Genomic DNA, 57,671 nt, shown 5'->3' with positions numbered 1-57,671 from the left:
ACCAAGGTCGGCGCCCGGCGCGGCCCCGACGGCGGCTGGATCATGTCCCGGCACCCCGAGGACCTGAAGGCGCAGGTGTACGACAACCTCCGCAACCTCGGGCTCGACGCGCTCGACGTGGTGAACCTGCGGGCCGGCACCGATCACGGCGCCGACGAGGAGTCGATCGGGGAGGAGTTCGGTGCGCTCGCCGAGTTGCAGAAGGCCGGGCTGATCCGGCACCTCGGGGTGAGCACGGTCTCCGCCGCCCAGCTGACCGAGGCCCAGGCCATCGCGCCGGTCGTCACCGTGCAGAACCTGTACAACCTGGCCAACCGGGAGGACGACGCCCTCGTTGAGCGGTGTGCCGCCGAGAACATCGCGTTCGCCGCGTACTTCCCGCTCGGCGGCTTCACCCCGCTGCAGTCGCGGACCCTGTCCGAGGTGGCCGCGCGGCTGGACGTCTCGGCCCAACAGGTCGCCCTGGCCTGGCTGTTGCAGCGGTCGGCCACTACCGTCCTGATCCCCGGCACCTCCTCCCGCGCGCATCTGCGGGACAACATCGCCGCCGCCGACCTGGTGCTGCCCGCCGACGCGATCGCCGAACTCGACACCATCGGCCGGGCCACGGTCTGACGCGGGGAGGGCGGGGGTGGGCCGCCCCCGCCCTCGGGGCCGCCGACCGAGGGCGGGAGGAGCAAGGTCGGCGGCCGTTTGGCGCGGGAGAGCCGCCGTCCAGCGCGTGGCCTCCGAGAAGGGCCGAACCCAGTGGACCGCGGTGAGCCGTGTGCCGGGAGCGTGCGTGACGCACCGGCGTGTGCGCGTGGTTCACACGGGGCGCATGGAAAGTCGAAAGCCGTTGCTGGTGAACCGAGTTGTCACCGCATCTGACTTTCTTTCAATGGTATGGAAGTTACCCAAGTGCCTTGTTGGGTCGGGTGGGTTGTGCAAGGGTGAAACACCCGCGTGCGGGGGCTAATGCCCGGGGCTCATTCACCTGTTGATGAACCGAATCCGAGGAATCCACTTCGTGTCCATCCCGCATCCCCCTCGTCCTCCTTACCCGCCGCCGGACGGCGGTGCCCCCGAGGAATCCGACGAGACCCTGGCCGCCCGGCTGCGGGGCCGTCCCGAGGGCGAGGCCGCTCATTCCGTCGCGCTGCTGATGGCACGGCACTGGCGGCCGGTCGAGGATTACGCGGGCATCTGTCTCGCCGCCGAGGGGACCGTGCCCGCGATGGCCGCGGCGGCCGCCTTCCACCGGGTGTTCGACCGGCTGACGTTCGGCGAACACGGCGTTGCGCTGCGGCCCCGGCTGCTGCTGACCGTGCGCGACACGATCCGCGAGTGGTCGACGGAAGAGCGGATATCCAGTGTTGTTCCCGACCTGGGGAATCCCTCCGGGGGCCGCGCGATGCGGGCCGCGAAGTCGATGACGGCGGAAAATCGCAAGCTCGCCGAGCGCTCTTTCCAGACCCTTCCGCCGTTCGCCCAGTGTCTGCTGTGGCACACCGAGGTCGAGGCCGAGTCGATAACCGTGCCGGCGGCCCTGCTCGGCATGGATACCGACAACGCGTCGGCCGCTCTCCAGCAGGCGCACGAAAAATTCCGCGAAGGCTGTGTACGCGCCCACAGGGAACTCGCGCCGACCCAGGATTGCCGCTTCTACAACCGCCTCCTCGACGTCCCGATTCGGCGCGGCGGCGCACTGCTGCCGGATGTCCAGCAGCATCTCGCCCAGTGCCGCTACTGCCGTTTCGCCGCCGAACAACTCAGCTATTTCGAAGGCGGGTTGGGCGTCCTCCTGGCCGAGGCCGTGCTCGGCTGGGGCGCCCGCCCCTACCTCGAATCACGGCCCGGCCGCGCCCGCCGCGACCCACGGACCAGGACCGCGTCCCGGCACGGCGGACACACCGGCGGCAGCACGGGACGGCACCGACTGCTGTCCCGCATCCCCGCACCGGGCCGCCGTCTCGTGGACGCCGCTCGCTCCGCCCGGTCGGAGCGGTCCGCCCGATCGCTGGCCGTCGGCGTCGGCCTGATCGGCGCCGGGGTCCTCGCGACGGTGTTCGCGGTCGTCCTGTGGCCGGACCACAACGGCGGCACCGCCGGTCCCGTCGCCTCCAGCACCACCAACAGCGGCTCCGGACACGTGTCGTCGTCGGCACCCGGCACCGCCCGGCTCCCCGGCACCCCCCAGCGGACGCGGCTGCACAACGCCGCCGCCGACCTGTGCCTCGACATCCAGGGCACCGCGAAGGCCGGCGCAGGCGTCGTCCTGGCCGCGTGCTCGTCCGCCGGGACCCAGGAGTGGTCGTACGACACCGACGGGCTGCTGCGCAGTGTGGCGAGCCCCGGGCTGTGCCTCGACTCGCACGCGGACGCCGGTGTCGTCGTCCTCGGCACCTGCGCCGACGCGACGACCAAGCGCGGCAACGATGTCCGCTACGACTTCACCGTGCAGGGCGAGCTGCTGCCCCGCTGGGACTCGCAACTCGCGCTCACCTCCACCACCAAGGACCCGGGCGCGGACATCGTCCTCAAGGTCCGCGACGGCTCCACCGCCCAGCGCTGGCTGACCGACTCGGTGACGGCCAGCCCCGGTTCGCTGTCGATCGCCGGCACGGGAGCCCCGTCACCGCGCCCCGCGAAGATCGCGGACCGGCTCAACTGACCACATCGGAGGGCGACTTGCCGGTCAGGTACCCGGCGGCGTTCTGCACCGTGGCCAGCGCGATCCGGAGCACCGTCTCCCGGGTCACGCCGCCGACGTGCGGCGAGAGCACCACGTTCGGGGCCCTGAGCAGACGTAGGGCAGGGGTGGGCGGTTCGGGGTCGAAGACGTCCAGCCCCGCTCCCGCGAGGGCGCCCGCTTCGAGTGCGTCCGCGAGGGCGTCCTGGTCGATCAGGGCGCCCCGCGCGGTGTTGATCACGAACGCGCTCGGCTTGAGCAGCGCGAGCCGCTCCGCGTTCAGGAGGTGCCGGGTCTCGGCGGTGAGCGGCGCGTGCAAGGTGACGTAGTCGGAGAGGCGCAGTAGTTCGTCGAGCGGGACGTGCCGGGCGCCACCGAGCCGGGCCCTCGTCTCCTCGGGGACGGGGCGGCGGCCGGCGTAGACGACGGTCATGTCGAACGCGGTTGCCCGGCGGGCGACTTGCTGTCCGATGGCGCCCAGTCCGACGATGCCGAGGGTCTTGCCGGACAGCTCGGTCAGGGAGCGCTGGAGGCGGGGGAGAGCCCAGTCGCCCTTGGCGAGTGCGGTGTGCGCGGGGACGAGTTGCTTGGCCAGCGCCAGCATCAGGGCGAAGGTCTGCTCGGCCACGTTCTGCGCCTCGGCACCGCTCGAACCGATGGTGCAGACGACGACCCCTTGGGTGCGCGCGGCGTCCAGGTCGACGTAGTCGAAGCCGTGGCTCGCGCACTGCACCAGCTCCAACTCCGGGGCGGCGGCGAGGTGTTCGGCGGTCACCGGGGAGAGCGCGGTGATGACGACGTGCGCCGCGCGCAGAGCCTGCGGGTCCTCGTCGACCGTCTCTACGACGGTGACGTCCACCCCGTCGGGCAGCAGCGTCGCGAGTCCGGCGCCCGCTTTCCGGCCGCCCATGTGGGGTGGGACGACGGCCAGGACGTTCTTCGTGGGGGACATACGAAATCCTCGTCGGGGTGGGGGAGGCAGGCGGGGATCCGCGCGTGCGTCAGGACCGGGTGGACGACTCGGCCAGTATCCGGGCCAGTTCACGCGGCCTGGAGAACATCGGCCAGTGGCCCGTGTCCATCCGGACCAGCTCCCAGAGTCCGCTCGCGACCAGTTCGTCGACCGGGGCCGGCAACTCGTCGCCGTCCAGCAGGCACTTGACGTAAGTGGCTGGGAGGCCGGCCAACGGGTGGGCGAGGACTGCCGGTTCGCTGAGGGTGGCACCCGGGTGCGGGGTGCCGTCGGTGATGATGCGGGTGATCTGCTCGTCCGTGAGGCCCTGGCCCGCGTAGTCGGCCGGGTCCAGGGGCGGCCAGTAGCCGCCGTTCTCGTCGAGCGACTTCCTGATGAAGTCGCTCGGGAAGCTGTCCAGGAACGACTCCCCGTCGACCGGCACGTTCGCGTCGACGAACACCACCCGGGCCAGCCGGTCACCGATCCGCTCAGCGGCTTGGCCCACAGGCACACCGGAGTAGCTGTGCCCGACCAGGACGACGTCCCGCAGACCGAGGCGCTCGATCTCGTCGACGATGTCCTGGACATGGGTCTGCTGCCCGGCCGGAACCCCCTGCTTCTCCGCCAGCCCGGACAGGCTCAGCGCATGCACCTCGTGCCCGGCCCCGCGCAGCTCGGACACCACCTCGTCCCACGCCCACGCACCGAGCCACGCCCCCGCCACCACCACGAATCGAGTCATGATCCCAACGTAACCGCCGGGTCTGACAACGACCTTCCCGGAACGATCAGACCGCCCGCGCCACGGCCCGTACCGGCGCACCGTCGGCCCCCGGCAGCCGCAGCGGGAACAGGAACAGCTCCAAGTCCGCGAGGCCCATCACCTGATCGAGACCGGTGAGGTTCTCGGCGATCACCCCGTCCGCGCCGCACAGCACGCGATGCGCGGGCAGCCCCAAGTCGGCCGCCGCATCGCCGGGTTCGGGCGTCGGGTCGACACTCAGGGCATCGACCGCGACCGTACGGACCCCGGCCGCGACGAGTGCCTCGGCCGCCTCCGGGGTGAGCCACGGGTGGGCGAGGTAGTGGTCGGTGCCCCAGTACGCCGACCAGCCCGTGGCCAGCAGGAAGAGGGACCCCGGCCGCAACTGCCGCAGCGCCGGTGCCAGCAGGTCGGGGGTGATCGGCGCGCGGTCCGGCAGCCCCCGTACGTCCGCCACCACCGCGTGTCCGCCGAAGCGATCCAACGGGAGTTCGTCGAGGCGGGGCCACGCGTCGTCCACGTGGTAGGGGGCGTCGACATGCGTGCCCGACTGCGAACCCAGGTGCAGCCGAAGGACGTTGACACCGTCCCGGGGTGCGCGCAGGGCGACGGAGACCTCGACGGCCGGGTCACCGGGATACACGGGCATCCCGGTGACGACGGGCACCGACAGGTCGATCCAGGCCGACATCAGCCCGCCTCGGCGGCCACGGTGGGCGCCTCGATCGCCGCGCCGGGGCCGGTGATCGGGGGCACCGGGACCTCGACGGTGCGGGCCAGCCGCGCGCCCTCCGGGCCGTACGCGGCACGGGGTTCGGGGAACAGCCGGAGCAGGCCCAGGAACAGCACGGCGGCCACGGCGAGCGAGAGCGGCAGGCTGATGTCGACGCCGTTGGCCAGGTCGCCGAGCGGGCCGACGAACTGGCCCGGGATGTTGGTGAACAGCACACCGACGACGGCGGCCACCCACCAGGCGGTCATGCCGCGCCAGTTCCAGCCGTGCGCGAACCAGTAACGCCCGCCGCGCTGACGGCGGTTGAAGACCTGGAGCGCGTCCGGGTCGTACCAGCCGCGCCGGGTGTAGAAGCCCAGCATCATCACGACCATCCACGGTGTCGTACAGGTGATGATCATCGTGGCGAAGGTGGAGATCGACTGCACGAGGTCGAGGCCGAAGCGTCCGATGAAGATGAACGCGATGGACAGGACACCGACCAGGAACGTCGCCTGCACCCGCGACAGCCGGGGGAACACCGAGGAGAAGTCGAGCCCGGTGCCGTAGAGCGAGGTCGTGCCCGTCGACATGCCGCCGATCAGGGCCAGCAGACAGACCGGCAGGAAGAACCAGCTCGGGGAGATCGCGAGGAGTCCGCCGACGAAGTCGGGGGCCGACGGGTCGACGTACTTGGGGGCCTTCGTGGCGATGATGCTCGCCGTCGCCAGGCCGAAGACGAACGGCAGCAGGGTCGCGATCTGCGAGAGGAACGCGGCGCCGACCACCTTGCGGCGCGGGGTGTTCGCCGGGATGTAGCGCGACCAGTCGCCGAGGAACGCGCCGAAGGAGACCGGGTTCGAGAGCACGATCAGGGCCGCGCCGATGAACGACGGCCAGAACAGCGACTGGGTCGCCGCGTCCGCCGAGGACGTGAAGACACCGGCGTACGACGGGTCGAAGTCACCGGCGAAGGCGATCGCGCCGAGCAGGAACAGGAGCGTTGCGGAGAGCACGGCGATCTTGTTGATGAACAGCATGAACCGGAAGCCGTAGACGCAGACCGCGAGGACCAGGACCGCGAACAGCGCGTACGCGACGACGTAGGAGAGTGTGCTCTGCTCCAGGCCGAAGAGGCGGTGTGCGCCGCCGACCAGGGCGTCGCCGGAGCTCCACACCGAGATGGAGAAGAACGCCACGGCGGTGAGCAGGGACAGGAACGAGCCGACGACCCGGCCGTGCACGCCCAGGTGCGCGGAGGAAGCGACCGCGTTGTTCGTGCCGTTGACCGGGCCGAACACCGCCATCGGGCACAGGATCAGCGCGCCGACGACTACGCCCAGGAGCGTGGCCGCGAGGCCCTGCCAGAAGGAGAGGCCGAACAGGATCGGGAAGGCGCCCAGCACGCAGGTGGAGAAGGTGTTGGCACCGCCGAACGCGACCCGGAAGAGGTCGAGCGGGGTGGCGGTGCGGTCCGCGTCGGGGATGCGCTCGACGCCGTAGGTCTCGACCTCGGTCAGGGACTGGCTCGGCGCGGCGGGGGAGGGGGCGGGCTGCTCGGACGAGGGGGACAAGGGGGCTCCAGCGGGGGACGGCGGTGGAGCGCGTTGTAGCGCGGTGGCGGTGGGGACGGGCGTCACGCGCGCGGGGTGGGCGGGGTGAGCGGATGCCGTCCTCAGGGTGTCCGCCGACGCTATGGCGGGCCGTGACACACGCACCAGAGGACGGTTCATCCATCTTTCGTGCCGTGGGTGGAGGAATCATCCACCCCGGAGTCAGTCGGAGTCGCCCGGCGCGTCCTCCGGTTCGGTGTCGGGGCCCTGGGCGCGGACCCGCTGGACGTGTTCGAGGGAGTCGCGCAGTTCGCTGAGCCAGTCGTCGGTGTGGCGCTGGACGAGGCGGACGCACCAGGCGAGCGCGTCGCTGCGGCTGCGGGCCACGCCGGCGGCGATGAGGGTGTCGAGGACTTGGCGCTCGGGCTGGCGCAGCCGGGTCATGACGGGCGCGGCGATGTGCGTGAACAGGGACCGCTCCCCGGCGCACTCCACACCCCACGAGACCTTCCTGCGGAACCGGTGCTCGGCCTCGCGCGCGAGGGCGATCCGGGTCTCCCGGGTGCGCTCGCGGAACTCCTGGACCCGGCCCTGGACGGCTGACTCCTTCTCGGCGTCCGAGACGCCCTCGGCGAGCTTGGGCGCGGGGATGCGGCCGATGACGGTGACCTCCTCGCGGTCGACCGTGACCTCGACCAGCTCCTCGAACAGGTCGTCGGGCAGACGGCCGGTGAACCAGCCGCGAAGCTTTTCCTGCTGCTCTGTCGTAATCATGTAATGACGATTACTCGCGAGCAGAGCGAACGCAAGGGGCTGCGGCGGAGTGCGCCGAGAGCTGAAGCGGAATGTTTCGGGACTGTTTCAGGCCGATTGGGGAGCGTGGGTAAACCGGCCATCCGGCCTGATTCGGCGATCAAGAACCGCGTGGTTACGGGGTTCGCGCGTTCGAATTCTGTGACTTCACGCCACTGATTCAACACGCAAGGTTACTGAAACCTGTGGGTGGGATGTGAGTTTCCGCGACGGACTCGGCAGAGTGGCGCCCGCCGGTCCGGCATCGACCGAGCGGGACCGGCATCTCTTCGAATCGATCCGTTCGTGATCGGTTCGTACCGAGCGGAAGGATGCACACAATGCGGAACACCGCGCGCTGGGCAGCGACCCTGGGTCTGACGGCCACCGCCGTCTGCGGACCCCTGACCGGGTCCGCCCTCGCCGCCCACGGAGCCGGCCCGGCCGCGCTCTACGCCCCCTCAGCCCTGGTGCTCACCATGGGCCACGGCGACGACGCCGCCCTCGCCACACCGGAACGCGCGGTGACCCTCACCTGCGCGCCCACCTCCTCCGGCACCCACCCGGCCGCCGCCGAGGCCTGCGCCGAACTGCGCGGCGTCGGGGGCGACTTCGACGCCCTCACGGCCCGGGACGACGTGCTGTGCAACAAGCTCTACCGCCCCGTCGTCGTCACGATCGACGGTGTGTGGCAGGGCAGACGCGTCTCCTACGAGCGCGTCTTCTCCAACGAGTGCGTGAAGGACTCCTACGGATACGGAGGCGTCTTCACGTTCTGAGAGACCGGGACCGCACGGTCTCCGTGAGCAACAGGGAGGGTCCGTAGCTGGGGAGTGCGTGCCCCTGTCGCGGAGTACCGCGGTCCCGCAACCAGGGGTCGGCCGGGCGGTGTGGGGTCGCCCGTGCCGGCCCCTGTCATCGTTGGGGCCGCTCGGCCTGCGCGGGCAGCACCCGCAGCGGCGGAAAGCGGCCGAGCAGCCCCGAGGCACGCAACAGCCGGTCGATCCGCGGCCCGTCGGACACCACGCGCAACCGCCCGCCGCGTTCCCTGGCCCGCCGCTCGGCCCGGCACAGGACGCGCAGCCCGGAGCAGTCGAAGAACTCGACGGGCCGCAGATCCACCAGTACGTCGGGCTCGTCGACCGAGGTCGCGGCGTCCAGGTGTTCTACGACCAGGTCGGCCGTCGCCATGTCGATCTCGCCCGAGACCTCGACCACCGTGAAGGGACCCCTGGACCGCGTACGGGCACAGGAGTTGGCCGCGGGACTGTCGCGTTCGTCCGCTTCCGCTGTCATGGCCGCTCCACCTCGGCACGGGGCGCATTCGGTCTCGGTAGTTACCCCGCAGGGGCGCATGGCATCCCCGACACGCCGTCCGCAAGATCTGGTTCACTCGACATGGTGAACTTCGGTCAGAAAGGTTGACTTTCTGTCAGTAGGGCGATGAAGAGGGGCCGCCGTCTCCCTGCGGACGGCGGCCCCTCGGTCTGTGCGGCTCAGGATCGGGCGGAGCCGGTCACATGTGGACGACCGGTGCGGCGTCCGCCTCCTGCTGCGGAACCCCGCGACGGTAGAGCACCAGCGCGATCAGCGTGCCCGCGGCGAAGAAGCCCGCCGACCACCAGAACGCGGTGGTGTAGCTCTCGATCGTCGCCTGCGCCTGGACCAACTTGCTGGATGCGTCCTTCCCGGCCAGGTAGTCCGTCGCGGCGCTCGCGGCCAGCGTGTTCAGCAGTGCCGTACCGATCGAACCGCCCACCTGCTGCATGGCGTTGACCGTCGCCGAGGCGACACCCGCGTCCTCGGCGGCGACCCCGCCCGTGGCGAGCTGCATCGCCGGCGGCATCACCATGCCGAGACCCGCGCCGATCACGATCAGCTGCGGCAGCACGTGGGTCGCGTAGGACGAGGTGGTCCCGATGCCGGTCAGCCAGGCCATGCCGACCATGGCGATGGCGAAGCCCAGGGGAATGACGACCTTCGGGCCGAGGCGCGGCACGAGCATCGTGGTGCCGATCTGCGCCATGACCATCAGGGCGCCGATCATCGGCAGGAACGCGACACCGGTCTTGGTGGGGCTGAAGCCGAGGTTCAGCTGCAGGTAGTAGGTGAGGAAGAGGAACACGCCGAACATGCCCGCACCGGTGATCAGCACGGCGAGGAACGAGGCGCCCCGGTTGCGGTCGAGCAGGATGCGCAGCGGCAGCAGTGGGTGCGCGGCGCGGTTCTGCCACCAGGCGAAGGCGGCGAGGAGCACACCGCCCGCGATCAGGAAGCCCCAGGTCTGCGGCGAACTCCAGTCGTGCGTCTCGGCGTTGGAGAAGCCGTAGACGAGGGAGAACAGACCACCGGCGACCAGGACCGTGCCCGGCACGTCCAGCTTGGAGCCCGCGGCGTCGCGGTGGTTGCTCAGCAGGACCCAGCCGCCCGCGAAGGCGACGAACGCGATGGCGACGTTCACGTAGAGCGTCCAGCGCCAGTCGAAGGCGTCGGTCAGCACACCGCCGAGCAGCAGACCCACCGCACCGCCGGCGCCCGCGATGGCGCCGTAGACGCTGAAGGCCCGAGCGCGTTCACGGGCGTCCGTGAACGTCGTGTTGAGCAGGGACAGCGCGGCCGGCGCGAGGAGCGCGCCCGCGACACCCTGGAGGGCGCGTGCGGTGACCAGCATCTCGAAGCTGGTGGCGGCGCCGCCGAGCGCGGAGGCGGCGGCGAATCCGACGACACCGGCGAGGAAGGCGGTCTTCCGGCCGAACAGGTCGGCGATACGGCCGCCGAGCAGCAGCAGGGAGGCGAACGCGAGAGCGTACGCGGTGACGATCCACTGCCGGTTGCCGTCGGAGAAGCCGAGGTCCTTCTGGGCCGACGGCAGGGCGATGTTCACGATGGTGGCGTCGAGGACCACCATCAACTGCGCGACGGCGACGATCGCGAGGATCCACCACCGCTTGTTGGAGGACGCGGACTGCGCCTCCCCGACACCCGACCGGGTGTCTTCGGTCAATGTCTTCTGGGACATCGGGAACCACTCCAGGGAAGTCGTTCGGGGTTTACCAAAACGTAAACGAAACGGTTTCGTACACATCGGAGACTAGACCACTTTCTGCGAAACGGCAACGTTTCGCAGAAGACGGGGAGCAGGCATGCGCAGTGGCGTGTTCGAGGTCGACGGGGCCGGGCTGTACTACGAGGTACGCGGCACCGGCCCGGCGCTGTTGATGATCAGCGGGGCCGGGGGAGACGCCGGCTACTACGACGGCGTCGCCGCGACCCTTTCCGACGCATTCATGGTGATCTCGTACGACCGGCGCGGCAACTCGCGGAGTTCCGGCAGGTCAAAGGCCCCGATGGACCTAGCCGTGCAGGCCGCCGACGCCCGCGCGCTCGTCGACGGGCTGGCCGACGGTCGGGCGCTGGTCTTCGGCAACAGCGGCGGCGCGATCATCGGCCTCACGCTGGCCGCGCTGCACCCGGAGGTGATGGCGGGCCTCATCGCCCATGAACCGCCCGCCGTGAACGTTCTGCCCGACGGCGACCCCGGCCGCGGCTTCTTCGCCGAACTGGCCGCACTCTACGAACAGGGCGGGGCACCCGCGGCCGGCCGCCGGTTCGCGGAGACGACCCGCGGTGAGGGGACGTACCGCTGGCCCCCCGACCTCTGGAAGCGGTTCCTCGGCAACCAGGACCACCTCTTCGGCACGGAGTGGCCAGGCTTCGCCGGCTTCTACCCCGACGAGACCGCGCTCAAGTCGGCCCCGTTTCCTGTGGTGTTGGGGGCGGGCGCGGAAGACCGCGGTACGTACTACGCCCGGCCGTCGATCGAGATCGCCCGCCGGATCGGCGTGCCGTGGGCCGAATTCCCCGGCGTCCACATGGAGTTCCTGCGCGACCCGCTCCAATTCGCGTCGGCGGTACGGGTTTTGGCGACCCAGATGTACAGCCGGGAAGGAGAGGTGCCGGACCTCTGGGAGGGCGGGGTTCAGTGAGGTCGGAGCAGCTCCGCGACCAACACCCGCCGCAGCCAAGCCTGGTAGGCGTCCCGCGTCCAACTCCGATGCCTGCGCAGGAGTTGATGCGTGTGCGGTGACGCCAGGGCGTAGAGCGTGTCGGCGGCGGTGCGCGCGTCGAGGCCCGGGCGGAGGGCTCCGCGCTCCTCAAGCGCCGTGGTCAGGGCCAGATGTACGCCGTACGTCGCCTCGGCGCCGGCGTCCGCGGACGCCCGCATGTCCGGGTCGGCGCCGGCCGCCTCGACGGTCACCATGATCAGGTCACCGGCCCGCTCCAGCAGGTCGGTCATCTGGTCGACGGCACGGCCGATCGCGCGCTCGGGGTCGGGCTCGTCCCGGATCGCCACGGTCTCGGGGCGCTCCGGGACGGCCACCGGTTCCTCGTCCCCGGCGAGTGTGACGCCCAGGGTGTGCCCGAACAGGGCGGCCTTGGTGGGGAACGCGTCGTACAGCGTGCGCTCGCCGACACCGGCCAGCGCCGCCACCTCCTTCATCCGCGTGCCCGTGTATCCCTTCTCCGTGAACAGCCGCGCGGCCGCCTCCCGGATGCGGGCGCGGGTCGTCGCCGCCGCCTCGGCGCGCTTGGCCGAGCGGTACGGCCTCTTCTGGTTGACGGGGTCGGACATGGGGAGGAGTCTAGAGGAAATCGGCGCAGTCGTACTGCGGCGAAATGAACGAGGAGCGTGAGAGCCATGCCGGAGCTCGCCGGAATCCATCACGTGAAGATGCCCGTCACCGACCTCGACCGCTCACGCGACTGGTACGGCCGCGTCCTCGGTTTCAAGGTCACGTACGAGTTCCAGGACGCGGACGGAGTCGTGCGCGGAGTGGCGGGCGAGGTCCCGGGACTCGGCGACTCCATGCTCTGCCTGCGCGTCAACTCCCAAGCGGCGCAGGGCTGTCAGGGCTTCGACCCCGTCAGCTTCGCGGTCCGGGACAGGGCTGACGTGGAGGCGTGGGCCGCGCATCTCGACACCCTCGGCGTCACGCACTCGCCGGTGATCGAGGCCTCGATCGGCTGGCTGCTGGTCTTCAACGACCCGGACGGCCTCGACCTGCATCTGTACAGCTGGGCGGCGCACGGGGTGGACCACGGGGATGTCGCGGGATACGGCCGCCCGGTCGCCTGAGGGGGTGCGCGTTCCGGGTTGCGGGCACTGTATTCCTTGACGGGAATATAACCAGCGAGGCATATTGAGGTCATGTCCGACGCCTCGCTCTGGACCGCCCTCGCCGATCCCCACCGGCGGGCCATCGTCGGCCTGCTCCTGGAGCGGCCCCGGCCCGTCGGCGAGATCGTGGAGGCATGCGGCCTGAGCCAGCCCAGCACGTCGAAGCATCTACGGGTACTTCGGGACGCGGGCCTGGTCCGCGTACGGCAGGACGCGCAACGCCGTGTCTACGCCCTCGACCCGGCCCCGATCGCCGAACTCGACGCCTGGCTCACCCCTTACCGAGAGCTGTGGAACCGCAGCCTGGACCGGCTGGGCCAACGCCTCGACGAGACGTCGGAGGACGACACCGCACACCTCACACCGAAGGACTGATCCGCCATGTCCGTCGACCTCACCGGTACCTACCTGACCCTGGACGACGGCCGCCCCGCCGTCCGTTTCAGCCGTACCTACGACCAACCCCTCGACCGCGTCTGGCAGTTCGTGACCGACCCCGACGAACTCGTGCGGTGGTTCCCCTCCCGCGCCGAATTCGACCTGCGCCCCGGCGGGACGGTCACCTTCAGCGGCGACCCCAACATGCCCGAGTCGACCGGCTGGGTCATCGCTGTCGACGCACCCCGGCACCTGTCCTTCGAATGGGGCGTCGACGAGCTGCACTTCGACCTGGAGGAGGTCGAGGAGAAGCGCACCCGCTTCACGCTCACCAACGTTCTCGGCGCCGCGGACACGGCGTCCCGCAACGGCGCCGGCTGGGAGGTCTGCCTGGCCGTGCTCGATGCGAAGGCTCGCGGTGAAGCCGTAGCGGGGCCGCATGCCGGTGCCGGTGCGCCCTGGAAGGCGTTCTATGAGGGCTACTTGGCGGCCGGGGTGCCCTCCGGCGCGGTCGTGCCGGGCCTGGACTGACGCACCCCTGGCCCAGTCGACCCTTCACGCCATCTGTCGCCGCACCAGCTCGTGCAGCCGTCCACCCGTGTCCGCCAACAGCTGTGCGGGCGGCCCCTGTTGGGCGACCTTGCCGTCCTCCATGACGATCACGCGATCGGCGTCCAGCACGGTCGACAGGCGGTGCGCGATGACGATCCGGGTGGCGTTGAGGGCCTTCGTGCTCTCGATCACCGTGCGCTGGGTCTCGTTGTCCAGCGCGCTGGTCGCCTCGTCGAAGAAGAGGATGCGCGGTCGGCGGATCAACGCCTGGGCGATCATGAGGCGTTGACGCTGGCCGCCCGAGACCGCGCCGCTGCCGGAGACGATCGTGTGCAGGCCCATCGGCATCCGCTTGATGTCCTCGGCGAGCCCCGCCATCTCGGCCGCCGCCATCGCCTCCTCCGGCGTGAACGGTTCGGTGCCGCAGATGACGTCCAGGATGGAGCCGGTGAACGGCTGGGCGTGCTGGAGCACCACCCCGCACTGCCGCCGCACCGCCGACTGGTCGAGGGCGCCGAGGTCCTGGCCGTCGTAGAGGACGCTGCCGGTGACCGGTTTGTCGAAGCCGATGAGGAGGCGGAGCAGGGTGGACTTGCCGCAGCCGCTGGGGCCGACGATCGCCACGAACTCGCCCGCGCGGATGGTGAAGGACACGTCGTCGAGGACCAGTGGGCCGTCGTCCGCGTAGCGGAAGGAGACCCGGCGGGCCTCCATCGCGCCGGAGAGCTGGCCGGGGCGGGTGCTCGCGGTGCGGACCTCCGGGGCCGCGTCCAGGACCGGCCTGATCTCCTCGAAGAGGGGGAGCGCGGACACCGCCGAGACGAAGGCGCCGGTGAGGCTGGTGACCGAGGTCAGGAGCATCGTCACCGAGGTGTTGAAGCTGAGGAAGGAGGCCGCCGACATCGAGCCGCGTGCCGGGCCCGCGAGGATCATGAACATCAGCAGGGTGCAGACCGGCAGATACACCGCGCCCATCACGGTGGTGAGGTTCTTGATGCGGCCGACCTTCTGCTGCAGCTCGCGGCTGCGCGCGAACTCCGACGCCCAGGCGGCGTAGGCGTAGTTCTCGGCCGCCGCGACGCGGAGCTTCGGCAGGCCGCGCAGGGTCTGGAACGCCTGGTTGTTCAGCTTGTTGTTGAGGACGACCAGCTTGCGCTGCCAGCGCACCTGCCACAGGCCGAGGCTCAGGAATATGGCCGCGATCACGACGAGCATGCCGATCGCCGCGAGGGCCATCGAGGGGTTGTACCAGAACAGCAGGCCCAGGTTCATGACGCCGACCGTCGCCGACTGGGCGACTACGGGCCCAACTCCCGCCAGGAGACGGCGGATCGAGCTGATGCCCATCGCCGCGCTCGCCAGCTCACCCGTCGAGCGTTCGGTGAAGAACTTCGTCGGCAGCCTCAACAGCCGGTCCCAGACGGCTGGTTGGAGCGTCGCCTCGATACGGCCCTCCAGGCGGAGGATCGTGAGGTTCTCCAGCAGCATGAAGGCCGCCGCCACCACGCTGGTGATCATCACCGCCAGACAGGCCTGGACGATCAGGTTCGTCTGCGCCTTCGGCACGAACTCGCCGAGCACCTTGCCCGTCGCGATCGGCACCAACGCCCCGATGGCGACCGTCACCAGCCCGCTGATCAGCAGGTTCGTGAGGTCGCTTGCGGTGCCCTGCATGGAGAAGCGCAGCAGCCCGAACGGGCTGAGCCGCCGCTCCGGCAGCGGGCGGTAGAACATCACCGCGCGCGGCTCGAACTCCTCCGCGTTCGCCTTCTCGATCGGTGTCTCACGGCCGGTCGCCGGATGGACGGCGACGTAGCCGCCGCGCCGCCACAGCAGTGCGACCGGCGCTCCCGACAACGCCCGATGGCCCACCAGCGGGCCGACGTTGTCACGCCACCAACGCCCGTCGAGCCGTACGGCCCGGACTCGGACGCGTGAGGCGAGGGCTATTCGCTCGACGGGGTCGAGGCGGTCGCTCTCGCTGCCGCTCTGGGAGGGTTCGGCGAGGGTGAGCCCGGCCGCCTCGGCGACCAACTTGCAGGCGGCGTACGACGCGTCGGCGTCCGCGGACGTCGTACGCCGGGCCGATGACTTGCCGATCGACGCCAGCAGTGTCCGGTCGGCCTGTGCGCGCACTGCCTCACCGGCCTTGATACCGGCGGCGGTTCGGGTCTCGTGGGTGCGCTCCAGCTGCTCGATCCACTTGTCCAGCGTGGACAGCAGGCGGTACTGCTGGTTGACCATGTCCTGCCAGACGGCCGGGTCCATCAGCAGATCGGCCGCCGCCTCCGCGCCGTACATCGACCCGTACTGCACGCTCCCCGGCGGGACTTGCATCCAGAAAACGTCGTCATCGGTGGGCGCGGCGGCCCGCTCGGTGGCCATCGGTGCCTGGAAGAGGATGGAGAGGCCGCGGCCGACACCGAGGGCGAGGGCGTATTCGAGCGGGCTCGAAGTCGGGGGCACGTACTGGGGGTTGCCGTACTCGTCGTACGACCAGGTCTGGGTGTTCGCGGGCTGGTACAGCTCGCGCAGGTTGATGCGGTGCACCACGCAATCGCGCAACGGGCGGGCCACCAGCGTGTGTTGGGGTCCGGTGACCGGGCCGAGCAGCAGTGAGCCCGCCTCCAGTCGGCCGAGGTGGTGCCAGTGGCCCTGCTGTACGGCGTCCACCGCGAACAGGTCGATGGCACCCGACGCGACCAGCCACAGCACCTGCGGGCCTTCGAGGTCGAGGCGGTTGGACCCGGCGCAGTCGATCGGCGTGCCCAGGTTTCCCAGCGCGCCGAGGACCAGGTCGCCCTCGTGGACGGACGTCATCTCAGCGCTCCTTGACCAGCGTGGCGTACGCGCCGCCGGCCGCCACCAGGGCGTCGTGCCGCCCGCGTTCCACGATCGTCCCGTGTTCGAGGACGACGATCTCGTCGCTGTCGCGCACGGTGCTGAGCCGGTGCGCGATCACCACGCAGGCGCAGCCGCGCTTGCGCAGGTTGTCCATCACGACCAGCTCGGTCTCCGCGTCCAAGGCGCTCGTCACCTCGTCCAGCACGAGGATGCTCGGCCTGCGCACCAACGCCCTTGCTATCTCGAGGCGTTGACGCTGGCCGCCGGAGAAGTTGCGCCCGTCCTGCTCGACCCGGCTGTGGATGCCCCCGGGCCGCCGCATGACGACGTCGTACAGGGCCGCGTCGCGCAGCGCGTCCTCCAGGGCCTCGTCCGGGATCGACGGGTCCCACAGCGCCACGTTGTCGCGGACCGAGCCCTCGAAGAGGAACACGTCCTGGTCGACGAAGGACACGGAGGCGGCGAGCGCGCCGCGCGGGATGTCCTCGAGGCGGTGGTTGTCGATGCGGATCACGCCTTCCCAGGGCGTGTAGAGACCCGAGATCAGCCTGGAGACCGTGGACTTGCCGCTGCCGGAGCCGCCGACCAGGGCCACCTGCTGGCCCGGGCCGACCGTCAGGTCGAAGCCGGTGAGCAGGGGCTTGTCGAGGGGGCTGTAGCCGAAGGTGATGTTCTCCAGCTCGACGTGACCTTGCAGTCGGCGGGTCGAATCGGCGCCGCCCGCACGGGAGTAGAGGGGATCGGCCTGGAAGTTCTCGACGTCCTTGAGGCGGGCCACGTCGGCCGCGAAGTCCTGGATGCGGCCCGCGACGCCGTTGAGCCGGGTGATCGGCGCGGTGAAGCGGGTGACCAGCGCCTGGAAGGCGACCAACAGGCCTACGGAGATGTGCCCTTCGACCGCGCGCATACCGCCGATCCACAGGATCAGCGCGCTGTTGAGCGAGGCGAGCGTCGGCGCGACCACACCCAGCCAGGCGCTCGGCACGCCGAGCCGCTGCTGCTCCTCCAGGGTGGTGGCGTGCTGGCCGGCCCACTTGCGGAAGTAGCCGTCCTCGCCGCCGGTCGCCTTCATCGTCTCGATCAACTGGAGCCCGGTGTATGCCGTGTTGGTGAGCCGGGCGCTGTCGGCGCGCAGTTTCGCGGTGCGGGTCGCGCGCAGCCGGATGACGACCCGCATCGCCACCACGTTCAGCAGGGCAACACCTATCCCGACATAGGTGAGTTGGGGGTCGTACGTATAGAGGAGGAACGCGTAGAGCACCACGACCACCGCGTCCACCCCGGCGGCCGAGAGATCGCGGGCCAGGGTCTCGGCGACGGCGTCGTTCGACTGGAGGCGCTGCACCAGGTCGGCCGGGCTGCGCTGGGAGAAGAACGTCACCGGCAGTCGCAGCAGATGGCGCAGGAAGCGGGCGCTGGAGAGCGTGGAGGAGATGATGCGGCCGTGCAGCAGGTTCGCCTGTTGCAGCCAGGTCAGCGCCAGCGTGAGCAGGACGCAGGTGCCCATCGACGCGAACAGGACGCCCAGCAGGGACGTCTGACCGCCTATCAGGAACATGTCGATGTAGGTTCGGCTGAGCGCGGGCATCGCCGCACCGACCAGCACCAGCAGCAGACTCGAGAGGACGGCGGCGGGCATCGTGCCCGCGGTGCCGCGCAACCGGGCCGGCATGGCGCCCAGGACGCCCGGCTTGCGGCCGCCCTTCTCGAAGCCGTCGCCCGGTTCCATGACGAGGACGACACCGGTGAAGCTGGCGTCGAAGTCCTCCATGGGCACGAACCGGCGCCCTTTTCCAGGGTCGTTGATGTACACACCGCGGCGGCCGAAGCGGCGCCCCATGCCGTCGTAGACGACGTAGTGGTTGAACTCCCAGAACAGGACGGCGGGGGACCGGACTTCGGCGAGGGCGGCCGTGTCCATCTGCATGCCCTTGGCCGTGAGGCCGTAACTGCGCGCCGCCTTCAGCAAGTTGCTGGCGCGGGAGCCGTCGCGGGAGACACCGCAGGCGATGCGGAGTTCCTCCAGCGGGATGTGGCGGCCGTAGTGGCCGAGCACCATCGCGAGGGAGGCGGCGCCGCACTCGACGGCCTCCATCTGGAGGACCGTGGGTGAACGGACCGTCTTGGCGCGGCCCTTGGGGACCGGGCGTTTCGGCGGGGCGGAGCGGCGCCGTGAACGGGTGTCCTGTGCGGGGCTCATGGCAGCAGCCAATCGAGGGGGCGCTGATCGGCCAGCCGGATCGAGGCCGAGGCCATGGTCATGGAGGTCAGGGCGAAGGGGGGTCCGTCCTGGGACGACCACTTGTAACCGCTCTTCGTCCGCGCCGACTTGTCGAGCTTCACCAGTACGGCCACCGGGCGGCCCTTCTTGGTGAACTGCTCGCCGAGCTGGCTGTCCCCGAGGAACGCGGAGATCTGCTGCGCCGACTGGGCCGACCGGTCCACCGCCTTCACCTGGCCGCGCAGCACGCCGTACGTCTGCGTCGGAGCCGAGGAGACGGTCAGGTCGACGTCGGCGATCGCGGGGATGGAGGCCGCGTTCTCGGCGGGGACGTACACCGTCGCGTACAGCGGGTCCGTGGCGTGGGCGACCTTCTCCACGGCGGCGACGTTCGCGCCGGTCTGGATGATCTGGCCGATGGTGGCGGCGAGCGCGGTGATCCGGCCCGCGGCGACCGTGCGCACGACGGAGTCGCCGTCGCCCGTACGGACCTTCAGGACAGGGGAGTTGGCGGGCAGCCGCTCGCCTTCCTGCGCGAGGACGGCGGTGACCTGTCCGGCCACGGGACTCTGCAGGATGTAACTGCCCTCCCCGTGCGTGAGGATGGCGGACGCGCTGACGGTCGACGCCACCGATCCGGTCACCGCCCACACGGACGCGGCGGCCACCACGACCACCGTCACGGAGAGCACGAGCCAGCCCTGCGGACGCGCGAAGCGCACCGGAAGATCAAGCTCTTCGGGCGACTGGAGCTTGGCGAGGGCCTGTTGGCGGAACTGCACGGGACTTCCCTCACCTAGGGGAGAGATCTTTTACGGCAACCGAGAGTCCCGGAGCCGGGAAACGGCTCCGGGACTCGGTCAAACAAGGTGCGATCAGAGACCGGCGACCAGGTTCGTGACCGGGGTCACGTTGAGGCCGGTGACACCCTCGACGGTGCCGACGACGGTGTCGACCAGGCCGGAAACCGGGGCAATGCCGTCGACCAGGCCGGTGACCGTGCCGAGCGCGTTCACGGACAGACCGCCGGAGACGTTGTCGAGCTCGGCGTCGGAGATCTCGACGGTCTCAACCTGGGGGGTGGAGTTCATGGGGGAACTTCCCTTCATATGGATATTCACAAGGGGGGAGCGGCCCCCTCTGGGGACAGACGACGGCCGCGACCGCAGGCGCCGGGCGCCGTTTCCGGAGCCCTCGTGGCTCCTGCGGTGCGATGGATCAAAGCACGGTGCGGGTGGACGCAGCCAATCAAACTCCCGTCCCACCAGGGCACTTGAGCCCCAGGAGCCCCGAACCGTGCAGGCGTGGGCACGAGGTGTCGGCGACTTCTTCACACGCTGCGCGGCATCGGTCCACGGGAGGGCTTGCGGCACCGAACCGGAATCGGGCACTCCCCACCAAAGGCGTTTCCGGGGGCGTGTGCATGTGCAGATCCGTCGAGTCCGGTGACTTCGTTGGGTACGCGCTGTGCAGATTCCCTGAAGCGAGGATTCCGCTCCCTGTTCTCGACGGACCGTTGCCGACCGATCGCGTTCCGTGTCGGTTCGGGGAGTGTGCCGGGAGTGACTCAACTGGTCTGATCCGTGGGCAGGTTTGAGCGGCACCGATTCGATCAAGACATCCGCTCGCCCGTCGCGTGCCGGACGGACCGGGGCCGTCGCACTGCGATCACTGGCCCGCAGCCCCTTCGTACCCCGGCCGGGTCAGGGCTTGCACATGGCCGATTCGCGGTTTCGCAAAGGAAGTTGAGAAACGGAATTGAACGGCCCACGTGACACGTGCGTATCAACGGGCATCCAGGCGCCCCCCATAAGCCGCCGCCCCGGCGGCACAGACCCCGGTCCCCAGGAGGTCGAGCAGTTTGAGTCACAAGCGAATTCCGAAGCGCAAGGCAGCGATAGCGGTTGGCGGTGTCGCGGCTCTCGGAGCGGCGGCGATCCTGCTCCCGAACGCCAACGCGTCCCAGGACAATTCGGCAGGCGCCGCCACCCCCAAGACCCTCAAGGCGACGGGCGCCTCCGACCTCTCCTCGCAGATCGCCGGACTGCTGGGTGACGCCTTCGCCGGGTCCTACTACGACAGCGCCACGCAGCAGCTCGTCGTCAACGTGATCTCGGGCGACAACAACAACGTGGTCGTGCAGGCGGAGAAGGCCGGCGCCAAGGTGCGCAAGGTGCAGAACAGCACCGCCGAACTCACCGCCGCCGCCCAGGTGTTGAAGACCAAGGCCACCGTCCCCGGCACCGCCTGGTCGGTCGACCCGAAGACCAACAAGATCCAGGTCCTCGCCGACAGCACCGTCACCGGCTCCAAGTGGGACACCGTGCTCTCGACGGTCAAGAGCCTCGGCACGAACATGGCCACGGTGAAGAAGACCGGCGGCTCCTTCAAGACGCTGGTCTCCGGCGGCGACGCCATCTTCGCCCAGACCGACCAGGGCGGCGTGCGCTGCTCCCTCGGCTTCAACGTCACCGCGAGCGACGGCACCCCCGCCTTCCTGACCGCCGGACACTGCGGCGTCGCGGCGAAGCAGTGGTCCGACTCGCAGGACGGCCAGCCGATCGCCACGGTCGACCAGGCCACGTTCCCCGTCAGCGACTTCTCCCTCGTGAAGTACGACGACCCGGCGACGCAGACCACGAGCGACGTCAACGTCGGCAACGGCCAGACCGTCCAGATCACCCAGGCCGAGGACGCCACGGTCGGCACCCAGGTCTTCCGGATGGGCTCCACCACCGGTCTGCACGACGGCACGGTCACCGGCCTCGACGCGACGGTCAACTTCCAGAGCGAGACCGACCCCAACGGTGTCGACACCGTCAACGGCCTCATCCAGACGGACGTCTGCGCCGAGGCGGGTGACAGCGGCGGCTCGCTCTTCACCCAGGACGGCGGCGCGGTCGGCCTCACCTCCGGCGGCAGCGGCGACTGCACCGCCGGCGGCGAGACCTTCTTCCAGCCGGTCACCGCCGCGCTCACCGCGACCGGGGCCACCCTCGGCGACGGCGCTGCCGGCGCGGGTGCGGGCGACGACACCGCCACGGCGGACCCGTCGGCGACCGCCGCCGACCCCTCCGCCACCGATGGCACGGGCGACCAGTCCGGCGCCGTGGACCCGAACGCGACCGACGGCACCGGTGACCAGTCCGGCGCCGTCGACCCGTCCGCGACGGACGCCAGCGGCACCGGCCAGGACACCGGCACCGGGGCCGACGACGGTTCGTCGCTCACCTCGAACCACTGATCCGACCCCTTCCATCAGGTCGGCGGTGGATCGGTCCGGCCCTCCGGCGGGAGGGCCGGACCGCCCTGCTTTGTACGGCAGTTACATCGGTCCCGGCTCCCGGGCCCGCAACAGCAACAGAGCCACGTCGTCGATCCGCTCCTGCGCGGCCGCGCTGTGCCGCACCAGTTCGTCGGCGATCTCCTCCAGCGGCAAGTCCCCTGCCGCCGCGAGGCGTTGGCCCAGTTCGGCCAGGGCGTCCTCGATGTCGACGCCGGGTGACTCGATGAGCCCGTCGGTGTAGAGGGCGAGCACGGAACCGGGCGCGAGATCGACCTCCGTCGTCGGATACACGGCGTCGGCGTCGATGCCCAGCAGCGGACCGCCCGCCAGGTCCAGCACCCGTACCCGCCCGTCCGGCCGGCGCAGCAACGGCGGCGGATGCCCGGCCCGCGCCATCACGGCGGTACCGCGCGCGGGATCCAGCCGTAGATACAGACAGCTCGCGAAGAGCTCGGAACCGAGGTCGATCAGCAGCCGGTTGGTGCTGCGCATGACCTCCTCCGGAGCCTGGCCCACGGTCGTGTACGCGCGGACGGCGGTCCGGATCTGCCCCATCAGCCCGGCCGCGGTCACGTTGTGCCCCTGTACGTCACCGATCACGGCGGCCAGTCCCTCGGAGGTCACCAGGTCGTAGAAGTCGCCGCCGATCTCCATGCCTTGGGTGGCCGGCAGATAGCGGGCGGCGGCCTCGATGCCCGGCAGCGGTGGCAGCGAGTGCGGGAGCAGCGCGGCCTGCAGTCCATGGGCCAGCTGGTTCTTCGCGTCGTAGAGCAGGGCTCGCTCCAGCGCCTGAGCGATCAGGCCGCCCAGACTCGTCAGCACGGCCCGCTCGTCCGCGGGGAAGACATGCGGCTCGCCGTAGGCCAGCACACAGGTGCCGACCGGGCGTCCGGAGGCGATCAGGGGGAGATACGCCCAGGCCGCGAATCCGTCCGGGGTCGCGTGCCGGCTCGGATACAGCCGTTCCAGCTCCTGCCGGGAGTCGAAGAACGCGGGCACACCGCTGTTCAGGGCGGCCGTGCCCGGCGTCGACCCGTTCAGCGCCATCCCGTCGAAGCGCTCCACGACATGCGGGTCCGGATAGCCGCGGTGTCCCAGCACATGCAGCCGCCCGCCCTGCGAACCGAGGACCACCAGCGCCTGGCTGCCCACGGCCGGGGCGACCTCGTCCGCGATCAGCTGCACCACATCCTCCACCCCGACCGCCTCGGTGAGCGCCCCGGCCAGACTCAGCACCTGCGAGATGGTCACCAGCCGCGACGGTCCCTCGCCCGGTTGCGTCGCCGCCCGGCTCAGCTCCGTCACCGCCCGCGCCCGGCTGATCCGTACGCTCAGCCCGGTCGTACTCGGATACAGCCGGAACGACAGCCAGTCGCCCGGCGGCCGCAGCGCCACGAACGACGTGACCTGCTGACTGAGCAGCGCGGCACGGTAACGGTCCTCGTACACCGGGTCGTTGAGCCAGGGCACCGCCGCCCACAACTGGGTGCCGAGCAGACCGCTCACCGGCAGGCCGAGCAGTTCCCCGGCTGCCGCGTTCGCGAAGCCGACCCGCCCGTGCAGATCCAGCGAACACAGCCCGTACGGCAGCCGGGCCACCATCCGCGCCGCCTCGACCGTGCCCAGCGTCCCGGCCACGCTCGCCGCGGGCCCGGTGGCGAGCAGATCGGGCTCGGCCCGCACCGGGAGCCGCTCCGCCACGGCACGCTCCAGCCGCACCGCGAGCCGGTCGCAGGCGGAGGTGAGCTGATCGCGGTCCCGGTCGGAGAGGACCGGGGGATGCGAACCGGGCCAGGTCACGAAGACCGAGCCGTAGACCGTCGACTCCGTGGCGACCGGTACGGCGGCCAGGGCGAAGGGGTACGGCAGCACGACCGCGATGCGCGGATAGCGGCGGGCCATGTCCTCCTCGCCGCCGACCCAGATCAGCCGCCGTTCGCGCACCGCCTCGGCGACCGGGATCGGCGCGCTCAGCCCCACCCGCTCCCAGGGCGCCGCGAAGGCGCGGGGCAGCCCGGCCATCACCGCCATCTCCAGCACCGGCTCGTCGGGCGTCAGCAGATAGACCGCGCCCGAGTGTGCGTGGACGCCGTCCATCATCGCGGCCAGCGCGAGAGACAGCATCGGCCGCCCGACCGGCGCCTGCCCCGACGCCTGTCCGTCGGACACGCCGACCACCTCCTCGTACGGCCGCGCGGTCCAGTTCCCAGTGATCAGGCTCCACCCTGGGGGCCGGACGCGCACGGCGAGCGAGCCGGTTCCCCGGCGGTGAAGCGCGCGCTCGTACCCCGAAGGCCCCGGTCGTATACCCCCCGAATCGAAGCGCGCGGCGGCGTACGAGCGCCTCGCGTGCGCCCCCGCGCACCCTGTTGGCCGGATCTCCGGGCCCGCGCGCGGTCACGGTCGCGAACAATGGGGCACACGCGAAACCACCGTGAAACCGGCGAACGGCTAGCTGAGGGGACGGCAGTGATCCGGCTACTTCTGGTGCACGACGCGTGTCTGGTGAGATCGGTCCTGGCGGAGTGGCTCCGCCGCGAACCCGGCCTCGGGGTCTGGGACACCCCGTGGCGCACAGCACCCGGTCGCGTCCGGTCCGTCCGGCCGGACGTCTGCGCGGCGGACCTCGACTGCGACGACGCGTACGGAATCCCGCCACTCGGCGAAGTGGGCCCGCGCGGCACCGGCCCCACCCCGCCCGGCCTCCTCGTCCTGGCCACCGCGCACCGCCCCGGCCTGCTGAAACGCGCGCTGGAGGAGGGCGCCCTCGGCTATGTCGACAAGGCGAGCCCACCCGACCGGCTGGTGCACGCCATTCGGCGCGTCGCGGAGGGGAAACGTTTCGTTGACGACTCCCTGGGCTTCGGATTCCTCAAGGCCGCGGAGATGCCGCTGACCCGAAGAGAGCTGAGCGTGTTAACCCTGGCCGCCGAGGGCGCCTCCGTCGCGGAGATCGCCGGGAGCCTGCACCTGTCCCACGGGACCGTGCGCAACTACATGGCGGCCATCACCCGCAAGACCGGCGCCCGCAACCGCATCGACGCGATCCGTATCTCCCAGGGCGAGGGCTGGCTCTGACGACCAGTTGCCCACCAGTTCCCGATAGAGCGGGGAGCGACGGAGCAAATCGCCGTGCGTACCGAGCGCGGTGTCCTGCCCGTCCATGACGAGCACGTGGTGGGCGCGCCGCGCGGAACTGATGCGGTGCGCTACGACGATCAGCGCGCCGCCGCTCCGCTCCCGCCGGGCGAAGGCGTGCTCGGCGCGTTCCTCCGCCTCCGGGTCGAGGTGGCAGGTGGCTTCGTCGAGGAGGGCGAGGGGGGCGGGGGAGAGGTAGGCCCGGGTCAGGGCGATCAGTTGGCGCTCGCCGGCGGAGAGGGCGGCCGGGTCGACGGGGGAGTCGGGGCCGCCGAGGGTTTGGAGCAGCGGGGCGAGCCCGACGGCTTCGGCTGCGGCGAGCAGTTCCGCCTCGGGTACGGGGTCCGGTCGTAGGTGGCTCAGATTGTCGGCGAGGGTCCCACTGAAGACGTACGCCTCCTGGGGGATCAGCACGCGCCGGTCGACCGTCTCGGACACCGGCCGCCCGTACATCCGGATCGTGCCGCGTCCGGGCTTCAGCAGTCCGGCGGCGAGGGCGGTGAGCGTGGATTTCCCGATACCGCTCGGGCCTACGACGGCCAGGTGGGCGCCTTGGGGGAGGGCGAGGGTGAGGTCGCGGAGGACGGGGGCGCCGGCGGCGCCGTAGGCGAAGGTGACGGAGGTGAGGGAGAGGGCTGGGGGATTGGTCAGGGGTGGGGTGGGGGTGAGGTGGGGTACCGCGGGCGGAGTTCCGGAGGCCGACGGCGGTGCCAGCCGCCGCAGGACCACCGCCAGGCGGGAGCCGCTGGTGCCCAGGCCGTGGACCAGGTTCTGGAGGGCGGGCAGCAGGGACTGGGTGACGTAGGCGAGGGCGCCGACCAGACCGCCAGGGGTGACGCCGTGGCCGAGGAGCCAGGGGGCGGTGGCGAGGAGCAGCACGATCGGCAACTGGCCGCCGACCGCGAGGGACGCCACGCGGAGGACGCTCCAGCGGGCCAGGGAACGGGCGGCACGCAGTTCGGCGTCGACGAGGTGCCCGGTGTCGACGGCGACCCGTTCCTCGGCACCGGCCGCCGTGATGTCCCGCAGCCCGGGGCAGACGGTGCCCAGCCGGTCGGCGAGGGCCTCGTCGGCGAGGAGGAAGGTCTCCTGCCGTCGGGCCAGCGGACGCAGGGTCGCCGCGAACAGGCACACCCCGGCGACGAGCGGCGGCGCCACGACGAGAAGCAGCAGCGAGTCGAGTGAGACGAGCCCTGCCAGCGCACCCACGGCGGTGAACACGAACGACCGGGACACCATCACCAGCCCCGCGAAGGTGTCCCGGGCCAGCTCCACCTGCTGGGTCAGCCCCGACAACGCCCCGCCGTCCGCCTCCCGCACCCCGCGCGCGACGACGCGTGCGACGAGCAGGTCCCGGAGCGGTTCGACGAGGTCGGCGACACCGCGATAGACGCGCCCGGTTCCGAAGGCCCCGACGACGACACCGACTCCCGCCACTCCGAGCCACGCGAGCCCGACGCCGCCCCGCCCGACGAGGAACCCGGCGTCGAGTGCCCGGGCGAGCCCGTACCCGACGAGAAAGGTCTGCCCGGTTTCCAGCACGGACCAGGCGGCGAGCCGGATCAGCACGGGCCAGCGGGCGCGGAGGAAGCGGAGGCCGCGGCGGCGGATCCCGTCGTTGTCCCGGGACGGGTTTCGACCGGGCCCCTCCCGGCGCCCCGACTCCGGCTCGCCGGTCATCCGCCGGCCCCCTTCGCGTCGCGCTTCCCCGCTTCCGCCACCGCCCTCTCCTCGCCTCCGAACACCTCCCGATACCCCGCCACCCTCCACAACTCCGCATGCGCCCCCACCGCCCGCACCCGCCCCCCGTCCAACCACGCCACCAGGTCCGCGCGGGCCGCCGTGGCCGCGCGGTGGGCGATGAGGAGGCGGGTGCCGTTGGAGTCCGGGCCCGTGAGGGACTTAGTGATCCGGTGTTCGGTGATCGTGTCGAGGCTGGAGAGGGCGTCGTCGAGGATCAGGACACGGCCCTCGTGGGCGAACGCCCTTGCCAGGCCGAGGCGTTGGGACTCGCCGCCGGAGTGGGGGGCGTCGACGAGCCGGGTGGCGTAGCCGTGGGGGAGGCGGCGGATGAAGGCGTCCGCGTGGGCCTTTTCCGCCGCGTCCCGGACTCCGGCGGGCGACGGCGACCGCAGACCGAACGCGATTGTGTCCTCCATCGTCGTGCCGAGCAGGGCCGGGCGGTCGAAGGCGTAGCCGATCGCGGTGCGTAGTTCGTCGTGGCTCAGGTCGCGGAGCGGGATCCCGTCGAGGAGGACCTCGCCCGCGGCCGGGTCGGTCAGGCGGCCCGCGATCGCCGCGAGGAGGGACTTGCCGGCACCGGAACGGCCGACGACGGCCAGGGTCGTACCGCCGGGGATCACCAGGTCGATGTCGGACAGGACAGTTCGTTCGCCTTGCCGGGCGGTCACGCCGCGCAGCTCCAAGTGGCCGGGGCCTGGAGGGAGTTGACGGTGTCCGTGGACCGGGGCCGGTTCGGCGAGGATCTCGTCCAGGCGCCGGGTCGCTGCCTTCGCGCGGAGCAGGCCCGAGAGTTGGCCGACCAGTACCCCAACACCCGTTGCCAGCACCGCATATCGGGACGCGGCCAGCACGTCGCCCACCGTGAGGGCGTGCCTCGTCAACTGGTAGCCCGCCACGGCTACTACGGCCAGTTGGAGGAGGGGTGCCACGGTTACCGCCTGTGCCGCGGCCCGTCCCTGTACCCGCCACATGCGGTGGCCCGCGCGGGACAGTTCGGGCAGCGGGCGCAGGATCCGTGCCGTCTCGCGGTCCGCCGTACCCGCCGCCTGGATCGTGCGGAAACCGCCCATCGCCTCCGCGAGCGCCGACGCTATCCGGCCCTGAACCTGCTGGTAGCGCGTCACGCACTCCGAGGTGTCCCGGGCGAAGGCGCGGAGGAGGAAGGTGAGGAGCGGCGCCCCGGCCAGGAACACGGCCGCCAGCCACGGGTCGATCAGCGCCAGCGCGACCACGCCTCCGACCGGTCCCGCCAGTGCTGCCAACAGCGCGGCCACCGCACCCGGCGCCGTCCCGGCCTGCGCGGCGTTCCCCACCAGCCGGGCCACCAACTCCCCTGAACCGAAACGGGAGTTGGCGCGCGGGCCGAGCGCCAGTACATGCCCGGTGACGCGCCGACGCAGCCACGCCGTCGAACCGGCCGTGACCGTGCCGCCGAGCACCGTCCCGCACGCGTCCAGCACCCCGATCAGCAGCACCAGCCCCGCGCACGCCCACACCCAGCGTGCCGCCGGGGCGTGCGCCAGCAGGTGGTCCAGGGTGCGGCCCAGAACGGCGGGCAGCAGCAGCGCGGTCGCCGTGGACGCCGTACTGACCGCGCCCAGCGCCACACAGCGAACACCGGCCGCGCGCACGGCCGAGCGCAGCAATGGGGTTCCTTGGGCGTGCGTCGTCATACGGGTGTCCTCGGGGTGACGTGACGTGGACCCCGGGCGGCCCTCCCCTCGTGGGAGGGGGCCGCCCGGAGCCGTGGGTTCACCGATTCGTCAGAGACAGAGCAGAACGCTCGCCGCGCTGACACAGGAGAGCAGGCTGACGGTGCTCGCGCCGCCGCCGTCGTTGTGCTCGTCGGATTCCATCGTCTGCAGGTCGAGAAGTGCCATGAGAAGTCCTTTCGTTGTGGGGACGGGGTTGGTGGTGTCACGACTCCGTCAGTTCGCGGAGCCGCGTTGAGTGGGCCGCCGGAGCGGCGGCAGGAAGGGCAGCCCGGGGGCCGACTCGGCGTCGCCGAAGGCCGCGCCGAGCGCGAGCAGGCAACCGGCGGTTCCGGTGCCCAGGTCCATGGACAGCCGCATCATCTGGTGCCCGGGGAAGGCGAGTTGGCCCTCGTACGACATCGCGAACCAGCCGAGACCGGTGACTTGTTCGGCCAGCCTGCGGGCGTCGGCGCCCGGCGCGGTCGTACGGGCGAGGTGCAGGACCATCCCCGCACGGCCCTGGAAGAGACCGGGCTGCGCGTAGAAGCGGGAGGTCGCGGAGGTGAGGATCCCGGCGCGGGCTCGCTCGAACTCGCCTTCCTCGTCCTGGACTTGGGCCAGCAGGTCGTCGAGGACCATGCCCAGGCCCACGCTCCCGTCGCCGAGGTACGGCAGCGTCCGCCACCCCTCGTCGACCTCCAGGCCGCCGCCGCGCTGCACGACACAGCACTCAAGGTCCCGGCGCAGGGCGGCAGTTGCCGCGTCGAGCAACCGCCGGTCGCCCGTCGACTCGTACTGCCGCAGTAGGAAGAGGGCGGGCCCGCTCGCACCCCGCAGCAGCCCGGCGCGTCGCCGGGGTGTGGCGGGGCGCGGTTCCGCGAGGCGTCGTACGAGGATGTCCGCGGCCTCCGCCGCGCGCTCGCGCAGCTCCGACTCGCCGGTGTCGGCGGCCAGTTGGCCGAGGACCAGGCCGAGGCCCGCCAAGCCGCCGTGCAGGTCGGAGGAGAGGTTCTGCCAGCGTTCCGCGAGGATGCCGGAGATCAGGTCGAGGGCGCGTTGGCGGTGGCCGAGGCGGTCGAGGACGTGGGCGACGCCCGCGAGTCCGTCGTACAGGCCGAGCGGGGTACCGACCGGGGAAGGCGCGGTGCGGTCCAGGAGCCAGCGTTCGCCCTCCTCGTAGCGGTCGGCGCCGGTCGCGTCGAGGGCGTACAGGACACCGGCCGCGCCGTGCGCCAGGCCGAGTCCGCCGCCGTCGGAGAACTGGGCGACGTCACCCGGGAAGAGGCGGTCGTCCCGGTCCGGGGTCGCGGAGGCGAGGATCGCCTTGACCATCGAGTCACGGCTGTAGGGCCAGTCGCCGGGCCGTACGAAGGTCGGAGCGACCGTGGTCGTGCCCCGGGTGATCTCCGCTACCGCCTTGTCCAGGAACTCCCTTGGCACGTCCGGGAATTGGCCCGCGATCACCTCGGCCAGGTGCGCCGCCTTGCCGCGGTCGACCACGAACAGCGTGGTCACCGGCAGGAACAGGGCGAGCCGTAGACAGGCCAGCGCGTACCGGTCGACGTCGACGCCCCGGCGGTCAGGCGGCGCGAAGAAGCCGGGGTGGGCGACGACTTGGCGGCCGTTCTCCTCGGCCGGGGCAGCCGCCTCGAAGTCGATGAGGAACACGGACTCCTCGTCGGGCGCGACGATGACGTTGAAGATGTGCAGGTCGTTGAAGACGATCCCGCGCTCGTGCACCGCGTCCATCGCCCGCTCGACCGACGCGTGGATCCTCAGCGCCCACGCCGTGTACGCGGCGACCGCGTCCGGGTCGGGGTCCGGGGTGAGCAGCGGATGCCGTTCCGCGAAGAAGGAGTTGAGGGAGCGCCCCTCGATGAAGTCCATGACCAGGAACCGGTGTTCACCCAGCAGGAACCAGTCCCGCACCTCGGGCACCACCCCGGTCCCGGCGACCCGCTCCAGCGCCAGCTTCTCCCGCTCGAGGCGGACGATCGCGTCGGCACCGTCCGAGGCGAGCCCCGCGTGCGGCCGCCCCTCCTTGAGGACGACCTTGCGCCCGTCCCGGGTGTCGGTGCCCGCGTACACCCCGCCGCCGTTCGAGAAGTGCAGCGCCTTCTCGATGCGGTACGGCAGGTCGCCCACCGTCGTGGTGTTGCGCGCCGTGAGCTGCGGCTCCAGGAACGCCGGCAGGGTCACCCACTCCGGGACCTGGAAGGACGGCGCCCGCCGGTCCGGCACCAGCTGCCCCGAGCCGTCCCGCACCGCCGGGACCAGCGAACCCCGCTCGTCGACGACGAAGGCGCGCGCGAAGGCGCCGTAGCGGACGTAGAGCGGGCCGTCGTTCCAGCGGAGGTCGGTGAGGATGTACGGGCCCTCGAAGCCCTCCAGGAGTTTGCCCAACTCGCTGAGGATTTCGTGGAGTTGGTCCTCGTCGGACGGGTAGACCGTGACGAACTTGCCGCTGGTGTCGCGGCCCGCGTACTTCGTGTTGCGCAGGTGGAGCAGGTGCGGGCCCGGGACGAACTTGAACGGGATGCTGCGCGGGACGCAGTAGTCCCAGACCAGGGCGGCGACGCGGTCCGCGTTCGCCCGGGTGGCCGAGGCGTGGATCTTCCAGCCCTGGGCCGGCCCGCGTAAGGGGCCGCCGTCCTCGTCCAGCGGGGTCAGCGTGAGCCAGTCGCCGATGCGGGCCGAGCTCCAGCCCTCGGGGACCTCGCGGCGCGCCGTGTCGAACAGGGGCGCGGCGGTCTCCGTGCCGGGCGCGGACAGGCGGTCCGGTGTCTCGTAGAAGTGCCGGTCGGCGAGCGCGTACACCTCGTACCGCTTGTCCATGGTCGTCCCCCTCCGTGGTCCGGGTCGAATCTCCCAGCCGGGCGAGGGACCCGGACAGTCACGCCTGTCACGAGATCCCTGTGCGGAACGCATGCGTAAAGACTTGTTCGGCACCTTTCCAGCCGGAAGAGGGCCATCCGGACCCTCATCTCCACGGAACGGTCACAGGGGCTGCGCAGTCGGCGCATAAGCGCTGTAATTGCGGACGTGGTCAGTGAGGGCACTGAGGGACGCGGAACGCGAACTCTGCGTGCCGAACTTGCCCTCAAAACGCTCACCGTCGATCTCGACCCCCGCGAACGGCTGCGCCGCGTCCTCGAACAGGCCCTCGTCTTCGCCGGTGCGAGCTTCGCCGGGGTGTACACACCCGGTGACGACGCCGACCTCCTGTGCCTGGTCGAGTCGGCCGGGGTGCCGCGCACGCTTTACGGGCTGCGGGACGGTTATCCGGCGGCCGGGGGATCACCGGTCGCCGAGGTGCGGCGGGCCGGGCACGCGGTGTGGCTCGGCCCCGAGGAACTGGCCGCGGGCGGTGACGCGCGGCGGCTGCCGTCGGGGGAGTTCCATCTGGCGGCGCTGCCCGTGCGCGGCGACCGGGGCGGCGGCTGTCTCCTCGTCGTCGGCGAACGCCCGGACGGCTTCGGCACCGAGGACCGCGCGTGCCTCGCGCTGATCGCCGAGGCGGTCGCGATCCCGGTACCGGCCGAGTCGGTGGCGGGCGAGGACGTGGCCGCGGGCGCGTTCGACCTGGCCATGGACACCGGGCGGGTCGAGGTCGGCGGCGACGTCCTGGAGCTGTTCGGGCTCGGCCCGGGCGACTTCGACGGCCGGGTCGAGACCCTGCTCGGGCTGACCGTGCCGGAGGATCTGCCCTCGCTGATGTCCGTCGTCGAGGCCGACCACATGGCCATCGGCGACCGTGAGCTGGAGTTCCGGGTGCTGCAGCCCTCGGGAACGCCGAAGTGGCTGCGGCTGCGCGGGCGGCTGCTGCCCGGCGGCGACGGCCGTCCCGCCCGCCTCGTGGGCACCGTAGGCGCGGCCTCCCAGCTGCGCTCCGGCGTCAACGACGTGGCCCGCGTCCAGCGCCTCGCCGCCGCCCTCGCCATGGCCGGCACGGTCCGTGACGTCAGCCAGGCCGTGGTCGCCGCCCTGCGCAAACCGCTGCGCGCCGACCGGATCGCGCTCGCCGAACTGGAGGGCGACCGGCTCGTCGTCACCGTCCTCGACCCGCCCGAGCCGGAGGCCTGGCCCGAGCTGTGGCGCCTGGAATGGCGCAGCGAATGGCCCGACGCACCCGTCCGCACGATGCCCACCCTCGCCGCCGCCCTGCGCGAGGGCCGCGCCGCGATCTGGCCCGCGGGGACGGACCTGGAGCCGGCCCTCGCCGAGGTCGGACCGGGCGGCCTCGCCGTCCTGCCGCTGTCCGCCGGTGGCCGGGTCTCCGGTGCCTGTCTGATCGGCTGGGACGACCCGCACGTCTTCGGCCCCGACGAACGCGCCCTGCTCACCGCCTCCGCCGGGCTCGCCGGACAGGCCCTGATGCGCGCCCACGCCTTCGACGCCGAGCACGAACTCGTCGGCATGCTCCAGCGCCAGCTGCTGCCGCGCCGCCTGCCCACCCTGCCCGGCGCGGTCGCCGTCGCCCGCTATCTGCCGACCACGGCCGGTCTCGAGGTCGGCGGCGACTGGTACGACGTGATCCCGCTCCCCGACAACCACGTCGCCCTCGTCATCGGCGACGTCCAGGGCCACAACGCGGGCGCCGCCACCCTCATGGGCCAGATGCGCACCGCGCTGCGCGCCTACGCCGTCGAGGGACACCCGCCCGACGTGGTCGTCTCGCACGCCAACCGTCTCCTCATCGACCTGGAGACCGACCTCTTCGCGACCTGCTGCTACGTCGACGTGAATCTGGAGGAAGGTTCCGCCTGGTACGTGCGGGCCGGTCACCTCCCGCCCGTCCTGCGCCACCCGGACGGCAGCACCGAGATCCCCTACGCGGACGGCGGACCGCCGCTCGGCGTGGTCACCCAGGCCGACTTCCCCATGAGCCCGCTGCGCCTCCAGCCCGGCACCGTCGTCGCCCTGACCACCGACGGCCTCGTCGAGTCCAAGGAGGCCGACATCGACGAGGGCCTCGACCGCCTCGCCCACGGCCTCGCCGTCTCCGACCCCGCCCACCTCGGCCTCGTCGCCGACGCCCTGCTGGGCAACGCCCGCCGCGAGGACGACGTAGCCCTCCTCCTCATGCGCTACGACGGCCTCGCCACCCGCCCCCGCCGGGAGAACTGGACGGTGTGGCGCGTCCCCGAGGCGGCCCGGCACGCCCGCCGCTTCACCAAGCGGACCCTGCGCACCTGGGGCGTCACCGAGGAGACCGACACCATCCTGCTGGTCGTGTCCGAGCTGGTCACCAACGCGCTGGTGCACACCGACGGGCCGGTCCGGCTCGACCTCACCCTCGTCAACCGGCGGTTCCGGGTCGCCGTCGCGGACTCCTCGCCGCGCACCCCGGTCAAACCGACCAGCATCGGCTGGGAGGCCACCGGAGGCCGCGGGATCCTCCTCGTCGAGGCCATGTCGGCGGCCTGGGGCACGGTGCCGGTGAGCGGTGGCAAACAGGTGTGGGCCGAGATCGCGCTCGACCGGTAGACGGCCGCACGGGTGCCTCTACGGGCACGTAACGGCAGGTCGGGACGGTCGGGCGCCCGTGCCGTGATGGGGTGCGGGCTTGTGGCACACACCTTCGAGGAACTGGTCGAGAAGCACCGCGCGGCCCAGGCGGCACGCGCCCGGGTGCAGGAGATGCGGGACTCCCTGGGAGCCCCCGCGCACGAGTCCTGGACCGAGGCCGAGACCGACATCTACGAGACCGCCTGGCGGGCCTGGCGCGACCTCGCCCGTGACATGCAGGCCGCGGCCGAGGAGTACGCGCGAGACGAGGGCCTCGACCGGGCCGAGGTCGAGGCGGACGTGGCACGGGCCGCAGGCGATTTGTCCGGTCCGTCAGCCGGTTAGACACCTCACGGCCCCTTCATCGTTGGCCGGTCGTAATAAACGAACATAGGGAGGAACGATGCACGTCCGAAGATGACGCTAAGGTGAAGCGATGAAGGCTCTCGTTCTCTCCGGCGGCACTGGATCCCGCCTGAGGCCGATCACACACACATCGGCAAAACAGCTCGTCCCGGTGGCCAACAAGGCCGTCCTTTTCTACGGGCTCGAATCGCTCGCCGACGCGGGAATCACCGAGGTCGGCATCATCGTCGGTGACACCGCGGCGGAGATCGAGGAGGCGGTGGGTGACGGGTCGAAGTTCGGCCTGCAGATCACCTACATCCCGCAGGACCGTCCCCTCGGACTGGCCCACGCCGTACTGATCGCGCGCGAGTACCTCGGCGACGACGACTTCGTGATGTACCTCGGTGACAACTTCATCGTCGGCGGCATCACCGGTCTCGTCGAGGGCTTCCAGGCCAACAAGCCCGACGCGCAGATCCTGCTCACCCACGTGCCCGACCCGCGCTCCTTCGGCGTCGCCGAACTCAGCGAGTCCGGCCAGGTCATCGGCCTGGAGGAGAAGCCGGAGCACCCCAAGAGCGACCTCGCTCTGGTTGGTGTCTACCTCTTCACGCCCGCCATCCACGACGCCGTGCGCGCCATCAAGCCGTCCTGGCGCGGCGAGCTCGAGATCACCCACGCCATCCAGCAGCTGATCGACGACGGCGCCGACGTGCGCTCCTCGGTCATCCACGGCTACTGGAAGGACACGGGCAACGTCGTCGACATGCTCGAGGTCAACCGGACCGTCCTGGAGAGCATGGACCGCCGCATCGACGGCGAGGTCGACGACGTGTCCGAGACCATCGGCCGCGTGGTGATCGAGGAGGGCGCGCGCATCGAGCGTTCGCGCATCGTCGGACCCGTCGTCATCGGGGCCGGCACGGTCGTGAGCGACTCCTACGTCGGACCGTTCACCTCGGTCGCGGAGAACTGCCGGATCACGGACAGTGAGCTGGAGTTCTCCATAGTGCTGCAGGACTCGTCCATCGCCGGGGTGGGCCGGATCGAGTCCTCGCTCATCGGCAAGCACGTCGAAGTGACCCCCGCTCCGGGGGTACCCAGCGCCCACCGCCTCGTTCTCGGAGACCACAGCAAGGTGCAGATCCGTTCATGAATCTCCTCGTCACCGGCGCCGCCGGCTTCATCGGTTCCACGTACGTCCGCACGCTCCTCGCCTCGGACGCGGCTGACGCGCCCCGCATCACGGTGCTGGACAAGCTCACGTACGCCGGCACGCTCGACAACCTGGAAATAGGCCACCCGCGCCTCGAGTTCGTCCAGGGCGACATCTGCGACGCCGAACTGGTCGACAAGCTGATGGCCGAGACGGACCAGGTCGTCCACTTCGCCGCCGAGTCCCACGTGGACCGCTCGATCAACGGCGCCGCCGACTTCGTCCGCACCAACGTGGTGGGCACCCAGGTCCTGCTGGACGCGGCCCTGCGCTACCGCACCCCGTTCGTGCACATCTCCACCGACGAGGTCTACGGCTCCATCGAGACCGGCTCCTGGCCCGAGACCCACCCGCTGGCGCCCAACTCGCCGTACTCCGCGTCGAAGGCGTCCTCGGACCTGCTCGCCCTGGCCTACCACCGCACCCACGGCCTGGACGTGCGCGTCACCCGCTGCTCGAACAACTACGGGCCGCACCAGTTCCCCGAGAAGGTCATCCCGCTGTTCGTCAGCAACCTCCTCGACGGCAAGAAGGTCCCCCTCTACGGCGAGGGCCTCAACGTCCGCGACTGGCTGCACGTCGAGGACCACTGCCAGGGCATCGAGCTCGTGCGCACCAAGGGCCGGGCCGGCGAGGTCTACAACATCGGCGGCGGCACCGAGCTCAGCAACAAGGAGCTCACCGGCCTGCTGCTCGAGGCCTGCGGCGCGGACTGGGACCGGGTCGAGCGCGTCGAGGACCGCAAGGGCCACGACCTGCGCTACTCCGTCGACTGGTCCAAGATCCACGACGAGCTCGGCTACGAGCCGAAGCACGACTTCGCCTCCGGCCTCGCCGACACCGTCGCCTGGTACCGCGACAACCGCGCCTGGTGGGAGCCCCTCAAGGCACGGGTGGAGCGCGGCTGATGAAGTGGCTGGTCACCGGTGCCGGCGGGATGCTCGGCCACGATGTGCTGGAGGAACTCGCCCGCCGCGGTGAGCAGTTCGTCGGTCTCGACCGCGCCGCCCTGGACATCACCGACCCCGCGTCGGTGGACCGGGCGTTCGCGGAGCACCACCCCGACGTGGTGGTCAACTGCGCGGCGTACACCGCCGTCGACGACGCCGAGACCGACGAGGAGAGGGCCCTTCGCATCAACGGCGAGGGGCCCCGGCTCCTCGCCCGCGCCTGCGCCGCCTCGGGCGCGCGGCTGGTGCACGTCTCCACCGACTACGTCTTCGACGGCGAGGCCCGCAGCACGCCGTACCCGGAGAATCACTCCACCGCCCCGCGCACCGCCTACGGCCGGACCAAACTCGCGGGCGAGCAGGCCGTGTTGGAGGAACTGCCAGGTGCGAGCGCGGTCGTGCGCACGGCTTGGCTGTACGGAGCCTGTGGGGGTAACTTCGTCCGCACAATGATCGAGCTGGAGGCGCGGCGCGACACTCTCGACGTCGTCGACGACCAGCACGGTCAACCGACCTGGACCGCCGACGTCGCCGTGCGGATCGCCGATCTCGGCGAGCGCATCGGCCAAGTCGAAGGCGCGCACGGGGTGTTCCACGCGACCAGCTCCGGCGAGACCAGCTGGCACGGTCTCGCACAGGAGGTGTTCCGGCTCATCGACGCCGACCCGGAGCGTGTCCGCCCCACCACGAGCGCGGCCTTCGTCCGTCCCGCGCCCCGCCCCGCCTACAGCGCCCTCGGGCACGAGCGGTGGCGGGAGGTCGGTCTGGAACCGCCGAGGGACTGGCGGTCCGCCCTGCACGAAGCACTTCCTCACATCCGCAAGGAGATTTCTTCGTGAAACGTCATGAGTTCCTGCGGGGGCTCCACAAGTCAACCGCGAACCGCAACTACCTGGAGATCGGCGTCAACGACGGCCGCAGCCTGACGCTCTCCCGGGTGCCCAGCGTTGCGATCGATCCCGCGTTCAAGGTGGTCACGGAGATCCGCTGTGACGTCCACCTGGCCAAGGCGACCAGTGACGACTTCTTCGCCCGGGACAACCCGCTGGTGCACCTGCGGGGCGGTCGCCACCCGCTGCGTCAACTGGCCCGCAACCGCAGCCCGTTGGGCTGGTGGCGGACCACCACGCTGGACCTGTCGTTCATCGACGGCATGCACCTGTTCGAGTACGCGCTGCGCGACTTCATCAACGTGGAGAAGCACTCGGACTGGGCCAGCGTCATCGTCTTCGACGACATGCTGCCGCGCAGCATCGACGAGGCCGCCCGGGACCGGCACACCGACGCCTGGACCGGTGACGTCTACAAGCTGGTCGAGATCCTCAACCGCTACCGTCCCGACCTCGTGACGGTCCTGGTCGACACCCAGCCCACCGGTCAGCTCGTGGTCTTCGGCGCGGACCCCACCAGCACCGTCCTCAAGGACAAGTACGACGAGATCGTCGCCGAGTTCGAGGTCCCGGACCCGCAGAAGGTGCCCGAGGCGATCCTGGAGCGCACCACCGCGGTGCAGCCCGAGGCGCTGCTCGGCGCCGGTTTCTGGGGACCCCTCGCGGCGGCCCGCAACCGCGGGACCAAGCGGTCCCGCGGCTGGGAGCCCCTGCGCCGCTCGGTGGAGCAGCTCAGCGTCAGTCGCTGAGCTGCCCACTCCGCAGTCGCTCGTAGTAGGCGGAGCAGTCCGCGTAGGACGGAAGAAGTCCTGACTGCTCCGCCTCTGCCAATGTCGGAGCCTCCGCGTCCTTGTCGGACAGCACCGGCTCGAAGCCCTCGGGCCAGGCGATGCCCAGCGCCGGATCGAGCGGGTTGATCCCGTGCTCACGGCCGGGGGAGTACCCCGTCGAGCACAGGTACACGACCGTCGCGTCGTCGGTCAGGGCCATGAACGCGTGCCCGAGACCCTCCGCGAGGAACACGGCGTGCTTGGACTCGTCGTCCAGCCGGACGGCCTCCCACTGACCGAACGTGGGAGAGCCGACGCGGATGTCCACGATCACGTCGAGGACGGCTCCGCGCACACACTTCACGTACTTGGCCTGGCTCGGCGGCACGTCGGAGAAGTGCACTCCGCGCACCACACCGCGCCGCGAGACCGAGCAGTTGGCCTGGGACAGAGCCAGGTCGTATCCCGTGGCCTCGCGGAACTCCTCATCGCGATACCACTCGTGGAAACTGCCCCGGTCGTCAGGGAAGACCTTGGGTTCCAGGACCCAGGCGCCTTCAATCCCCAGTGATCGCACGTTCTCTTGTCCTCCGGCTTGCTCGGGTACCGCAACTCGCTGTCCGATACCGCTACTTGTTCAGGGCGCGCTTCAGCTTGCGTGCCACCCGGTAGGCCAGCCCGGGCTTGGGCTTGGCGGCCACCGGCTTCGGCGCGGGCTTCGGCTCGGCGGACTTGGGGGCCTTCGGCGCCGCCTCCACCCGGATACCGCCGGCGTCACCGGTCAGCCGTACCGGCAGCGCCAGGAAACGCTGTCCGGTCGCGGCCGGGGTCAGGCACACCGACGCGTTCCACCCCGCGTCCTTCAGATCCGCGGCCGGCACCTCGGCGGCCAGCCGTGCGCCGGAGGACTCGGGGGAGACCACACCGGGCACGTCCAGGGTCGTACCGGACGACTTGTGGGTCAGCCGCAGCAGGACGTCCGTGGTGGCGGGGACGTAGAAAGGGAGCAGGACGCCGACGCGGGCGCCGGTGACCGTGAAGTCGCCGGGCTTGAGGTCGGCGAGGCCCAGGCGCTTGCTGGCCTTGTCGACGTCCAGGGAGAAGTTGCCGTGCGGCTCCGTGTAGTACGGGAGCATGACCTGGCCGGCGACGACACCGGCGTGCCCGGCGTTCTCGCCGTGCTGCGGGACCGGGCCGAGGCGGCACTCCTTGTTCCAGGAGCCGATGACGACACGGACGTAGGTGTCCCAGAGCCCGCTGCTCAGCGGGGAGCCGACGGCCGCGGAGGCGGGGTCGACGGTCGCCGTGGCGTGCAGCACCAGGCGGACGCCGTCGCCGTCGGGGACCGTCTCGTGCGAGAGCTGCACGGGCTGGAAGTGCGAGGCGGCGCTGGTGCGTTCGCGCAGGACGAGGTCGGCCGTCGCCTTCTTGAAGTTGGCGGTGGCGTCGGCCGTGAGCATGGCCGTCGCCTCGGTGAGGGTCTTCGGCTCCGGGTGCTTGGGAGCGGGCGCGCCCTTGGCCTCGAAGACCGCGGGCTTGCCGTCGATGACGAACTCGGCCTGGTAGTGGACCAGCAGCTTGCCGTCGCGCCACTCGATCTCGCCGGGGACCGCGGTCGGCTTGAGGGACGCCTCCCACTCGGCCAGCTCGACGAGGTCGTCGTAGCGGTCGGCGGCGGCGAGGGCCGCGACGACCCGCAGCCGCGGGCCGAGACCGGCCGCGACGCCGGGGCCGAAGCGCTCGGTCATGACACCGCGGATCTCCTTGAGGAGTTCACGTCGGTAGTCGTCCGGGGCCTTCAGCAGCCGACCGCCGCCGAGGCGCTCCATCATCTCCACGCGCAGCCAGCGGCGGAAGATCTTGTCGCGGGCCGCACCGGGCTCGGTGTACTTCTCGACGACGTCGAGGGCCTCGCGCAGGTTCTTGAAGTAGCCGACGGGGTCGAAGCGCTGGAAACCGGCGTTCGAGGCGTCCTCGCGCTTGATGTGGTAGTAGCAGACGTAGTCGCTGAGCACGGCGACGTTGTCCGCGGCGAGGTAGGCCTCCGTCACGAAGACGTGGTCCTCCAGGCGCCGACGCCCCTCGGGGAACCGCAGGTTGATGCGGTCCAGGAACGCGCGGCGGAGCATCTTGTGCGGGGTGAGGCTGTCCATCAGCGGCGCGGTCGCGACCGACGCGTGCGGATAGTTCTTGCGGAACAGCTCCACGGGTACGGCGCGGCCCTTGCCGGCCATCTTGCCGACGATGACGTCGGCGCCATTGGCCACGCCGTACTCGTACATCCGCTCCAGGGCCTCGTCGCCGAGGTAGTCGTCGTTGTCGACGAACATGACGAACTCGCCCTGGGAGGCGGCGATCCCGACGTTGCGGGGCTTGCCCGACCAGCCCGACGCCTCCTGGTGGATCACGTGCATGTGGGGGTGCTCGGCGGCGATCTCGTCGAGCCGCGCGGGCGTGCCGTCCGTCGAGCCGTCGTCGACGAAGATCGCCTCGTACTCATCGTTGGGCAGCGACTGCCTGAGGAGAGAGGAGATGCAATCCTCGATATAAGGCCCTGGGTTGTACACAGGGACGACGACACTGACCTTTACCGACATCCGGCTACTAGCCCCCTTGTTTGCGCCGCCCGTCCCCTGTTTGTGGAACGGCGCGGTGGGCTGATGCTAACCCGGTCCGTCCCGATGCCGCCCATTGGGCTGGTGTTGGGCAACGGTTTACCCGGCGTAGGCGGACGTCAGCTCTCGCCGTGGGTCTTGGCCAGAAGTTCCAGGACCTCGGCGGAGGTGCCCGTCTCGCCCAGCCGCGGGAAGATCCGCTCGATGCTGTGGGCGTGCGAGACGGCGTCCAGGTCGCTCATCGCGTCCGTGGCCAGGGTCACGTGGTAGCCGTGCTCGTGGGCGGCACGGGCGGTGGACTCGACGCCGATGCTGGTGGCGATGCCGGTCAGCACGATCTGCGTGACACCGCGGCGGCGCAGCTGCAGGTCGAGGTCGGTGCCGTGGAAGGCGCCCCAGTTCCGCTTGATGACGTGGATGTCGGCGGGGTGTCCGGCCAGGTCGTCGACGATGACGTCCCAGCCCTCGGGGCGGGTCCCGCCGCCGGCGCGCTGCTGCTCGGTGCGGCCGGGGACCGCGTCCGCGCCGTCGGCGGCGAAGGTGACCCGGACCAGGACCACGGGAAGGTCGGCGGCCCGGAAGGCGTCGGCGAGTTCGACGGTACGGGCAACGATCTCGGGCCCGCTGTACGGCTGGGTCGGGGCGCCGACGATGCCGCCCTGGAGGTCGATCACGACGAGAGCGGTACGGGGGTCGAGGGTGGTGAGTGCCATGGGGCGGGCCTTTCAGGAGGTTCGGGGTGTGAGGGTCCGGAGTGAACTGTCGGGCAGGGTGATCGCCAGGAGCAGCGCCGACCCGATCGCCATGAACAGGGCCAGGTCGTGCAGTCCCGGGGTGTCGGCGCGGTGCGGGAAGAAGGCCGCGGTGGCCGCCGAGGCGGCGAGTGCGCCGAGGTACATGAAGGTGCGCAGCAGTCCGGCGGCGGACGCGATGCGCGCGGGCTCGGCCTGCCGGTACAGGGCGTTCTGCCCGGCCAGACCCAGCAGCCCCTGCGGTATGCCGAGCACGGCGCCGACGGCGAGCAGCAGCCAGACCGGACTGTCGGCGCCGACGAGGAACAACCCCGCACAGCCGACGACCTGGATGGCGCTGCCGACGAGCAGCTTGGCGCGGATCGCCTCGCGGCGCCCGGTGAGGGTGGAGACACCGAGAGCGGTGGCCGACAGGGGCAGCAGGATGAGCCCGGCGGCGGAGGCGTGCAGCCCGCGCCCCTCCTCCAGCCACTGCGTATAGCCGTAGAGGAAGGCGTACGAGGTCGTGTAACCGAGGAACTGCCGTATGTACGTCGTCACCAGGGGCAGGTTGCCGCCGAGGACGCGCAGGTCCACGAAGGGCTCCGGGACGCGGAGTTCGCGCCTCGCGAAGGCGACGGCCGCGACGGCGCTGAGGACCGGGAGGTACCACTCCGAGAGGCTGGGGGCGGTCAGGAACATCATCAGCGAGACCAGCATGACGGCGAACAGGAGCATGCCGGGCGGGTCGACATCGCGCCGGGTGCCCGCCGTCTCCTTGTTCATCTTCGGGAGCCGCAGCGCGCCGAGGACGAGACAGGCCACGGACAGCGGCACGTTGACGGTGAAGATGGCACGCCAGCCGCCGACGCCGATCAGGAAACCGCCGAGCGTGGGTCCGATCACCGACACGGTCTGCGCGGAGATGGCCAGCGCGGTGAGGACACCGGCCGGGCTGTCCTTGCCGGTGCGGTCGGCCTCGCTGCGGGTCAGCTGCATCGCGGCCGGATACGCGGCCGAGGTGCCGAACCCGAGAAGGACGCGGGCGGCGATGAGCACGCCCAGCGACGGCGCGAGGGCGCCCATGAGTCCGGCGACGCCGACCAGGGCCGTACCGATGAGGTAGAGACGGCGCGGCCCGTACATGTCGACGAGGCGTCCGATGACCGGCTGTCCCACGGCGGTGGCGAGATACAGCGCCGAGACCAGCCAGACCGTCTCCGAGGGCGGGGCCCCGAAGGCGATGCCGATCGGCACGAGGGCCACGGCGATCATCGAGGAGTTGATCGGGTTGAGAACGGAGCCGAGGACCATCGGCGCGATCAGGCGGCGGTCGAAGCCGGTGGGGGCGGGGCGCGTGGTCCGTGATCCCTCGGTGAGCTTGGGTATCACTGCTCGGACAGCCGTTCCATCAACGCCAGCGCGTCGAGGATCGTCCGCCGCTCCTGCTCGGTGTACCGGTCCTCGAAGGCGCGCGTGAGCCACTCCCCGCGGACCTGCCGGTTGCCCTCGATCCGCTCGCGCCCGGCCTCAGTGAGGGTGACGAGCTGCCTACGGCCGTCCTCGGGGTCGGGGCCGCGCCGGATGAGCCCGTGCTGGTCGAGGGCGGCGAGGGTGGCGGCCATCGACTGCGGGCGGACCCCCTCGGCCGACGCGAGGGCGCTCGCCGTGGCCGCGCCGTGCTTGCCGACGAGGGTGAGCGCCGACTCCTGCGAGGGCGTGAGGTCCTCGTCGGCCGCGACCTCCCGGATCCTGCGGCGCAGCCGGCTGAACACGATCCGCAGATCACGGGCGGAGCGGGCCGCCGAGTCGGAGACACCCGCGGGCGTCTCGATGGGCTGGTGATCCATACCTCTACGGTAGAACCGCCAGGGGAAACTGTCCAGTCCAGACTGCACAGTCTGGACTGTAGATCGCAGACGGCCTCGTACGCTCCTCCGGAACCCCGGCCGCCCCTAGGCTGAGACCGTGCGTCTGCTCCTGATGTCCGACACCCATCTCCCCAAGCGCGCCAGGGAACTCCCCGCGCAACTCCCCGCCGAACTCCCGCGCGCCGACGTCGTGTTCCACGCCGGCGACTGGGTCGACACGGCCACCCTCGACCTGCTGGAGAGCCGCAGCCGCCGACTCGTCGCTGTCTACGGCAACAACGACGGCCCCGAACTGCGCGCCCGGCTCCCGGAGTTGGCCCATGCGGAGCTGGGCGGCCTGCGCTTCGGCACCATCCACGAGACGGGTCCCGCCCAGGGCCGCGAGGCACGCTGCGCGGCCCTGTATCCCGACCTGGACGTCCTGGTCTTCGGGCACAGCCACATTCCCTGGGATACGACCGCTGCGGGCGGCCTGCGCCTGCTGAACCCGGGGTCTCCGACGGACCGGCGGCGCCAGCCGTACTGCACGTACATGACGGCGACAGTGAACGGCGGTGGGCTGACGGATCTTGTGCTGCATCGGTTGCCGCCGAGAGGCTGACCGGGGTCACGGGCGCCTCCTGGGGTACGCAGGACACCGTGGCCGATACGTGGCGGGGCTGCCGCGGTCGTTGGGGGCGTGAGAACTGGCGGAGCTGGTACGGCTGTTGAGCACCCGCGAACTGGCATGGTTGCCGCGACAGCCGAGGACGTGAGCGCCCGAATCTGATGGCCGGCGCGAGGCCGACACCGTGCGGCCGTCCTCGTCGCGGGTGCGCGTGTCACACGGGTGGCACGCGCGCCGGTAGGCAGCTCACCGCCCGGGCTCCCGGACCGGCCCAACTGCTCATCTCCCGGCCCGTCGCCGGGGACGGGCCGCGCCTCCTTCCACCTGGGCGCGAGGGCAACGACCGGGGCCGATACGGATACCCCGGCCCACCCACCGAGCCGACCAGGTCACCCCGCCGGTCCCCGATGAATCGCCCCCACCGCCCCCGTCAACGGAGCCCCCGTCCCACCCCACCGCAGCGCGACGATCTCGGCCGCCACGGACACGGCAACCTCCTCGGGCGTACGCGCGCCGAGATCGAGGCCGACGGGCGAGCGCAGGCGGGCCAACTCGCCCTCGCCCAGGCCGGATTCGAGGAGTCGACGCATACGATCGTCATGCGTACGGCGGCTGCCCATCGCCCCGATGTACGCGGCGGGCCGGCGCAGCGCCTCCTCAAGCAGCGGTACGTCGAACTTGGGGTCGTGGGTGAGGACGCAGATCACCGTCCGCTCGTCGGTGTCCGTGCCCTGCAGATAACGGTGCGGCCAGTCCACGACCACCTCTACCCCCGCCGGGAACCGCTTCGGCGTGGCGAACACCGGGCGCGCGTCGCACACGGTGACCCGGTAACCGAGGAAGTCACCGATCCGGGCCACCGCCGCCGCGTAGTCGATCGCCCCGAAGACCAGCATCCGGGGCGGTGGCGCGAACGAGTGCAGAAACACAGTGACGGAGTCCTCACGCCGCTCACCGCGCGGGCCGTAGTGCCGCAACCCGGTTGCCCCGAGGGCGAGTTCACCCCGGGCGTCGGCGGTGACCGCGATGTCGAGGCCGGTTGAGCCGAGGGTGCCGAGGGTGCCGGGGGTGCCGGGGGTGTTGGAGATCCCCGGGGTGCTTGAGGTGTCAGGGGTATTTGAAGCATCGAGAGTGCTGGGGGCGCTTGATGTGTCAGGGGTGCTTGCGCTGCCGAGAACGCCGGAGGCGCTGAGCGGGCTGGGTGCGCGAGGAGTGCCGGGGGCGCTGGGCTTGTCAGAGGTGCTGAGAGTGCCGGAGGTACCAGGAGTGCTGGCAGCGCTGGGAGTGTCCGGAGTACCGGGAGTACCGGGAGTGCCGGGAGTACCCGGAGCACCGGGGGTGCCGAGGGCGTCAGAGGCGTCCAAAGCACCAGGCTCACCAGGATCACCAGCGGAGCCGCGCCCACCGAGGCCGCCAGAGGTGCCGATGATGCTGGCGGCGCCGAAAGCACCAGAGGCACCGCGCCCGCCGAGGGCACCGTCCCCGCCGGGATCACCGCCACTGCCGAGGGCACTGTCCCCGCCGAGATCACCCCCACCCCCGAGGCCACCGACCCCACCGAGATCACCACCACCCCCCACCCCCTCCGCCCAAACAGCAAGCGCAGCGCCCCGTACCCCCGGCCCATCGACCACCGTCGCCACCGTCACCGGCTCACCCGCGGCGACCGACCGCGCCACCGCCCCGAACGCGGGATCGATCTCGGGCGTGACCGGCCGTACCAGCACGGTGATCTCGCCGCCGCAGGTGAGCCCGACCGCGAAGGCGTCCTCGTCGCTGTAGCCGAAGGTCTCCAGGCGGGCCTCGCCGCTCGCGACGACCTCCCGCGCCAGTTCGAAGACCGCCCCCTCCACGCAGCCGCCCGACACGCTCCCCACGACCTCGTCGCCGGGCCCCACCGCCATCGCCGCACCGGGATCACGCGGCGCGCTGCGGCTGACCGCGACGACCGTGGCCAGGCCGAACGGGGCGCGCGCGGCGTACCAGCCGCTCAGCACCGGGAGAAGGTCACGCATGCTCGGCTCCTGTCACCGCCACCACCGCCGCCGGACGGCGCAAGCCTCGCATCCGGGCCCTGGCCTGCACCGGAGCGCCACGCGCCCACCCCGCCCCACCTCCCCGGCCCAGCGTTAATCCGTTGCCGCCGCACCCCCACCCCTGCTGCACTACCGGAGACGAGTCAGCGACGACCGAGGAGTACTGAGATGCGCGCACCGTTCATGTCCGCCCAGGAAGGAAGGCCCCCCTCGCCAAAGGACATGACACCAGGTGCACTTGCTCAACCTCGGAATCCTCGCGCACGTAGACGCAGGTAAGACCAGCCTGACCGAGCGCCTCCTGCACTCGGCCGGTGTGATCGACGAGATCGGCAGCGTCGACGACGGGAACACCCGCACCGACACCCTCGCGCTGGAGCGCCGGCGCGGCATCACCATCAAGTCGGCCGTCGTCTCGTTCCCGGTCGACGACGTGACCGTCAACCTGATCGACACCCCCGGCCACCCGGACTTCGTCGCCGAGGTGGAACGGGTCCTCGGCGTACTCGACGGCGCGGTCCTCGTCATCTCGGCCGTCGAAGGGGTCCAGCCACAGACCCGCATCCTGATGCGCACCCTCCAACGCCTGCGCATCCCCACGCTCCTCTTCGTCAACAAGATCGACCGACGAGGCGCACGCTACGACGACCTCCTCCCGGCGATCTCCGAACGGCTCCGGGCGGCCGTCGTGCCCATGGGCTCGGTCGAGGGACTCGGGACCCGCGCGGCCGGTTTCCTGCCGGGACTCGGCCCGAACGCACCCGCCGTCCTCGCCGAGCACGACGACGAACTCCTCACCGCGTACGTCGAGAACACCGTGTCCTACGACCTCCTGCGCGCAGCCCTCGCCACCCAGACCCGCCAAGTCCTCGTGCACCCCGTCTACTTCGGCTCCGCCATCACCGGCGCCGGCGTCGACGCCCTGATCACCGGCATCAAGGAACTCCTCCCCGCAGCCGAAGGAGACCCCCAAGGCCCGCTCTCCGGCACGGTGTTCAAGGTCGAGCGCGGGCCGGCGGGGGAGAAGATCGCCTACGCGCGGATGTTCTCCGGCACCCTCCGCACCCGCGACCGCATCACCTTCGGCGACACCAGGGACACCTCCGACATCGGCCAGGAGGGCAAGGTCACCGCGATCACCGTCTTCGACCACGGCACGGACATCGCATGCGACTCCCTCCCGGCAGGCCGCATCGGCAAGCTGAGAGGCCTCGGCGACATCCGGATCGGGGACTCAATTGGCGTACGTAGGAAGGAAGTTGAGCACTTCTTCGCGCCGCCGACCCTCGAAACCGCCGTCGTCCCGGGCCCCGACACCGACCGCCGCGCCCTCCACCTCGCCCTCACCCAACTCGCCGAACAGGACCCCCTGATCGGCCTGCGCCACGACGAGGTACGCCAGGAAACCGCCGTCTCCCTCTACGGAGAGGTCCAGAAGGAGGTCGTCCAGGCCACGCTCGCCGACGAGTTCGGGGTGCACGTCACCTTCCGTGAGACGACCCCGCTGTGCATCGAGCGGCCCAACGGCACCGGCGCGGCGGTCGAGTTCAACAAGAAGGACGCGAACCCCTTCCTCGCCACGGTCGGCCTGCGCGTCGAACCGGGCCCGGTCGGCTCCGGTGTGCGGTTCGGCCTGGAGGTGGAGTTGGGCGCGATGCCGTACGCCTTCTTCAAGGCCGTCGAGGACACCGTGCGCGAGACGCTCGGGCAGGGTCTGCACGGCTGGCGGGTCACCGACTGCGCGGTCACCATGACGCACTCCGGCTACTCGCCCCGGCAGAGCCACGCCCACCAGGGTTTCGACAAGAGCATGTCGAGCACCGGCGCCGACTTCCGCGGACTGACCCCGCTAGTCCTCGTCGAGGCGCTGCGGCGGGCGGGGAGCCAGGTGTACGAGCCGATGCACCGGTTCCGCGTCGAGGCCCCGGCCGACACCCTCGCCGCCCTGCTGCCGGCGCTGGCCGCGCTGCGCGCCGTACCGCGGACCACCGAGACGCACGGGTCGCTGTGCGTGCTGGAAGGAGAGGTGCCGGCGGCTCAAGTGCACGGGCTGGAGCGGCAGTTGCCGGGGCTGACGCGCGGGGAGGGCGAGTGGGAGAGCGCCTTCGACCACTACGCGGCCGTTGCACACGGCATCGTTCCGGAACGGGCACGCACCGACCACAACCCGCTGAACCGGAAGGAGTATCTGTTGAACGTGCTGCGCCGGGTGGCCTGAAATGTGTCAACAGGGCCTGTGGCGCGCAGACTTACTCGTGAGTCAGAAGTGTTGACAGTGTCCGGAAATCACCGGACTGTAGTGGACATGACGAATATCCGGGCGCGTTTGATCGTTGTCCTGGTTGTCCTCTGCGGATTCCTGTCGGTGCTGGGCGCTGGGCCAGCAACCGCCGCCACCCCAACCGACTCCCTCTGGTTCGACGGTTCAGCGCTGACCGTGCAGAACGGCAGCTTCGTGGACAGCTACGGCCGCCAGGTCGTGCTGCGCGGCTACAACGTCTCCGGTGAGACCAAACTGGCGGAGAACGACGGTCTCCCCTTCGCCTCGGTCGCCGACGCGAAGAAGTCCGCGACCGCGCTGCGCGCCCTCGGCGGCGGCAACTCGGTCCGCTTCCTGCTCTCCTGGGCTTACGCCGAACCCGTCCGGGGCCAGGTCGACACCACGTACCTGGCCGCCGCCACCGCGCAGATGCAGGCGTTCCTCGACGCCGGCATCCGCGTCTACCCCGACTTTCACCAGGACCTCTACTCCAAGTACCTGTTCAACAGCGGAAGTTGGTACACCGGCGACGGCGCCCCCAAGTGGGCCGTGGCGCTGGGGAGTTACCCGCAGGAGTCCTGCGGCATCTGCCTCTTCTGGGGTCAGAACATCACCCAGAACTCGGCCGTCACCAAGGCGCAGTACGACTTCTGGCACAACAACTACGGCCTCCAGGACTCCTTCCTCGCCACCGCCCAGTCGACCATGACGTACATCCAACAGCACCTGAGCACCGACGAGTTCGCGGGTGTCGTCGGCTTCGACCCGTACAACGAGCCCTTCGCCGGCACCTACGACTCCGGTCAGACCAGCCGCACTTGGGAACAGAACCTGCTCTGGCCGTTCTATGTGAAGTTCCGGGCCCGGATGGACGCGGCCGGCTGGAGCGCCAAGCCCGCCCTCGTCGAGCCGAACCTCTTCTGGAACTCCAACATCTCAAGTCAGGTGCAGGAGGGGGGACTTCTCGACGCGGGTACGCTCGGCTCGCGGTACGTCTTCAACACCCATTTCTACGACCAGAAGGCGATCTCCGGCATCCTGATGTGGGGCAACGCGGCCGACGGGCAGTACGCGACCGACTTCGGGACGGTCCGTGACCGGGCCGCCGCGGCCGGCACCGCCGCCATCGTCAGCGAGTTCGGGCACCCGCTGTCCGGAACGGTCGCGGGCAAGGCGCCCACCGTACTCAAGGCGATGTACCAGGCCCTCGACTCCCGTCTGCCGGGCGCCAGTTGGTGGTCCAACCCAGCCGGCTCCGGACCGGTCCTCTCCGGCACGCAGTGGCAGTGGGACATCTACAACGGCCGCCACGACGAGCTGATGAACGACAACCCCGACAAGGTGCTCACCTCCGGCGACGCGTGGAACGACGAGGACCTCTCCGCCGTCAACATGACCGACTCCGGCACGGTGACACTCCGTCAGGACGCCCGCCTCCTCGACCGGATCTACCCGAGCGCGACCGCCGGCACCACGGTCGCCTTCACCTACGAGGACCGCTCCCGCGACGGCTCGACGACCCTGACCTGGAACCCGGTCCCCAGCTCCCTCCCGAACGTGTCCTCGCTGGTCGGCTCCGGCCAGTACGGCCTGCTGATGTGGCGCTCCAACAGCTCCACCGCCCCGACCGAACTCCACCTCCCGGCGTCCTTCCCGGCCGCGTCCACCACCGTGGTCTCCGACCTGGGAGCGATCTCGGGCGTCCCGGCGTACACGACATCGACCCCCATCGGCTACGCGAACGAACCGGGCGGCACCGGCAGCCACCGCCTCCTGCTCTCCGCCACCGGCTCGGGAACCCTGCACTACGCCCTGATCACCAACGGCGCGTCGAGCCCCTCCTCGACGCTGCTGAGCGCGGCCAAGTCCGAACTGGCCGCGTGGGCGGCATCGCACAGCTGAGCACCGCAGGGGCGCCGGTCTTCCTGGAGACCGGCGCCCCTGCGTCGTCATGTGAAGACATCCGAACAAATGCAAATTCGGAGTGAACTTGATGAGAAGTGAGGAAGGAGTGCTCTTTTCCGCAAGACCACGGACACGACAAGATGGCCGGTGGTCAACGAGACAGGGGTGTGACAGTGGCGGGCAGGCTCAAGGCGCCGACCGGTCGTTACGGCGGCAAGTCCGCCGAGCAGCGGCAGGCCGAGCGGCGCGGACGCTTCCTGGACGCCGCGCTCCAGCTGTTCGGCGACACCCCCGGCTACCGCGCCACGACCGTCGCCGCCCTCAGCGAGGCCGCGGGACTGTCCACCCGGCAGTTCTACGAGGAGTTCCGCAGCCTGGAGGACGTCCTGGCCGCCCTCCACCTCCAGGTCAACGACTGGGCCGAGGAAGCCGTACTCGTCGCCCTGAAAACGGCGGAGGGCCTGCCGCTCGCCGAGCGGTCCACCGCGATCTTCCACGCCTACGCCGCGAACGTCACCGTGGACCCGCGCCGTATCCGCATCACCTTCGTCGAGATCATCGGCGTCAGCGCCCGCCTGGAGGAACAGCGCCTCGCCCGCCGCGCCCGCTGGATCAACCTCATCTGCGCAGAGGCACGAGCCGCCGCCCAACGCGGCGAGGCGGCACGGCGCGACTACCGTATCGCCGCCGCGGCCTTCATCGGCAGCGTCAACGGCCTCCTCCACGACTGGAGCGCGGGCTGGGTGGACGCCACGCTGGACGAGGTGGTGGAGGAACTGGTCCGACAGCTGCTGGGCATCATGCAGCCGCCGGGCTGGCGCGGCCGTGCCGTGCCGCGGGACGCGCTATTCGACGAGGATTGAATTGCTTGTGCGTTCCCCTCGTGCTCCCCATCCTCAAAGGGCGACAGAACCCGCTGCCCTTTGACCAGGAAAACCAGGGGAACGTGATGCGCAAATTCAGGACTGCCCTCGTCGTGGCCGGATTGCTGCTGACGACCGCAGCCGTGCAGACCGGCACGGCGAACGCGTCCACCAAGGCACCGGCCTCGTTCGTCGAGATGACCGAGAAATGGAGTGGCACCGCGGTGGTCCGGCTGTGGTGGAACACCAGCAACGGCGGTATTCACGCCGAATACTACGATCCCGGCAACACCACCCAAGCTGTCTGGGTCGGGATCTACGACGCGACGACCAGGCAGATCCTCACGCAATCGGAGACGTACGGCCCCGGGCCGATCAACACGGGTGAGGTGTTCACCGCGCGCTCCATCTTCGCCTGCGGTGCGGGCGGCCGCGTGGCGCAATTCTGCACCGGGAACACCTGATCCACACCGGTCGGTGAATTCACCGGGAATATCTCCGTCACCCTCCTGGGGGTGGGGCCGGACACCGGCGACGCGATCAGATACGGCCTAGTGGTCTTCCGATACGTCCATCGCGTGTTCGTCGAGACGCCGGGCCAGCGCGCGTACGAGATCGCGCAGAGCGGCGGGACGCTCGATGACGAACGGGCGGTCGAGAGCGGCGAGGATCGGCGGGATCCACTCCAGCCGCTCGGCCCGGATCCGGACGTGGACCCATCCGGTGTCTTCGCGGGCCTCTGGATCGTCGGGCGGGACCGTGGAGAGGGTGGCGATCTCGGCCGGGAGTTGCGTGCGGATGTGCCGGACGCTGCTCCGTATCCGCAGCGACACATCGTGCGTCCACGGCGTGCGCGCGAGGCTGTCCAGCACCGTGGCCGCCGGGTCGAAGTCGTCCGGGACGGCGAACGAGCCGGACCGCATGGTCATCGACGTGATGCGGTCCAGGCGGAAGGTGCGCACCTCGCCGTCGGCAGGGTCGGCGCCGGTCAGATACCACCGTCCGGCATGCGCCACGAGACCGTACGGCAGGACGGTACGGTCGCTGCCGCGGCCCCTGCGGTCGGTGTAGCCGATCGCCACCGGCCGCCGATGGAGCGCGGCCTCGGCCAGTTCGAGCAGCACCCCCGTCTCCGGGGCGGCGGCGGTACGGGGCCGTGCGGTGAAGTCGGCCGTGTCCAGGAGGGCGTCGAGGCGTCGGCGCAGGGCGGCGGGCAGGACCCGCAGCAGTTTCGCCGTGGCGCTCTCGCTCGCCGCCGCGGATGTGGTGACGAGGCCCGCCTTACGGCCGGCCAGCAGCCCGAGCACCACGGCCAGGGCCTCCTCGTCCGTGAACATCAGCGGCGGCATCCGATAGCCGGGGGCGAGCCGGTAGCCGCCGTAGCGGCCACGGACCGAGTCGACCGGCACGCCCAGTTCCAGCAGGTGGCCGACGTAGCGGCGGACCGTCCGTTCGTCTACGCCGAGGCGGGCCGCCAGGTCGGGGACGGTACGGAGGCCGCCGCCCTGGAGGATCTCCAGCAGGGCGAGCACGCGGGCGGTCGATGTGGTCACTCCGAAAGTCTGCCTCGGATACCGGGCGGAAGCTGTCCGGTATCGGTCCTAGCGTGGGAGACGCCCCTTCAGCCAGTACCGCATACGACAGGACGTCCCTCATGAACTTCGTCTCGATCCGTGTCATCACCGACGACGTCGCCCGTCTCGTCGGGTTCTACGAACAGGTCACCGGCGTCACGGCCACCTGGTCGACCCCCGACTTCGCCGAACTCGTCACGCCCGCCTGCACGTTGGCGGTCGCGAGCACCCGCACCGTGGCCCTGTTCGGCACCGACTCCGCGCGCCCCGCCGCCAACCAGTCGGTGATCACGGAATTCCGGGTCGCCGATGTCGACGCCGAGTACGAGCGCCTGGCGCCCCTCGACTGCGAGGTCGTCCAGAAGCCGACGACGATGCCCTGGGGCAACCGCTCCCTTCTCTTCCGGGACCCCGACGGCAACCTGATCAACTTCTTCACGCCGGTCACCCCCGAGGCCGTGGCGCGGCAGGAGCGCTAGGGCAGGGTGTCCAGGGCGGCGAGCACGGGCGCGACGCCGTCCTCGGCGCGGACCCGGGCGCCGAGAACCTTCGCGCGCTCGGCGTACGCGGGTTCACGCGTGGCCCGTACCAGCGCGGCGGACAGGGAGTCGGCGGTCAGGCCGCGCAGCGGCACGGCGGCCGGGGCCACGCCCAGGGCGACCAGGCGCGCGGCCCAGAAGCCCTCGTCGAACTGGATCGGCACCGGTACGGCCGGTACCCCGGCGCGCAGCCCGGCCGCGGTCGTGCCCGCGCCGCAGTGATGGACCACGGCCGCCATCCTCGGGAACAGCGCCGAGTGCGGGACCTCGCCGACGGTCAGGACGTCGTCCCCTGCCGCTTCGAGACCGCCCCAGCCGCGCTGAATCACCCCGCGCAACCCGGCTCGGCGCAGCGCGCGCACGATCTCGGCGCTCAGCCGCTCCGGATCGGGCACGGTGGCGCTGCCGAGCCCGACGAAGACCGGGGGCGGACCGGCGTCGAGGAAGTCCCGTAGTTCCGGCGGGAGTTGGGCGTCGACGTCGTACGGCCACCAGTAGCCCGCCACCGTCAGTCCGGGGCGCCAGTCGGCCGGGCGGGGCACGATCAGGGGGCTGAAGCCGTGGTGGACGGGCCAGTTCTGGCGTTCCCGGGAGCGGAGTGCGGTGCCGGGCCGGGTGCGGGGCAGGCCCAGTCGGGAGCGCACCTCCGGTACGGCGGCGGTGAAGACGTGCTCCACCGCCCGGTTCACCCCGCGCCCGGCGACCCGGTTGCCCACCGCGCCCCAGGAACCGCCCCCGAGCACCGGCGGCGCGAACTCCCGTGTCGGCGCGAGGGGTTGGAGGTACACGCCCATGCTCGGCAACGACAGTCCCTCGGCGACGGCATGCCCCAGCGGCCCCAACGAGCTGGACAGCAACAGGACTTCACTCGCCCGGGCGGCCGTCACGAGGTCGTCGGTCATCCGCCCGACCAGCGCCCGCGCCATCGTGACCACCCGCAGCAGCTTGCCCCCGCCCGAGGCACTGCGATGCAGCCCGCGCCCCCGCGAGGACTCCAACTCGGCCCGGGGATCGACCGGAAGGGGATGGAAGCCGACGCCCGAGCCCGCCACCAAGGGCGCGAAACCCGCGTGGGTGACAAGGGTGACCTCGTGGCCCGCGCGGGCCAGGGCATGCCCGAGGCCGGTGTAGGGGGCCACGTCGCCCCGGGATCCCGCTGTCATGATCGCTACGCGCACGCCGGTCAGTATCGCGTCCGGTGGCCGACGGGTGGGGGATGCCAAGTGCCCCTCGTGTCACAGGCGTTGACTTCGGCCCCGGGTGGCTCTACTTTCAGCGCGCCGTTTCGTTCGGCGACCCGATCCAGGTTCGAAATATCGGCAAAGGAGCCGCATGTTCCGCACCCCCATCCTGCGCGCCTTAGCGATGGCCGCAGCGGCAGTCACCCTGCTTCTCGTCACCAGACCCGCGCCTGTGGACCCCCTCCGGACGGCACCCGTCGCCTCGACGACCCGTCAGATCGCGGTCCCCACCGCCCCGATGGGCTGGGCCTCCTGGAACAGCTTCGCCGCGAAGATCGACTACAGCGTCATCAAGGCGCAGGTCGACGCGTTCGTCGCCGCGGGCCTCCCGGCGGCCGGCTACAAGTACATCAACATCGACGAGGGCTGGTGGCAGGGCACCCGCGACAGCGCGGGCAACATCACCGTCGACACCAGCGAGTGGCCCGGCGGGATGAGCGCCATCGCCGACTACATCCACAGCAAGGGCCTCAAGGCCGGCATCTACACGGACGCCGGCGCGAACGGCTGCGGCTACTACTACCCGACGGGCCGCCCCGCCGCCGCGAACACCGGCAGCGAGGGCCACTACGACCAGGACATGCTCCAGTTCTCCCAGTGGGGCTTCGACTTCGTGAAGGTCGACTGGTGCGGCGGCGACGCCGAGGGCCTCGACGCGGCGACGGCGTACAAGGCGATCAGCGCCTCGGTCACCAAGGCCACCGCCAGTACCGGCCGCGCGCTGACCCTCTCGATCTGCAACTGGGGCTACCAGAACCCCTGGAACTGGGCCCCGGGCCTGGCCCCCATGTACCGGACGAGCACGGACATCATCTACTACGGCAACTCGCCGTCGACGACGAACATGCTGTCCAACTTCGACCAGGGCCTGCACCCGGCCGCCCAGCACACCGGCTACTACAACGACCCCGACATGCTGATGGTCGGCATGCCCGGCCTCACCGCCGCCCAGAACCGCACCCACATGGCCCTCTGGGCGATCTCCGGCGCACCCCTCCTCGCCGGAAACGACCTCACAACCCTCACCACCGAGACCACCGGCATCCTCACCAACCCCGAGGTCGTCGCCGTCGACCAGGACGCGCGCGGCCTCCAGGGCGTCAAGGTCGCCGAGGACACGACCGGACTCCAGGTCTACGGCAAGGTCCTCTCGGGCCTCGGCAACCGCGCGGTCACCCTCCTCAACCGCACCTCCTCCGCCCAGAACATCACCGTCCGCTGGTCGGACCTCGGCCTTACCACCGCCTCCGCCACCGTCCGCGACCTGTGGTCCCGCGCCAACATCGGTTCCTACGGCACGAGTTACACGGCCAGCGTCCCGGCCGGCGGCTCCGTGTTCCTGAAGATCAGCGGCGGCACCGAGGCGGCGAGCACCAACTACACCGCCACCTCCACCGGCAAGTACACCGGCGTCAGCGCGGCGAGCACCGGCCTGAACGTCGTCGACGTCACCTACACCAACACCGGCTCCACGGCCGTCACCGGCACCCTCCAGGTCAACGGCCAGACCGCGACGACGGTCTCCTTCCCGCCGACCGGCTCCAGCGCGGGCACGATCTCGGTGCAGGCCGACCTGTCCAAGGGATCGGCCAACTCCCTGACGCTGACGGGCAGTTCACTGCCGACCCTGGGCACGGTCAATGTCCAGCCGATCCCGGGCACGAACGGCTCCCTGGTCGTCGGCACCCAGTCCGGCCGCTGTGCCGACGTCTACAACAACACCATCACCAACGGCACCCAGGCCGAGATCTGGGACTGCAACGGCGGCCAGAACCAGGCCTGGACGTACACCTCCCGCAAGGAACTCGTGGTCTACGGCAACAAGTGCCTGGACGCCTACAACAACGGCACCACCAACGGCACGAAGGTCGTCATCTGGGACTGCAACGGCCAGAACAACCAGAAGTGGACCGCCAACTCCGACGGCACGTTGACCAACGTCAACGCGGGCCTGTGCCTGGACGCGTCCGGCGCCGCCACGGCCAACGGGACCCAGCTGATCCTGTACACCTGCGGCACGGCGACCAACCAGAAGTGGACGCTTACGTAGCCGCAGCGCATGGTCCCGCCGGTCGTCAGGGCCGGCGGGACGCGTGTCCCTAGGTGAGCGCGAGGGTGACCAGTCCCGTCGCCGCGAGCAGGGCGCACACCAACAGGCAGCAGGCGAGGGCCCGTTGCCGCAGTCGCCGGTACGTCTCCTCGTACTCGTCCCGCAGTTGACGGCCCCGCTCGGCCGTGCGCTGCCACGACTGGCGGCTGAGCGCCAGGTACTCCGCCTCGAACTGCCGCTCCACCTCGTCCCGTTGGGCATCGGTGAGCCAGCCGAGCCGTGCCGTGAAACGGGCGGCGGCGATACGGCCCTCCGCGTGAGCGGCGGCGATCAGCAGGTGGCCCTCGATGTCGTTGAGGAAGGTCCCGGTGTCGACGGGGTGTTCGTCCATCGCGGTCACCGGGGCGTCAACTCCCGCTCCAGGGCCGGGATATCGGCGTGGTGCAGGTCGAACGCCGGGGATTCGCTGCGGATGCGGGGGAGCGTGACGAAGTTGTGCCGCGGCGGCGGGCAGGACGTGGCCCACTCCAGCGAACGGCCGTAGCCCCATGGGTCGTCGGTCTCGACCTTCTCCCCGTACTTGGCCGTCTTCCAGACGTTGTAGAAGAACGGCAGCAATGACAGGCCCAGCAGGAACGAGAAGATCGTCGACACCGTGTTGAGTGTCGTCAGGCCCTCCACCGCCAGGTAGTCGGGGATCCGGCGCTGCATCCCGTTCACGCCGAGCCAGTGCTGGACGAGGAACGTGCCGTGGAAGCCGATGAACAGCGTCCAGAAGGTGAGCTTGCCGAGGCGTTCGTCGAGCATCTTGCCGGTCATCTTCGGCCACCAGAAGTGGAAGCCGGAGAACATCGCGAACACGACGGTGCCGAAGACGACGTAGTGGAAGTGGGCGACGACGAAGTACGAGTCGGAGGTCGAGAAGTCGATGGGCGGGGCGGCGAGCATGACGCCGGTCAGGCCGCCGAACACGAAGGTGATCAGGAAGCCGGTGGCCCAGAGCATCGGGGTCTCGAAGGACAGGGACCCCTTCCACATGGTGCCGATCCAGTTGAAGAACTTCACGCCTGTTGGCACGGCGATGAGGAACGTCATGAAGGAGAAGAACGGGAGCAGGACTCCGCCGGTGACGTACATGTGGTGGGCCCACACGGTCACGGAGAGGCCGGCGATGGAGATCGTGGCCGCGACCAGTCCCATGTAGCCGAACATCGGC

Annotated in this window: 47 protein-coding genes and 3 pseudogenes (1 of these 50 running past the window's edge); 22 read left to right on the top strand and 28 right to left on the bottom strand. The window is 70.7% G+C overall.

Translation table 11 applies throughout. From position 1 onward, the window contains the following. Together OO69_RS03345 and OO69_RS03340 are read left to right on the top strand one after the other, a co-directional pair. On the top strand, window positions 1–615 hold the 3' portion of the coding sequence (locus tag OO69_RS03345) for an oxidoreductase (protein ID WP_033278859.1). The gene continues 261 nt to the left of window position 1, outside the view; the window shows 615 of its 876 coding nt (coding positions 262–876); the start codon falls outside the window, past its left edge; its stop codon occupies window positions 613–615. Window positions 616–1,009: 394 nt separating this feature from the next. Then, window positions 1,010–2,653 carry an RICIN domain-containing protein gene (locus OO69_RS03340; protein ID WP_033278858.1) on the top strand — a complete coding sequence of 548 codons (1,644 nt, stop codon included), beginning with the start codon at window positions 1,010–1,012 and terminating at the stop codon, window positions 2,651–2,653. Here the strand turns inward: OO69_RS03340 and OO69_RS03335 are convergent. The 5 genes from OO69_RS03335 to OO69_RS03315 all read right to left on the bottom strand — a co-directional run bounded on the left by OO69_RS03335 (window position 2,646) and on the right by OO69_RS03315 (window position 7,428). After that, window positions 2,646–3,623: a 2-hydroxyacid dehydrogenase gene (locus OO69_RS03335; RefSeq protein ID WP_033278857.1), complete on the bottom strand. Its 978-nt coding sequence runs from the start codon at window positions 3,621–3,623 to the stop codon at window positions 2,646–2,648. The genes OO69_RS03340 and OO69_RS03335 overlap by 8 nt on opposite strands. Window positions 3,624–3,672: 49 nt before the next feature. After that, window positions 3,673–4,368 carry an alpha/beta fold hydrolase gene (locus OO69_RS03330; protein ID WP_033278856.1) on the bottom strand — a complete coding sequence of 232 codons (696 nt, stop codon included), beginning with the start codon at window positions 4,366–4,368 and terminating at the stop codon, window positions 3,673–3,675. 46 nt (window positions 4,369–4,414) lie between these two features. Next, window positions 4,415–5,080, bottom strand: a complete 666-nt coding sequence (locus tag OO69_RS03325; protein WP_033278855.1) for a cyclase family protein — start codon at window positions 5,078–5,080, stop codon at window positions 4,415–4,417. Continuing rightward, window positions 5,080–6,675, bottom strand: a complete 1,596-nt coding sequence (locus OO69_RS03320) for a purine-cytosine permease family protein (RefSeq protein ID WP_033278854.1) — start codon at window positions 6,673–6,675, stop codon at window positions 5,080–5,082. The genes OO69_RS03325 and OO69_RS03320 overlap by 1 nt, the downstream gene beginning before the upstream one ends. Before the next feature lie 201 nt (window positions 6,676–6,876). Beyond that, complete coding sequence (locus tag OO69_RS03315; RefSeq protein WP_033278853.1) at window positions 6,877–7,428, bottom strand: hypothetical protein; 552 nt, start codon at window positions 7,426–7,428, stop codon at window positions 6,877–6,879. 359 nt (window positions 7,429–7,787) lie between these two features. Between OO69_RS03315 and OO69_RS03310 the strand changes: the two genes are divergently transcribed. Further along, the gene (locus tag OO69_RS03310) at window positions 7,788–8,225 is read left to right on the top strand and encodes a protease inhibitor (protein ID WP_033278852.1); all 438 of its coding nucleotides are present in this window, start codon (window positions 7,788–7,790) and stop codon (window positions 8,223–8,225) included. A gap of 136 nt (window positions 8,226–8,361) precedes the next feature. Here OO69_RS03310 and OO69_RS03305 read toward each other — a convergent pair whose 3' ends face one another. Further along, window positions 8,362–8,742: an STAS domain-containing protein gene (locus OO69_RS03305; RefSeq protein ID WP_033278851.1), complete on the bottom strand. Its 381-nt coding sequence runs from the start codon at window positions 8,740–8,742 to the stop codon at window positions 8,362–8,364. A 220-nt stretch (window positions 8,743–8,962) separates the two neighbouring features. Continuing rightward, window positions 8,963–10,465, bottom strand: coding sequence for an MFS transporter (locus OO69_RS03300; protein WP_033278850.1), 1,503 nt, complete (start codon window positions 10,463–10,465; stop codon window positions 8,963–8,965). Between the two features lie 124 nt (window positions 10,466–10,589). Here OO69_RS03300 and OO69_RS03295 point away from each other — a divergent pair, with 124 nt between their 5' ends. Beyond that, entirely contained in the window at window positions 10,590–11,432 is an 843-nt protein-coding gene (locus OO69_RS03295) for an alpha/beta hydrolase (RefSeq protein WP_051800752.1), read from the top strand. Here the strand turns inward: OO69_RS03295 and OO69_RS03290 are convergent. After that, window positions 11,426–12,079: a TetR/AcrR family transcriptional regulator gene (locus OO69_RS03290; RefSeq protein ID WP_033278849.1), complete on the bottom strand. Its 654-nt coding sequence runs from the start codon at window positions 12,077–12,079 to the stop codon at window positions 11,426–11,428. The two genes, OO69_RS03295 and OO69_RS03290, sit on opposite strands and share 7 nt — an antisense overlap. A 66-nt stretch (window positions 12,080–12,145) precedes the next feature. Here OO69_RS03290 and OO69_RS03285 point away from each other — a divergent pair, with 66 nt between their 5' ends. The 3 genes from OO69_RS03285 (at window position 12,146) to OO69_RS03275 (ending at window position 13,534) form a co-directional block, all read left to right on the top strand. Beyond that, window positions 12,146–12,583, top strand: coding sequence for a VOC family protein (locus OO69_RS03285; protein WP_051800751.1), 438 nt, complete (start codon window positions 12,146–12,148; stop codon window positions 12,581–12,583). 72 nt (window positions 12,584–12,655) lie between these two features. Beyond that, window positions 12,656–13,000: an ArsR/SmtB family transcription factor gene (locus OO69_RS03280; protein WP_033278847.1), complete on the top strand. Its 345-nt coding sequence runs from the start codon at window positions 12,656–12,658 to the stop codon at window positions 12,998–13,000. A 6-nt stretch (window positions 13,001–13,006) separates the two neighbouring features. Continuing rightward, window positions 13,007–13,534, top strand: a complete 528-nt coding sequence (locus OO69_RS03275; RefSeq protein WP_033278846.1) for an SRPBCC family protein — start codon at window positions 13,007–13,009, stop codon at window positions 13,532–13,534. Window positions 13,535–13,558: 24 nt separating this feature from the next. Here OO69_RS03275 and OO69_RS03270 read toward each other — a convergent pair whose 3' ends face one another. From OO69_RS03270 to OO69_RS03255, 4 genes are all read right to left on the bottom strand, one after another. Beyond that, the gene (locus OO69_RS03270; protein ID WP_033278845.1) at window positions 13,559–16,375 is read right to left on the bottom strand and encodes an NHLP bacteriocin export ABC transporter permease/ATPase subunit; all 2,817 of its coding nucleotides are present in this window, start codon (window positions 16,373–16,375) and stop codon (window positions 13,559–13,561) included. A 1-nt stretch (window position 16,376) separates the two neighbouring features. Next, complete coding sequence (locus OO69_RS03265) at window positions 16,377–18,599, bottom strand: NHLP family bacteriocin export ABC transporter peptidase/permease/ATPase subunit (RefSeq protein WP_033278844.1); 2,223 nt, start codon at window positions 18,597–18,599, stop codon at window positions 16,377–16,379. Beyond that, on the bottom strand, window positions 18,596–19,402 hold the full coding sequence (locus tag OO69_RS03260; protein WP_033278843.1) for an HlyD family efflux transporter periplasmic adaptor subunit: 807 nt from the start codon (window positions 19,400–19,402) through the stop codon (window positions 18,596–18,598). The genes OO69_RS03265 and OO69_RS03260 overlap by 4 nt, the downstream gene beginning before the upstream one ends. Window positions 19,403–19,495: 93 nt before the next feature. Then, window positions 19,496–19,711, bottom strand: a complete 216-nt coding sequence (locus OO69_RS03255) for a hypothetical protein (protein ID WP_033278842.1) — start codon at window positions 19,709–19,711, stop codon at window positions 19,496–19,498. A 770-nt stretch (window positions 19,712–20,481) separates the two neighbouring features. Here OO69_RS03255 and OO69_RS03250 point away from each other — a divergent pair. After that, window positions 20,482–21,864 carry a S1 family peptidase gene (locus tag OO69_RS03250; RefSeq protein WP_199810871.1) on the top strand — a complete coding sequence of 461 codons (1,383 nt, stop codon included), beginning with the start codon at window positions 20,482–20,484 and terminating at the stop codon, window positions 21,862–21,864. 81 nt (window positions 21,865–21,945) lie between these two features. Here OO69_RS03250 and OO69_RS03245 read toward each other — a convergent pair whose 3' ends face one another. Next, complete coding sequence (locus OO69_RS03245) at window positions 21,946–24,084, bottom strand: SpoIIE family protein phosphatase (RefSeq protein WP_033278841.1); 2,139 nt, start codon at window positions 24,082–24,084, stop codon at window positions 21,946–21,948. A 234-nt stretch (window positions 24,085–24,318) separates the two neighbouring features. Between OO69_RS03245 and OO69_RS49910 the strand changes: the two are divergent. Next, window positions 24,319–24,900, top strand: a pseudogene (locus OO69_RS49910) (LuxR C-terminal-related transcriptional regulator); the annotation flags it as partial. Here OO69_RS49910 and OO69_RS53820 read toward each other — a convergent pair. The 4 genes from OO69_RS53820 to lanKC form a co-directional block, all read right to left on the bottom strand. Further along, window positions 24,823–26,724 carry an ATP-binding cassette domain-containing protein gene (locus tag OO69_RS53820; protein WP_420707847.1) on the bottom strand — a complete coding sequence of 634 codons (1,902 nt, stop codon included), beginning with the start codon at window positions 26,722–26,724 and terminating at the stop codon, window positions 24,823–24,825. The pseudogene OO69_RS49910 and the gene OO69_RS53820 overlap by 78 nt on opposite strands. Continuing rightward, window positions 26,721–28,460: an ABC transporter ATP-binding protein gene (locus OO69_RS03230; RefSeq protein ID WP_033278839.1), complete on the bottom strand. Its 1,740-nt coding sequence runs from the start codon at window positions 28,458–28,460 to the stop codon at window positions 26,721–26,723. The genes OO69_RS53820 and OO69_RS03230 overlap by 4 nt, the downstream gene beginning before the upstream one ends. A 90-nt stretch (window positions 28,461–28,550) precedes the next feature. After that, window positions 28,551–28,667 carry a SapB/AmfS family lanthipeptide gene (locus tag OO69_RS03225; RefSeq protein WP_033278838.1) on the bottom strand — a complete coding sequence of 39 codons (117 nt, stop codon included), beginning with the start codon at window positions 28,665–28,667 and terminating at the stop codon, window positions 28,551–28,553. A gap of 48 nt (window positions 28,668–28,715) precedes the next feature. Then, entirely contained in the window at window positions 28,716–31,316 is a 2,601-nt protein-coding gene (gene lanKC / locus OO69_RS03220; RefSeq protein WP_033278837.1) for a class III lanthionine synthetase LanKC, read from the bottom strand. A gap of 207 nt (window positions 31,317–31,523) precedes the next feature. Here lanKC and OO69_RS03215 point away from each other — a divergent pair, with 207 nt between their 5' ends. The 6 genes from OO69_RS03215 to OO69_RS03190 all read left to right on the top strand — a co-directional run bounded on the left by OO69_RS03215 (window position 31,524) and on the right by OO69_RS03190 (window position 38,142). Then, window positions 31,524–33,968, top strand: coding sequence for a SpoIIE family protein phosphatase (locus OO69_RS03215; RefSeq protein ID WP_033278836.1), 2,445 nt, complete (start codon window positions 31,524–31,526; stop codon window positions 33,966–33,968). A gap of 81 nt (window positions 33,969–34,049) precedes the next feature. Next, window positions 34,050–34,334 (top strand): hypothetical protein, encoded by a 285-nt coding sequence (locus OO69_RS03210; RefSeq protein ID WP_033278835.1) that lies wholly within the window; start codon window positions 34,050–34,052, stop codon window positions 34,332–34,334. A gap of 91 nt (window positions 34,335–34,425) precedes the next feature. After that, entirely contained in the window at window positions 34,426–35,493 is a 1,068-nt protein-coding gene (locus tag OO69_RS03205) for a glucose-1-phosphate thymidylyltransferase (RefSeq protein ID WP_033278834.1), read from the top strand. Next, window positions 35,490–36,461: a dTDP-glucose 4,6-dehydratase gene (gene rfbB, locus OO69_RS03200; protein ID WP_033278833.1), complete on the top strand. Its 972-nt coding sequence runs from the start codon at window positions 35,490–35,492 to the stop codon at window positions 36,459–36,461. Before OO69_RS03205 ends, rfbB begins: the two co-directional genes overlap by 4 nt. After that, window positions 36,461–37,342, top strand: a complete 882-nt coding sequence (gene rfbD, locus OO69_RS03195) for a dTDP-4-dehydrorhamnose reductase (RefSeq protein ID WP_033278832.1) — start codon at window positions 36,461–36,463, stop codon at window positions 37,340–37,342. Before rfbB ends, rfbD begins: the two co-directional genes overlap by 1 nt. Continuing rightward, window positions 37,339–38,142 (top strand): class I SAM-dependent methyltransferase, encoded by an 804-nt coding sequence (locus OO69_RS03190; RefSeq protein WP_033278831.1) that lies wholly within the window; start codon window positions 37,339–37,341, stop codon window positions 38,140–38,142. The genes rfbD and OO69_RS03190 overlap by 4 nt, the downstream gene beginning before the upstream one ends. Here the strand turns inward: OO69_RS03190 and rfbC are convergent. The 5 genes from rfbC to OO69_RS03165 all read right to left on the bottom strand — a co-directional run bounded on the left by rfbC (window position 38,132) and on the right by OO69_RS03165 (window position 43,359). Then, window positions 38,132–38,740 carry a dTDP-4-dehydrorhamnose 3,5-epimerase gene (gene rfbC / locus OO69_RS03185; RefSeq protein ID WP_033278830.1) on the bottom strand — a complete coding sequence of 203 codons (609 nt, stop codon included), beginning with the start codon at window positions 38,738–38,740 and terminating at the stop codon, window positions 38,132–38,134. The genes OO69_RS03190 and rfbC overlap by 11 nt on opposite strands. 52 nt (window positions 38,741–38,792) lie before the next feature. Then, a complete protein-coding gene (locus tag OO69_RS03180; protein WP_033278829.1) occupies window positions 38,793–40,760 on the bottom strand; it encodes a glycosyltransferase family 2 protein in 1,968 nt (655 codons plus the stop codon). A gap of 137 nt (window positions 40,761–40,897) precedes the next feature. Then, window positions 40,898–41,491 carry a hydrolase gene (locus tag OO69_RS03175; RefSeq protein WP_033278828.1) on the bottom strand — a complete coding sequence of 198 codons (594 nt, stop codon included), beginning with the start codon at window positions 41,489–41,491 and terminating at the stop codon, window positions 40,898–40,900. A 12-nt stretch (window positions 41,492–41,503) separates the two neighbouring features. After that, the gene (locus OO69_RS03170; RefSeq protein ID WP_033278827.1) at window positions 41,504–42,901 is read right to left on the bottom strand and encodes an MFS transporter; all 1,398 of its coding nucleotides are present in this window, start codon (window positions 42,899–42,901) and stop codon (window positions 41,504–41,506) included. Further along, window positions 42,898–43,359, bottom strand: coding sequence for a MarR family winged helix-turn-helix transcriptional regulator (locus OO69_RS03165; protein WP_033278826.1), 462 nt, complete (start codon window positions 43,357–43,359; stop codon window positions 42,898–42,900). Before OO69_RS03165 ends, OO69_RS03170 begins: the two co-directional genes overlap by 4 nt. 118 nt (window positions 43,360–43,477) lie before the next feature. On the opposite strand from OO69_RS03165, the gene OO69_RS03160 reads away from it, so the two are divergent. Continuing rightward, window positions 43,478–43,981: a metallophosphoesterase family protein gene (locus tag OO69_RS03160; RefSeq protein WP_033278825.1), complete on the top strand. Its 504-nt coding sequence runs from the start codon at window positions 43,478–43,480 to the stop codon at window positions 43,979–43,981. Between the two features lie 395 nt (window positions 43,982–44,376). Here OO69_RS03160 and OO69_RS52425 read toward each other — a convergent pair. Then, window positions 44,377–45,045, bottom strand: a pseudogene (locus OO69_RS52425) (XdhC family protein); the annotation flags it as partial. 435 nt (window positions 45,046–45,480) lie between these two features. Further along, window positions 45,481–46,002 (bottom strand): annotated as a pseudogene (locus OO69_RS52420) (XdhC family protein); the annotation flags it as partial. Between the two features lie 253 nt (window positions 46,003–46,255). Between OO69_RS52420 and OO69_RS03145 the strand changes: the two are divergent. The 4 genes from OO69_RS03145 (at window position 46,256) to OO69_RS03130 (ending at window position 51,515) form a co-directional block, all read left to right on the top strand. Beyond that, window positions 46,256–48,241 carry an elongation factor G gene (locus OO69_RS03145; protein ID WP_033278824.1) on the top strand — a complete coding sequence of 662 codons (1,986 nt, stop codon included), beginning with the start codon at window positions 46,256–46,258 and terminating at the stop codon, window positions 48,239–48,241. 87 nt (window positions 48,242–48,328) lie between these two features. Further along, window positions 48,329–50,185: a cellulase family glycosylhydrolase gene (locus tag OO69_RS03140; protein WP_033279200.1), complete on the top strand. Its 1,857-nt coding sequence runs from the start codon at window positions 48,329–48,331 to the stop codon at window positions 50,183–50,185. A gap of 176 nt (window positions 50,186–50,361) precedes the next feature. After that, a complete protein-coding gene (locus OO69_RS03135; RefSeq protein WP_033278823.1) occupies window positions 50,362–51,051 on the top strand; it encodes a TetR/AcrR family transcriptional regulator in 690 nt (229 codons plus the stop codon). Window positions 51,052–51,071: 20 nt separating this feature from the next. Further along, a complete protein-coding gene (locus tag OO69_RS03130) occupies window positions 51,072–51,515 on the top strand; it encodes a hypothetical protein (protein ID WP_158713349.1) in 444 nt (147 codons plus the stop codon). An 87-nt stretch (window positions 51,516–51,602) separates the two neighbouring features. Here the strand turns inward: OO69_RS03130 and OO69_RS03125 are convergent, their stop codons facing one another. Then, window positions 51,603–52,604, bottom strand: a complete 1,002-nt coding sequence (locus tag OO69_RS03125; protein ID WP_063744408.1) for a helix-turn-helix transcriptional regulator — start codon at window positions 52,602–52,604, stop codon at window positions 51,603–51,605. A 101-nt stretch (window positions 52,605–52,705) separates the two neighbouring features. Between OO69_RS03125 and OO69_RS03120 the strand changes: the two genes are divergently transcribed. After that, window positions 52,706–53,104: a VOC family protein gene (locus tag OO69_RS03120; RefSeq protein ID WP_033278821.1), complete on the top strand. Its 399-nt coding sequence runs from the start codon at window positions 52,706–52,708 to the stop codon at window positions 53,102–53,104. Here OO69_RS03120 and OO69_RS03115 read toward each other — a convergent pair. Continuing rightward, a complete protein-coding gene (locus OO69_RS03115; protein ID WP_033279198.1) occupies window positions 53,101–54,327 on the bottom strand; it encodes a glycosyltransferase in 1,227 nt (408 codons plus the stop codon). The two genes, OO69_RS03120 and OO69_RS03115, sit on opposite strands and share 4 nt — an antisense overlap. Before the next feature lie 169 nt (window positions 54,328–54,496). Here OO69_RS03115 and OO69_RS03110 point away from each other — a divergent pair, with 169 nt between their 5' ends. Then, a complete protein-coding gene (locus OO69_RS03110) occupies window positions 54,497–56,455 on the top strand; it encodes a ricin-type beta-trefoil lectin domain protein (protein ID WP_033278820.1) in 1,959 nt (652 codons plus the stop codon). 49 nt (window positions 56,456–56,504) lie between these two features. Here OO69_RS03110 and OO69_RS03105 read toward each other — a convergent pair whose 3' ends face one another. Further along, window positions 56,505–56,846 carry a hypothetical protein gene (locus tag OO69_RS03105; RefSeq protein ID WP_106970963.1) on the bottom strand — a complete coding sequence of 114 codons (342 nt, stop codon included), beginning with the start codon at window positions 56,844–56,846 and terminating at the stop codon, window positions 56,505–56,507. Between the two features lie 5 nt (window positions 56,847–56,851). Then, a partial coding sequence (locus OO69_RS03100) for a cytochrome c oxidase subunit I (RefSeq protein ID WP_033278818.1) occupies window positions 56,852–57,671 on the bottom strand: 820 nt, incomplete at its 5' end.

Source organism: Streptomyces sp. NRRL F-525, from assembly GCF_000716605.1.
Lineage (GTDB): Bacteria > Actinomycetota > Actinomycetes > Streptomycetales > Streptomycetaceae > Streptomyces.
Note: the sequence above shows the minus strand (reverse complement) of the source record. Positions and strands in the feature narration are given on the sequence as shown.

Excerpts from the sequence above, each read along its gene's own strand:
- OO69_RS03165 (WP_033278826.1), bottom strand. The coding sequence starts at position 43,359 with ATGGATCACCAGCCCATCGAGACGCCCGCGGGTGTCTCCGACTCGGCG.
- OO69_RS03275 (WP_033278846.1), top strand. The coding sequence starts at position 13,007 with ATGTCCGTCGACCTCACCGGTACCTACCTGACCCTGGACGACGGCCGC.
- OO69_RS03315 (WP_033278853.1), bottom strand. The coding sequence starts at position 7,428 with ATGATTACGACAGAGCAGCAGGAAAAGCTTCGCGGCTGGTTCACCGGC.
- OO69_RS03140 (WP_033279200.1), top strand. The coding sequence starts at position 48,329 with ATGACGAATATCCGGGCGCGTTTGATCGTTGTCCTGGTTGTCCTCTGC.
- OO69_RS03265 (WP_033278844.1), bottom strand. The coding sequence starts at position 18,599 with ATGAGCCCCGCACAGGACACCCGTTCACGGCGCCGCTCCGCCCCGCCG.
- OO69_RS03325 (WP_033278855.1), bottom strand. The coding sequence starts at position 5,080 with ATGTCGGCCTGGATCGACCTGTCGGTGCCCGTCGTCACCGGGATGCCC.
- rfbB (WP_033278833.1), top strand. The coding sequence starts at position 35,490 with ATGAATCTCCTCGTCACCGGCGCCGCCGGCTTCATCGGTTCCACGTAC.
- OO69_RS03175 (WP_033278828.1), bottom strand. The coding sequence starts at position 41,491 with ATGGCACTCACCACCCTCGACCCCCGTACCGCTCTCGTCGTGATCGAC.
- OO69_RS03310 (WP_033278852.1), top strand. The coding sequence starts at position 7,788 with ATGCGGAACACCGCGCGCTGGGCAGCGACCCTGGGTCTGACGGCCACC.
- OO69_RS03255 (WP_033278842.1), bottom strand. The coding sequence starts at position 19,711 with ATGAACTCCACCCCCCAGGTTGAGACCGTCGAGATCTCCGACGCCGAG.
- OO69_RS03115 (WP_033279198.1), bottom strand. The coding sequence starts at position 54,327 with ATGACAGCGGGATCCCGGGGCGACGTGGCCCCCTACACCGGCCTCGGG.
- OO69_RS03205 (WP_033278834.1), top strand. The coding sequence starts at position 34,426 with ATGAAGGCTCTCGTTCTCTCCGGCGGCACTGGATCCCGCCTGAGGCCG.
- OO69_RS53820 (WP_420707847.1), bottom strand. The coding sequence starts at position 26,724 with ATGACCGGCGAGCCGGAGTCGGGGCGCCGGGAGGGGCCCGGTCGAAAC.
- OO69_RS03300 (WP_033278850.1), bottom strand. The coding sequence starts at position 10,465 with ATGTCCCAGAAGACATTGACCGAAGACACCCGGTCGGGTGTCGGGGAG.
- OO69_RS03330 (WP_033278856.1), bottom strand. The coding sequence starts at position 4,368 with ATGACTCGATTCGTGGTGGTGGCGGGGGCGTGGCTCGGTGCGTGGGCG.
- OO69_RS03280 (WP_033278847.1), top strand. The coding sequence starts at position 12,656 with ATGTCCGACGCCTCGCTCTGGACCGCCCTCGCCGATCCCCACCGGCGG.
- OO69_RS03105 (WP_106970963.1), bottom strand. The coding sequence starts at position 56,846 with ATGGACGAACACCCCGTCGACACCGGGACCTTCCTCAACGACATCGAG.
- OO69_RS03120 (WP_033278821.1), top strand. The coding sequence starts at position 52,706 with ATGAACTTCGTCTCGATCCGTGTCATCACCGACGACGTCGCCCGTCTC.
- OO69_RS03270 (WP_033278845.1), bottom strand. The coding sequence starts at position 16,375 with ATGACGTCCGTCCACGAGGGCGACCTGGTCCTCGGCGCGCTGGGAAAC.
- OO69_RS03285 (WP_051800751.1), top strand. The coding sequence starts at position 12,146 with ATGCCGGAGCTCGCCGGAATCCATCACGTGAAGATGCCCGTCACCGAC.
- OO69_RS03110 (WP_033278820.1), top strand. The coding sequence starts at position 54,497 with ATGTTCCGCACCCCCATCCTGCGCGCCTTAGCGATGGCCGCAGCGGCA.
- rfbD (WP_033278832.1), top strand. The coding sequence starts at position 36,461 with ATGAAGTGGCTGGTCACCGGTGCCGGCGGGATGCTCGGCCACGATGTG.
- OO69_RS03230 (WP_033278839.1), bottom strand. The coding sequence starts at position 28,460 with ATGACGACGCACGCCCAAGGAACCCCATTGCTGCGCTCGGCCGTGCGC.
- OO69_RS03180 (WP_033278829.1), bottom strand. The coding sequence starts at position 40,760 with ATGTCGGTAAAGGTCAGTGTCGTCGTCCCTGTGTACAACCCAGGGCCT.
- OO69_RS03305 (WP_033278851.1), bottom strand. The coding sequence starts at position 8,742 with ATGACAGCGGAAGCGGACGAACGCGACAGTCCCGCGGCCAACTCCTGT.
- OO69_RS03295 (WP_051800752.1), top strand. The coding sequence starts at position 10,590 with ATGCGCAGTGGCGTGTTCGAGGTCGACGGGGCCGGGCTGTACTACGAG.
- lanKC (WP_033278837.1), bottom strand. The coding sequence starts at position 31,316 with ATGGACAAGCGGTACGAGGTGTACGCGCTCGCCGACCGGCACTTCTAC.
- OO69_RS03290 (WP_033278849.1), bottom strand. The coding sequence starts at position 12,079 with ATGTCCGACCCCGTCAACCAGAAGAGGCCGTACCGCTCGGCCAAGCGC.
- OO69_RS03335 (WP_033278857.1), bottom strand. The coding sequence starts at position 3,623 with ATGTCCCCCACGAAGAACGTCCTGGCCGTCGTCCCACCCCACATGGGC.
- OO69_RS03225 (WP_033278838.1), bottom strand. The coding sequence starts at position 28,667 with ATGGCACTTCTCGACCTGCAGACGATGGAATCCGACGAGCACAACGAC.